Origin of the sequence: Bacteroides luhongzhouii, assembly GCF_009193295.2 — a bacterium.
Lineage (GTDB): Bacteria > Bacteroidota > Bacteroidia > Bacteroidales > Bacteroidaceae > Bacteroides > Bacteroides luhongzhouii.
Window position 1 is genome coordinate 173,015 of the sequence record NZ_CP059973.1, and the last position, 57,671, is coordinate 230,685.

The 57,671-nt window shown below is 38.7% G+C and carries 41 protein-coding genes, 1 tRNA gene and 2 pseudogenes (2 of these 44 running past the window's edge); 22 read left to right on the plus strand and 22 right to left on the minus strand.

From position 1 onward, the window contains the following. On the minus strand, positions 1 to 1,290 hold the 5' portion of the coding sequence (locus GD631_RS00630) for a SusC/RagA family TonB-linked outer membrane protein (RefSeq protein WP_143257664.1). The gene continues 1,770 nt to the left of window position 1, outside the view; 1,290 of the gene's 3,060 nt are visible here — the first part of the coding sequence; its start codon is at positions 1,288 to 1,290; its stop codon lies off the left edge, out of view. A gap of 131 nt (positions 1,291 to 1,421) precedes the next feature. Further along, positions 1,422 to 5,456 carry a hybrid sensor histidine kinase/response regulator transcription factor gene (locus GD631_RS00635; protein WP_143257663.1) on the minus strand — a complete coding sequence of 1,345 codons (4,035 nt, stop codon included), beginning with the start codon at positions 5,454 to 5,456 and terminating at the stop codon, positions 1,422 to 1,424. Between the two features lie 401 nt (positions 5,457 to 5,857). On the opposite strand from GD631_RS00635, the gene GD631_RS00640 reads away from it, so the two are divergent. The 7 genes from GD631_RS00640 to pelA all read left to right on the plus strand — a co-directional run bounded on the left by GD631_RS00640 (position 5,858) and on the right by pelA (position 15,128). Continuing rightward, positions 5,858 to 6,769, plus strand: a complete 912-nt coding sequence (locus GD631_RS00640; RefSeq protein ID WP_143257662.1) for an EamA family transporter — start codon at positions 5,858 to 5,860, stop codon at positions 6,767 to 6,769. 51 nt (positions 6,770 to 6,820) lie between these two features. Then, complete coding sequence (gene frr / locus GD631_RS00645) at positions 6,821 to 7,381, plus strand: ribosome recycling factor (protein WP_143257661.1); 561 nt, start codon at positions 6,821 to 6,823, stop codon at positions 7,379 to 7,381. A gap of 104 nt (positions 7,382 to 7,485) precedes the next feature. Further along, positions 7,486 to 8,418 (plus strand): ribosome small subunit-dependent GTPase A, encoded by a 933-nt coding sequence (rsgA, locus tag GD631_RS00650; RefSeq protein ID WP_143257660.1) that lies wholly within the window; start codon positions 7,486 to 7,488, stop codon positions 8,416 to 8,418. Between the two features lie 99 nt (positions 8,419 to 8,517). Continuing rightward, complete coding sequence (locus GD631_RS00655) at positions 8,518 to 9,603, plus strand: efflux RND transporter periplasmic adaptor subunit (protein ID WP_143257659.1); 1,086 nt, start codon at positions 8,518 to 8,520, stop codon at positions 9,601 to 9,603. 15 nt (positions 9,604 to 9,618) lie between these two features. Then, positions 9,619 to 12,651: an efflux RND transporter permease subunit gene (locus tag GD631_RS00660; protein ID WP_143257658.1), complete on the plus strand. Its 3,033-nt coding sequence runs from the start codon at positions 9,619 to 9,621 to the stop codon at positions 12,649 to 12,651. Continuing rightward, complete coding sequence (locus GD631_RS00665; protein ID WP_081352715.1) at positions 12,648 to 13,988, plus strand: TolC family protein; 1,341 nt, start codon at positions 12,648 to 12,650, stop codon at positions 13,986 to 13,988. Before GD631_RS00660 ends, GD631_RS00665 begins: the two co-directional genes overlap by 4 nt. Before the next feature lie 45 nt (positions 13,989 to 14,033). Then, the gene (gene pelA, locus GD631_RS00670; protein WP_143257657.1) at positions 14,034 to 15,128 is read left to right on the plus strand and encodes a pectate lyase; all 1,095 of its coding nucleotides are present in this window, start codon (positions 14,034 to 14,036) and stop codon (positions 15,126 to 15,128) included. 174 nt (positions 15,129 to 15,302) lie between these two features. On the opposite strand, the gene GD631_RS00675 is transcribed toward pelA, so the two are convergent. From GD631_RS00675 to GD631_RS00700, 6 genes are all read right to left on the minus strand, one after another. After that, positions 15,303 to 16,940 (minus strand): fumarate hydratase, encoded by a 1,638-nt coding sequence (locus GD631_RS00675; RefSeq protein WP_143257656.1) that lies wholly within the window; start codon positions 16,938 to 16,940, stop codon positions 15,303 to 15,305. Positions 16,941 to 17,165: 225 nt separating this feature from the next. Next, positions 17,166 to 19,157 (minus strand): DUF4954 family protein, encoded by a 1,992-nt coding sequence (locus GD631_RS00680; RefSeq protein WP_143257655.1) that lies wholly within the window; start codon positions 19,155 to 19,157, stop codon positions 17,166 to 17,168. 92 nt (positions 19,158 to 19,249) lie between these two features. Continuing rightward, positions 19,250 to 20,509, minus strand: coding sequence for a GTPase HflX (hflX, locus tag GD631_RS00685; RefSeq protein ID WP_143257654.1), 1,260 nt, complete (start codon positions 20,507 to 20,509; stop codon positions 19,250 to 19,252). Positions 20,510 to 20,612: 103 nt separating this feature from the next. Beyond that, a complete protein-coding gene (locus tag GD631_RS00690; protein WP_143257653.1) occupies positions 20,613 to 22,085 on the minus strand; it encodes a SusD/RagB family nutrient-binding outer membrane lipoprotein in 1,473 nt (490 codons plus the stop codon). Positions 22,086 to 22,106: 21 nt separating this feature from the next. After that, positions 22,107 to 25,058, minus strand: coding sequence for a SusC/RagA family TonB-linked outer membrane protein (locus GD631_RS00695; protein WP_009041213.1), 2,952 nt, complete (start codon positions 25,056 to 25,058; stop codon positions 22,107 to 22,109). An 812-nt stretch (positions 25,059 to 25,870) separates the two neighbouring features. Then, a complete protein-coding gene (locus tag GD631_RS00700) occupies positions 25,871 to 27,061 on the minus strand; it encodes a site-specific integrase (protein WP_143257651.1) in 1,191 nt (396 codons plus the stop codon). A 450-nt stretch (positions 27,062 to 27,511) separates the two neighbouring features. Here GD631_RS00700 and GD631_RS00705 point away from each other — a divergent pair, with 450 nt between their 5' ends. From GD631_RS00705 to GD631_RS00715, 3 genes are all read left to right on the plus strand, one after another. Next, entirely contained in the window at positions 27,512 to 30,649 is a 3,138-nt protein-coding gene (locus tag GD631_RS00705) for a SusC/RagA family TonB-linked outer membrane protein (protein WP_143257650.1), read from the plus strand. A gap of 23 nt (positions 30,650 to 30,672) precedes the next feature. Further along, positions 30,673 to 32,196: a RagB/SusD family nutrient uptake outer membrane protein gene (locus GD631_RS00710; protein ID WP_143257649.1), complete on the plus strand. Its 1,524-nt coding sequence runs from the start codon at positions 30,673 to 30,675 to the stop codon at positions 32,194 to 32,196. A gap of 181 nt (positions 32,197 to 32,377) precedes the next feature. Next, positions 32,378 to 32,908, plus strand: a complete 531-nt coding sequence (locus tag GD631_RS00715; protein ID WP_223225937.1) for a sulfatase-like hydrolase/transferase — start codon at positions 32,378 to 32,380, stop codon at positions 32,906 to 32,908. 113 nt (positions 32,909 to 33,021) lie between these two features. Here the strand turns inward: GD631_RS00715 and GD631_RS00720 are convergent, their stop codons facing one another. From GD631_RS00720 to GD631_RS00740, 5 genes are all read right to left on the minus strand, one after another. Beyond that, the gene (locus GD631_RS00720) at positions 33,022 to 33,672 is read right to left on the minus strand and encodes a MarC family protein (protein WP_143257648.1); all 651 of its coding nucleotides are present in this window, start codon (positions 33,670 to 33,672) and stop codon (positions 33,022 to 33,024) included. 61 nt (positions 33,673 to 33,733) lie between these two features. Further along, positions 33,734 to 34,426: a YjjG family noncanonical pyrimidine nucleotidase gene (locus GD631_RS00725; RefSeq protein WP_143257647.1), complete on the minus strand. Its 693-nt coding sequence runs from the start codon at positions 34,424 to 34,426 to the stop codon at positions 33,734 to 33,736. 95 nt (positions 34,427 to 34,521) lie between these two features. Next, positions 34,522 to 35,379: a Cbp1 family collagen-binding glycoprotein adhesin gene (locus GD631_RS00730; RefSeq protein WP_143257646.1), complete on the minus strand. Its 858-nt coding sequence runs from the start codon at positions 35,377 to 35,379 to the stop codon at positions 34,522 to 34,524. Positions 35,380 to 35,412: 33 nt separating this feature from the next. Further along, entirely contained in the window at positions 35,413 to 36,087 is a 675-nt protein-coding gene (gene rsmI, locus GD631_RS00735; RefSeq protein ID WP_143257645.1) for a 16S rRNA (cytidine(1402)-2'-O)-methyltransferase, read from the minus strand. A gap of 5 nt (positions 36,088 to 36,092) precedes the next feature. Further along, positions 36,093 to 36,713, minus strand: a complete 621-nt coding sequence (locus GD631_RS00740) for a DUF8457 domain-containing protein (RefSeq protein ID WP_143257644.1) — start codon at positions 36,711 to 36,713, stop codon at positions 36,093 to 36,095. Positions 36,714 to 36,853: 140 nt separating this feature from the next. On the opposite strand from GD631_RS00740, the gene GD631_RS00745 reads away from it, so the two are divergent. The 3 genes from GD631_RS00745 (at position 36,854) to GD631_RS00755 (ending at position 38,775) form a co-directional block, all read left to right on the plus strand. Next, a complete protein-coding gene (locus GD631_RS00745) occupies positions 36,854 to 37,453 on the plus strand; it encodes a thymidine kinase (protein ID WP_143257643.1) in 600 nt (199 codons plus the stop codon). Between the two features lie 21 nt (positions 37,454 to 37,474). Continuing rightward, positions 37,475 to 38,608 carry an AI-2E family transporter gene (locus tag GD631_RS00750; RefSeq protein ID WP_143257642.1) on the plus strand — a complete coding sequence of 378 codons (1,134 nt, stop codon included), beginning with the start codon at positions 37,475 to 37,477 and terminating at the stop codon, positions 38,606 to 38,608. Positions 38,609 to 38,702: 94 nt separating this feature from the next. Then, positions 38,703 to 38,775: transfer RNA gene (locus tag GD631_RS00755), tRNA-Lys, on the plus strand. Positions 38,776 to 38,976: 201 nt separating this feature from the next. On the opposite strand, the gene GD631_RS00760 is transcribed toward GD631_RS00755, so the two are convergent. Together GD631_RS00760 and GD631_RS00765 are read right to left on the minus strand one after the other, a co-directional pair. Beyond that, positions 38,977 to 39,960, minus strand: a complete 984-nt coding sequence (locus GD631_RS00760; RefSeq protein ID WP_425321961.1) for an ISAon1 family transposase — start codon at positions 39,958 to 39,960, stop codon at positions 38,977 to 38,979. Then, the gene (locus GD631_RS00765) at positions 39,956 to 40,303 is read right to left on the minus strand and encodes an ISAon1 family transposase N-terminal region protein (RefSeq protein WP_143260734.1); all 348 of its coding nucleotides are present in this window, start codon (positions 40,301 to 40,303) and stop codon (positions 39,956 to 39,958) included. The genes GD631_RS00760 and GD631_RS00765 overlap by 5 nt, the downstream gene beginning before the upstream one ends. A 162-nt stretch (positions 40,304 to 40,465) precedes the next feature. Here GD631_RS00765 and GD631_RS00770 point away from each other — a divergent pair. Beyond that, positions 40,466 to 41,685: pseudogene (locus GD631_RS00770) on the plus strand (site-specific integrase). A 283-nt stretch (positions 41,686 to 41,968) separates the two neighbouring features. Here the strand turns inward: GD631_RS00770 and GD631_RS00775 are convergent. The 4 genes and pseudogenes from GD631_RS00775 to GD631_RS00790 all read right to left on the minus strand — a co-directional run bounded on the left by GD631_RS00775 (position 41,969) and on the right by GD631_RS00790 (position 44,012). Beyond that, complete coding sequence (locus GD631_RS00775) at positions 41,969 to 42,262, minus strand: helix-turn-helix domain-containing protein (RefSeq protein WP_004293696.1); 294 nt, start codon at positions 42,260 to 42,262, stop codon at positions 41,969 to 41,971. Positions 42,263 to 42,315: 53 nt separating this feature from the next. Further along, positions 42,316 to 42,609 (minus strand): DUF3876 domain-containing protein, encoded by a 294-nt coding sequence (locus GD631_RS00780; RefSeq protein ID WP_004293695.1) that lies wholly within the window; start codon positions 42,607 to 42,609, stop codon positions 42,316 to 42,318. After that, on the minus strand, positions 42,596 to 42,910 hold the full coding sequence (locus tag GD631_RS00785; protein WP_143259934.1) for a helix-turn-helix domain-containing protein: 315 nt from the start codon (positions 42,908 to 42,910) through the stop codon (positions 42,596 to 42,598). The genes GD631_RS00780 and GD631_RS00785 overlap by 14 nt, the downstream gene beginning before the upstream one ends. Positions 42,911 to 43,227: 317 nt before the next feature. Further along, positions 43,228 to 44,012 (minus strand): annotated as a pseudogene (locus GD631_RS00790) (LuxR C-terminal-related transcriptional regulator). Between the two features lie 167 nt (positions 44,013 to 44,179). On the opposite strand from GD631_RS00790, the gene GD631_RS00795 reads away from it, so the two are divergent. From GD631_RS00795 to GD631_RS00830, 8 genes are all read left to right on the plus strand, one after another. Continuing rightward, positions 44,180 to 44,671, plus strand: coding sequence for a hypothetical protein (locus tag GD631_RS00795; protein ID WP_143259935.1), 492 nt, complete (start codon positions 44,180 to 44,182; stop codon positions 44,669 to 44,671). 30 nt (positions 44,672 to 44,701) lie between these two features. After that, on the plus strand, positions 44,702 to 45,343 hold the full coding sequence (locus GD631_RS00800) for an RteC domain-containing protein (RefSeq protein ID WP_004293691.1): 642 nt from the start codon (positions 44,702 to 44,704) through the stop codon (positions 45,341 to 45,343). A gap of 153 nt (positions 45,344 to 45,496) precedes the next feature. After that, positions 45,497 to 45,829, plus strand: a complete 333-nt coding sequence (locus tag GD631_RS00805; protein WP_143259936.1) for a helix-turn-helix domain-containing protein — start codon at positions 45,497 to 45,499, stop codon at positions 45,827 to 45,829. Positions 45,830 to 46,113: 284 nt separating this feature from the next. After that, a complete protein-coding gene (locus GD631_RS00810; protein WP_143259937.1) occupies positions 46,114 to 46,698 on the plus strand; it encodes a BfmA/BtgA family mobilization protein in 585 nt (194 codons plus the stop codon). 4 nt (positions 46,699 to 46,702) lie between these two features. Then, positions 46,703 to 47,674: a DUF5712 family protein gene (locus GD631_RS00815; RefSeq protein ID WP_143259938.1), complete on the plus strand. Its 972-nt coding sequence runs from the start codon at positions 46,703 to 46,705 to the stop codon at positions 47,672 to 47,674. Between the two features lie 272 nt (positions 47,675 to 47,946). Continuing rightward, the gene (locus GD631_RS00820) at positions 47,947 to 48,993 is read left to right on the plus strand and encodes a nucleoid-associated protein (RefSeq protein WP_143259939.1); all 1,047 of its coding nucleotides are present in this window, start codon (positions 47,947 to 47,949) and stop codon (positions 48,991 to 48,993) included. Beyond that, positions 48,990 to 50,195: a hypothetical protein gene (locus GD631_RS00825; RefSeq protein ID WP_143259940.1), complete on the plus strand. Its 1,206-nt coding sequence runs from the start codon at positions 48,990 to 48,992 to the stop codon at positions 50,193 to 50,195. The genes GD631_RS00820 and GD631_RS00825 overlap by 4 nt, the downstream gene beginning before the upstream one ends. Continuing rightward, positions 50,168 to 51,205, plus strand: coding sequence for a nucleoid-associated protein (locus GD631_RS00830; protein ID WP_143259941.1), 1,038 nt, complete (start codon positions 50,168 to 50,170; stop codon positions 51,203 to 51,205). The genes GD631_RS00825 and GD631_RS00830 overlap by 28 nt, the downstream gene beginning before the upstream one ends. Positions 51,206 to 51,591: 386 nt before the next feature. Here GD631_RS00830 and GD631_RS00835 read toward each other — a convergent pair whose 3' ends face one another. The 3 genes in view from GD631_RS00835 to GD631_RS00845 are tightly spaced (at most 11 nt apart) and all read right to left on the minus strand, a layout consistent with a single transcriptional unit that may run on beyond the window. Beyond that, the gene (locus GD631_RS00835; protein WP_143259942.1) at positions 51,592 to 52,668 is read right to left on the minus strand and encodes a hypothetical protein; all 1,077 of its coding nucleotides are present in this window, start codon (positions 52,666 to 52,668) and stop codon (positions 51,592 to 51,594) included. A gap of 11 nt (positions 52,669 to 52,679) precedes the next feature. After that, the gene (locus GD631_RS00840; protein ID WP_223225917.1) at positions 52,680 to 55,871 is read right to left on the minus strand and encodes a type III restriction-modification system endonuclease; all 3,192 of its coding nucleotides are present in this window, start codon (positions 55,869 to 55,871) and stop codon (positions 52,680 to 52,682) included. A 3-nt stretch (positions 55,872 to 55,874) separates the two neighbouring features. Beyond that, positions 55,875 to 57,671: the 3' portion of a site-specific DNA-methyltransferase gene (locus GD631_RS00845; RefSeq protein WP_185911548.1), read on the minus strand. It continues 156 nt past the right edge of the window; the window shows 1,797 of its 1,953 coding nt (coding positions 157-1,953); its start codon lies off the right edge, out of view; it ends in the stop codon at positions 55,875 to 55,877.

The following is a 57,671-nucleotide window of genomic DNA, read 5'->3' on the forward strand; positions in this document are numbered from 1 at the left end:
ACGAGTTACTTCACGTCCATAATGTTCGGCACGGTACAAAGGATTATAATTTCCTTCCGAGTTGATATATTTTGTATACTTGCCATCAGCATCATATATCTCTGCCAATGGAGAACTAGTAATAAAATCATTAAAGTTACCATCCTCACGATCTTGTTTTGTCATCGCATAAGAAGAATTGATACCGAAACTAATCCATTTAGCTATTTCAAAGTCCAGATTCAGTCTTAAAGAAAACTTCTGATACCCCGACCCGGTAACCACCATTCCTTGTTGGTCAAAGTAGTTGGCACCTGCCGATACTTTGATTTTCTCTGTTCCTCCACGTACACTGACATCGTGATTATGGTAGATTGCATTTCTAAACATTTTTTTTTCCCAGTCGATAAACTTTCCGCCGGCCCATACCCGTTGCATCACCTCGTCTTCCAACGCTTCGGCTATAGAAATCTCACGCGCATCAATTATTCCTTTATCATGCGCCTTTGCTTCACGACGAAGCTGCATATATTCTTCAGGAGAGTAGAAATCGAAATTTCTCCAAAGAGATTGAATACCCAGATAGCCATTATAATTGACTTCCACTTTTCCGGCTTTACCACGTTTGGTAGTCACCAGTACCACACCATCACTGGCACGTGCCCCATAAATAGCCTGCGATGCAGCATCCTTCAGTATTTCAACCGATTCAATATCATCCGCACTCAACGTACTGAACTCTGTTGCACTGGAAGGAGAACCATCTATAATATATAAAGGTGCATTGTCCGCACTGATAGAACGGGAACCACGAATGGTAATCGAAGGAGTTGATCCCGGTCGTCCGGAACTACTCGTTACATTCACACCTGCGGCACGTCCACGTAACATATCAGCCACATTACCGGCGGGAAATGTTTTCATTTCATCCGCTTTGACCGAAGCTACCGAAGTAGCCACATCACTTTTACGCTGAACTCCATAACCAACAACAACCAATTCATCGAGCATTTTCGACTCTTCCACCAGATTCACATTCAGCACTGTTTTCGTACCGACACGTATCTTCTGTTCCTTATATCCTATACAAGAAAAAACAAGGGTCGATTTAGCCGATACACTGATTGAATATTTTCCATTTACATCCGTCACTGTACCGTTAGTAGTCCCCTCCTCCATAATATTAGCTCCGGGAATCGGTCCAAATGCGTCTGTCACCACTCCAGAAACTCTGACGTTTTGAGCACTAACCTCTAAAGAGATAAGAAAGGCTGTCAGGAACACAGCCCATTTAATTACGATGTTTTTCATACTATGTAATAATTTGAATGATTACAGCGCAAAAGTCCCAATTATTAATGATTTCGAATAATAGAATCGTCCGTATAAAAGTTCAAATAGTACAATTCTCGTCAGGAAGCAGATATATAAAATTCTGTAAATTAAGAATTTGCATATTTCCGTCTATAAGCAGCCGGAGTAATATCATAAGCATTTTTAAAACACCGGATAAAATAACTTGGATTAGAAAAGCCGTAATCAAATGCTATATCAGCAATCAGGGCATTGGGATCATTCCGCAATTTTTCTGTTGCCTTTTTCAATCTCAAAGATAAAATAAAGTCATTCGGAGTCTGTCCGGTCAATGCTTTCAATTTGGTAAAAAGCAACGTTCTGCTCATACACATCTCACGTGCAAAAGTAGCCACGTCAAAGTCTGCGTTATCAATATAAGATTCCACAATCGCCGTAGCATCCATCAACATCTTTTTATCGATCGGATTGAACGGAAGGTCTTCCACTTTAGGTTCGTCGTTGCGAACAAACCGTTGTTGAAGTAGTTTACGAGTCTGAATGATATTGTTGCACCGGGCTACCAATATCTTGATATTAAAAGGTTTGGAAATATAATCATCCGCACCTGTCTGCAAGCCTTCCAAGGTATGTTCTTCCCGGTTGCGGGCTGTCAGCAAGACAACAGGTATATGGCTGGTCTGCAAATTACTTTTCAACTTCTCGCACATTTCCAGTCCGGACATGACAGGCATCATGATGTCACTTACAATCATCTGCGGTTGCAGCGAAGAAGCCCGTTCCAATCCTTCCTGCCCGTCGGCAGCCGTATATACCTCATATATCTGTTCAAAAATCTGCGTCAATACCTTACGCATTTCCGGGTTATCTTCTACAATCAGCATTTTCACCGTTTTATCCGGCTTCACCATTTCCGAAATTTCTTGAGGCTCTATTATATAATGTTCAGCAACGTGCTCATCTGCGGAGGAAGAGACTTCCATATTCATATTCGCATCCCGGTGAAGAGTAACGGTAAAAGAGGTAACTCCATTCGGTTCGCTTTCCACTCCGATGGTTCCCTGATGCAACTCTACAATTCCTTTCGCCATCGCCAATCCAATGCCCGATCCTTTGACAGTTCGTGTGGTTGTTGCCGAATCATCCTGCCAAAACCGTTCAAATACATGTTTGATCTTGGATTTATCAATGCCTACCCCCAGGTTGTTGACTGAAATCACAATGTCATTATCTCCTTCCGCTGACAGCTCAACAGAAATCCAGTCACCAGGCTTCGTATACTTAAAAGCGTTGGACAATAAATTATAGAATACTTTCTCTATCTGCGTCTTGTCAATATACAAATCTGCTTCTTTCAGAGTGGAAGAAAAGCGGAGATCTATCTTATTCAGTTGGGCATAACTATAGAAAGAACCACAAATTTCCTCTATCACCGCCACAATATTCTCTTTAGAAATCTTTAGTTTCAAGTATCCCTGATCCTGCTTGCGGATATCAATGACTTCATCCACGAGGTTATTCATCCTGCGGGAATTTTTATAAATATCCAGAATCTTATTATATACTTCAGGAATAATGTCCTTATGCATCAGGAGCATTTCGAGCTGGCTGGATATAAGTGTTAACGGAGTACGGAATTCATGCGATACATTGGTAAAGAAACGCAGTTTGGACTGGTTCACACTTTCGATATACTCTTTTTCCCGTTTCTCGGCCAATAAAGAGTGCCGCAAGGTTTTTCGTATCCAGAACATACGGATAATATAGCCGGCAATGAGGATAGCTGCCAGCACCATCAACAAAATAAACCATGCCCGCTGATAAACGGGAGCCTCCACTATCAGCTCAAAACTAACGGAAGGTGCTTCCTGACCGTGAACGCCCACCTGGTCGCCACGGACATGGAAAGTATAATGCCCCGGATGAAGATTGGTATAGGTAATCATCGTATTATCGCCCGCCTTCATATATTCGTTATCAAAGCCTTCAAGTTTATATTCCAGACCGATATTAGAAATATTATTCAGGGTGTTACTTGCTATCTCAAAAGTGACGGAAGAATATCTGGGCGGCAATACTAACCGATGTTCATACAATACGGTTTCTTTGATAAGCCCCAACGAATCAAGCGGTTGTATTTCCGTATTATCCACAAGCACCCGTTTTACAAACACATCATAGTCAACAGACTGTTTGTTCAGCTTTTCCTGGGCGATAGAGACAATACCCGCCAGACCACACACGTAAATATCGTGGTCGGACGCAATATACAGCCCTCCATCATTTACATTATTCAAGGGAAAATCACTCTGTCTGTTATAGTTCTCGAATGTAATTGTTGCCAGGTTGAATTTAGAGAAGCCACCATTGGTTGCCACATAGATAGAACCATCCAAAGGACTCTCCACCAATCCGGTTATAAATCCATTTTCCAATCCCTGTTTCGCTCCGTATCCCACAAAAGAATCTGTCTTCTTATCAAATAGATAAATTCCCGAGCCTGTCGATCCCAGCCATATACGTCCTTTCTTATCACATAAAATGTGGTTGATGTGATGCTGCGCTGTGCTCTGCGCTATTTGGGAGAAAGGATAACTATGAGCAGTACCCGCTTTGAGGTTGACTCGTATCAGATCAAAAGAGGTAGTCAGCCATAAATCCCCGTCTTTGTCAAACGTCATATCCCAAACCTGCGACAGATGTTTGGCAGCCAACGAAGGGTGTTCGAAATGATGAAGTCGAAGGTGTTTTTTATCCAATACAAGCAATCCTCCCTTGGCAGCTATCAATAAAGAATCGTGGCCGGCAAACTCTATCATTTTCACCAGATTATAGGCTCTGTCAACAACTGTTTTTCCTTCCGGAGTATAGATGTTTTCCGAGATAGATTCTATATGCCCGGTCGACAGATTAATCCGGTTGATTCCCTGATAAAGAGAAGCTACCCAAAGATAATCCGGCTCTTTCTCATAATAAAGAGACTTCACTATCTTAAAAGAAAGCTCCTGAGAATAGACCTTTTTTAAAGGGAAAAAGCGTTTGGTATGTTTATCATAATAGTTCAACCCGCTTCCTTCACTTGCAAACCAGATCCGTCCGGAACGGTCTTCGGCAATGGAACTGATAATATAAGAATTCAAATGACCGCCAACAGCCGTAGACGAGCGGTAAAAATGGAAAGCATCATTCGCTACATTATAATATTGGATTCCCTGATAGAAAGTCCCCAACCATAAAGTCCCCGAAGTGTCGTAATGCATCGAAATAATGGAACGTATATCGGCCGCCTCCACATTCAAGTCATATTCATAATCTGTAAACTCTCCGGTAAACAGGTTTAAAGTCTGCAAACCGGCATAAGTTCCGATATACAGGAGACTATCATTAGCTTGTGTCACATGACGCACATTATTATGGTTAATCGTATTTTCAGCTATCTTATGATGCCTGAAATGAGTAAATTTTCCATCTTCATCCAACCGTATGAGTCCTCTGTTTCTGGTAGCTATCCAGATACTTCCGTTTCTGTCTTCTGTTATTGAATTGACAGCTCCCACATCCATACGTCGGGTGATATGTGCAGACTGGTCAATGCAATATATCCCTTTGGAGGAAGTACCCACCACCACTGTCTGATTCTGACGAACCATGAGACTGTTCATCAATACATCCTCATCATCCGAAGGAAATGAAAAGAATAATTCGGGCGTCTGGTCGAGGTTGCGGTAACGGTAGATTTCCTTTCCGGTAGCTATCCATAATGCATCGTGCGCATAACAGATTCCCGCAACTTCTCCTTCACGCAACACCCTGAAACGATTCAAACGCATATCATAAAGAGTCACGCTCTGCAAACTGCGGATAAAGAGCAATCCGGCTTTATTTCCGCAAACCTGCCTGATATTATTGATATTGATGGAATAAGGATTAGCGTTATCCGGTTTGAATACTTCAAACTTACGTCCGTCAAATCGATTCAGCCCGTCTTGAGTGCCAATCCATAAAAAACCGAATTCATCCTGATAGAAACAATTGACCGTTTGATGAGAAAGCCCTTGCCTTACGTCCTTAAAGCGCATATTGATATCCTTCGTCACATTTGCCATGCAACAAAGTCCCGATATGAACAGGCAATAAACAACAAGAAATTTAGCTTTGGCCATCTGTGTTTTTCGATAATTCAGATGCAATATTCGGGAAAATCCAAGATATATGCAAGCGTTTATTCAAAAACCTGATTGCCTATTGCCTGCAGACTATTACTCGGGAGGCGTATAACTAATCTCCCTATCGAATAAAATTAATCATCTGACAGTTAATTCTTTTTCGTCTGACTATAGTCAGACGAAAGTTCAACTATAGTCAGACGTAAGTTTAACAGTAGTCAGACGCAAGTTCGACTATAGTCAGACGATTAATTTTATGCATAAACAAGATTAGTTATCTCTTTACCAAGAAATAGTTTTTAGCATACGAAAGATTAAATTATACTATCAACCGCCTAAACACTTGTTTATCATTGGTGAACTGCGTACTTTTGCACGCCATTTAAAAAAGCAAAACAATGACCAACAAAACCAAAGGTTTTATCTATGGAGCGATTGCCGCTGCGAGCTACGGTATGAATCCTCTTTTTGCACTTCCGCTCTATGCAGCCGGAATGAGTGTCGATACCGTTTTATTCTACCGATACTTCTTTGCGGCAATCGTGCTGGGTATTCTGATGAAAATGCAGCACCAGTCTTTTGCGCTTCGTAAGGCAGACGTCTTACCCTTAGTCATTATGGGGTTGTTATTCTCTTTTTCATCACTGCTTTTGTTTATGAGTTATAATTATATGGATGCCGGAATTGCTTCAACGATTCTGTTTGTTTATCCGGTGATGGTAGCTGTCATTATGGGAATATTTTTCAAGGAAAAGATTTCCGTAATTACCGTTTTCTCCATCCTGCTGGCACTTTCAGGCATTGCCTTGCTTTATCAGGGAGATGGAAATAAACCACTATCGACTTTGGGAATTATCTTTGTTCTGTTGTCTTCCCTCTCTTATGCTATATATATAGTAGGTGTAAACCGTTCGACATTGAAAAACCTGCCGACCACGAAACTCACATTCTATGCCATTTTGTTCGGACTATCGGTTTATATCGTCCGTTTAAATTTCTGTATGGAACTGCAAGTAATACCATCTGTCTGGCTCTGGGCTGATGTATTATCACTCGCCATTCTGCCAACTGCCGTATCACTGGTCTGTACCGCACTGGCCATTCATTATATAGGCTCTACCCCAACGGCAATATTGGGTGCTCTGGAACCGGTGACAGCTTTATTTTTCGGTGTTCTCCTGTTTCATGAAAAACTGACTCCTCGGTTAATGATGGGTATTTTGATGATTATCACCGCCGTTACCCTGATTATCATTGGCAAGTCACTCATAAAAAAGATGGGGATGCTGTTGCAGATGAACAAAAAATAATATACTTTTGCTACTTAATCAATCAAAATGCAATTTTAAATCTCAAAAAATATGGTAGACGTAAAGACTTGCCTTGACAATGCACAAGAAAAGATGGATATGGCCATCATGTATCTGGAAGAAGCACTGGCACATATCCGTGCCGGAAAAGCGAGTACCCGCTTATTAGACGGTATCCGCGTAGATTCTTACGGAAGTATGGTGCCTATCAGCAATGTAGCTGCAATTACTACTCCGGACGCCCGCAGTATCGTGATTAAGCCTTGGGATAAAAGCATGTTCCGTGTCATCGAAAAAGCAATCATCGACTCTGACCTCGGCATCATGCCCGAAAACAATGGAGAAATGATCCGTATCGGCATCCCTCCCCTGACGGAAGAGCGTCGTAAACAACTGGCAAAACAGTGTAAAGGAGAAGGCGAAACAGCTAAAGTAAGCGTACGCAACGCGCGTCGTGACGGTATCGACGCACTGAAAAAGGCCGTAAAAGATGGATTGGCAGAAGACGAGCAGAAGAATGCGGAAGCCAAACTGCAAAAAATCCATGATAAGTATATCAAACAAATCGATGATATGCTGGCTGAAAAGGATAAAGAAATTATGACTGTTTAAATCAATCAAAGATTAAGAATGAAGAATGAGGAATCACAATGCTGTATTATTCAGTTGAAACACAGCCTGAATTCTTCATTCTTCATTTTTAATCTGTAATCAATATGAAGGGATTAGTAATCAAAAACACGGGTAGTTGGTATCAGGTGAAAACCGATGACGGACAATCTATCGAATGTAAAATCAAAGGTAATTTCCGGTTGAAAGGGATTCGTAGTACCAATCCTGTAGCAGTAGGCGATCGTGTTCAGATTATACTTAATCAGGAAGGCACTGCCTTTATCAGTGAAATAGAAGATAGAAAGAACTACATCGTCCGCCGTTCTTCCAATCTTTCCAAACAATCTCACATCCTTGCTGCCAATCTCGACCAGTGTATGCTGGTGGTAACCATCAACTATCCCGAAACTTCCACTATTTTTATTGATCGCTTTCTTGCATCCGCAGAGGCCTATCGCGTCCCTGTCAAACTGGTATTCAATAAGGTAGATGCTTACGACGAAGATGAGCTCCGCTATCTGGACGCACTTATCAACTTATACACACAAATCGGCTACCCTTGCTTCAAAGTTTCCGCAAAGAACGGCAATGGAGTGGACAAAATCAAAAAAGCGCTGGAAGGCAATATTACTTTATTTTCCGGTCATTCGGGAGTCGGCAAATCGACTCTTATCAATTCCATACTGCCGGGTATAGAAACCAAAACCGGCGAAATCTCTTCTTACCACAACAAAGGAATGCATACTACTACTTTCTCCGAAATGTTCCCTGTAGAAGGAGATGGCTATATCATCGACACTCCGGGTATCAAGGGCTTCGGCACATTCGATATGGAGGAAGAAGAGATCGGACATTATTTTCCTGAAATATTCAAAACCTCCGCCGACTGCAAATATGGCAACTGTACACATCGTCATGAACCGGGATGTGCCGTACGCAAAGCAGTGGAAGACCACCTCATCAGCGAATCCCGTTATACCTCTTATCTGAATATGTTGGAAGATAAAGAGGAAGGAAAATATCGGGCTGCCTACTGATTAACTCTTTTTTAATCTTCCTTTCTTTAAACCTTTCCCATCGGAGAGAGTCTAATTATTCTAAAGAGATAATATAATTGCGATATACAATACTAAACCATGAATAAAAAGACTAAATGGGGCATCATTTTTCTTGTTGGTGCCGGGATTATCGGTGGAGGAATCTACTCACAATTACCGAAAAAAAACGACGAACTAACAGCCGCCGACAAAGTGATGAGTGGCAATCAGAAAAGAGGGAAACAAGTTCTAAATGTGAACGCCAAGGTCATAAAACCGCAATCCCTGACAGATGAGTTTACCACTACCGGTGTTCTTCTACCCGATGAAGAAGTGGATTTATCTTTCGAAACGTCGGGAAAGATTGTAGAAATCAACTTTGAAGAAGGAACAGCCGTAAAGAAAGGCCAATTACTAGCCAAAGTGAATGACAGACAGTTGCAAGCACAACTGCAAAGATTGATTTCGCAATTGAAACTGGCAGAAGACCGTGTATTCCGTCAGGACGCTTTATTGAAACGGGATGCTGTCAGTAAAGAAGCCTACGAACAGGTGAAGACGGATTTAGCAACCCTGAATGCCGATATAGAAATTATAAAAACTAATATTGAACTGACTGAACTTCGTGCTCCGTTTGACGGGATTATCGGACTTCGACAGGTCAGTGTCGGTACGTATGCCTCCCCGACTACAGTTGTAGCCAAACTGACAAAAATCGCTCCACTGAAAGTTGAGTTCTCCGTACCGGAACGCTATGCCAAGCAAATCAAAAAGGGAACCAATCTCAATTTCAGCGTTGAAGGAACATTGGATGCTTTCGGCGCACAAGTATACGCTGTAGAATCTGCCATCGATCCGAATCTGCATCAATTTACCGCCCGTGCATTATACCCGAATGTCAATCACACCCTGCTTCCCGGCCGTTACGCCAGTGTACTGTTGAAAAAGGATGAGATTCCTAATGCGATAGCCATCCCTACGGAAGCAATTGTGCCGGAAATGGGTAAAGATAAAGTCTACCTGTACAAATCAGGAAAAGCCGAACCGGTGGATATCATTACCGGCATTCGCACCGCATCTGAAGTACAGGCAATAAGAGGGCTACACATAGGAGATACAATCATTACTTCAGGAACACTGCAACTCCGTACCGGACTCGCCGTTACACTTGACAACATTGATTAATAATACCAGCGCCCTATGAATATATCCGAATTAAGTATACGTCGCCCGGTATTAGCCACAGTATTAACGATTATTATCCTCCTTTTCGGATTCATCGGATACAACTATTTGGGTGTCCGCGAATATCCGTCGGTAGATAATCCGATCATTTCTGTCAGCTGCTCTTATCCGGGAGCTAATGCCGATGTTATCGAGAACCAGATAACCGAACCGTTGGAACAGAATATCAACGGTATTCCCGGTATACGTTCTTTGTCCAGTGTGAGCCAACAGGGACAAAGCCGTATCACAGTAGAATTTGAGTTGTCCGTCGATCTGGAAACAGCGGCCAACGACGTACGTGACAAGGTTTCACGTGCCCAACGTTATCTGCCCCGCGACTGTGACCCACCGACAGTTTCAAAAGCCGATGCCGATGCCATGCCTATCCTGATGGTTGCCCTTCAAAGTGACAAACGTTCTCTGTTGGAATTAAGCGAAATAGCGGACCTCACTGTAAAAGAACAACTACAGACTATTTCCGATGTAAGTAGCGTATCTATCTGGGGAGAGAAACGTTACTCCATGCGCCTTTGGCTCGACCCGGTAAAGATGGCCGGTTACGGTATCACTCCCGTCGACGTTAAAAACGCTGTAGATAACGAAAATGTGGAACTTCCTTCAGGTAGTATCGAAGGAAATACCACCGAGTTGACGATCCGTACGCTAGGATTGATGCATACCGCAGATGAATTCAATGACTTGATTGTCAAAGAAGAGAATAACCGTATTGTACGTTTCAGTGATATCGGACGTGCAGAACTGGGTCCTGCTGATATTAAGAGTTATATGAAGATGAACGGCGTTCCTATGGTGGGTGTCGTAGTCATTCCACAACCAGGAGCCAACCATATTGAGATCGCGGATGCTGTATACCAACGTATGGAGCAGATGAAAAAAGACTTGCCGGAAGATGTACACTATAATTATGGTTTTGATAACACCAAGTTTATCCGTGCGTCTATCAATGAGGTTAAGTCCACTGTATATGAGGCTTTTGTACTTGTAATCATCATTATCTTCCTCTTCCTGCGTGACTGGCGCGTCACGTTGGTGCCTTGTATCGTAATCCCTGTCTCGCTTATCGGTGCATTTTTCGTTATGTATCTGGCAGGATTCTCCATCAATGTGCTTTCCATGCTCGCCATCGTACTATCGGTGGGACTGGTGGTAGATGACGCCATCGTTATGACGGAAAATATCTACATCCGTATAGAGAAAGGAATGGCCCCGAAAGAAGCGGGAATAGAAGGAGCCAAAGAAATTTTCTTTGCTGTTATCTCTACCACTATTACGCTGGTGGCGGTATTCTTCCCTATCGTCTTTATGGATGGAATGACGGGACGATTATTCCGTGAGTTCAGTATCGTTATTTCAGGTTCGGTTATTATTTCTTCATTTGCCGCATTGACTTTCACTCCGATGCTGGCAACAAAGTTACTTATTAAACGGGAAAAACAGAGTTGGTTCTATGCCAAGACAGAACCGTTCTTTGAAGGAATGAACCGTCTATACAGCCGGTCACTTGCCGCTTTCCTTAGCAAACGCTGGATCGCTCTCCCATTTACTTTCATTACCATCTGCCTGATTGGTGTTCTGTGGAATGCAATTCCCGCGGAAATGGCTCCACTTGAAGACCGTTCGCAAATCAGTATCAATACACGAGGAGCAGAAGGCATCACTTATGAATATATCCGAGATTATACGGAAGACATTAATCAGCTGGTAGACTCTATTCTTACTGATGCGGAATCTGTAACTGCCCGTGTATCCAGCGGTAGCGGAAACGTGCGCATCACGCTGAAGGATATGAATGAACGTAATTACACCCAGATGGATGTTGCAGAGAAAATATCAAAAGCGGTACAGAAGAAAACAATGGCGCGTTCATTCGTACAGCAGCAGTCTTCTTTCGGCGGACGTCGTGGAAGTATGCCTGTTCAATATGTACTTCAGGCTACCAATTTGGAAAAACTGGAAGAAGTGTTGCCCAAGTTTATGGCTAAAGTATATGAAAATCCAGTCTTCCAGATGGCGGACGTTGATTTGAAGTTCAGTAAACCGGAAGCTCGTATTCAGATCAACCGCGACAAGTCCAGTATTATGGGGGTAAGTACCAAAAACATTGCTCAAACGCTGCAATATGGATTAAGTGGCCAGCGTATGGGATATTTCTATATGAACGGTAAACAATACGAAATTCTTGGTGAAATCAACCGCCAGCAACGAAATAAACCGGCCGACCTGAAAGCGATCTACGTCCGTAGCAATAGTGGAGATATGATTCAGCTGGATAACTTGATTGAATTGGAAAGCGGTATTGCACCTCCAAAGTTATATCGCTATAACCGTTTTGTGTCAGCTACGATCTCTGCGGGATTGGCAGATGGCAAAACAATCGGACAAGGCCTGGATGAAATGGATAAGATTGCCAAAGAAACATTAGACGACACTTTCCGCACTGCTCTGTCAGGAGATTCGAAGGAATATCGTGAAAGTTCATCCAGTCTGATGTTCGCCTTTATCCTGGCTATCCTTTTGATTTACCTGATTCTGGCAGCCCAGTTTGAAAGTTTCAAAGATCCGTTGATTATCATGTTGACAGTGCCACTGGCTATTGCCGGAGCTTTGGTCTTCATGTATTTCGGAGATATTACGATGAATATTTTCAGTCAGATCGGTATTATCATGCTGATCGGCCTGGTGGCGAAGAATGGTATCCTGATTGTAGAATTTGCCAATCAGAAACAGGAAGCCGGAGAGGATAAAATGAGTGCCATCAAAGATGCTGCCCTGCAACGCCTCCGTCCGATTCTGATGACAAGTGCCTCTACGGTTTTGGGACTTATTCCGCTGGCATTTGCCACCGGAGAAGGTTGTAACCAGCGTATTGCCATGGGTACGGCGGTCGTGGGTGGTATGGTCGTATCTACTCTGCTTACGATGTACATTGTACCGGCTATTTACAGTTACATTTCGACTAACCGAATCAAAAAACTACAAGAATGAAACAGAAAGGAATTTGCATGAAACGCATCATTTATATAACCATTGCATGTGCCTTCTTATCAGTCTCTTTTGCAAAGGCACAAGTCCTCACTCTAAAGGAGTGTCTGGAAGAAGGATTGCAAAACAATTACTCTTTACGTATCATCCATAATGAAGAGCAGATCAGCAAAAACAACGCAACATTAGGAAATGCGGGTTACCTGCCTACACTGGACTTCTCTGCCGGATACACCGGAAACCTGGACAATATTGAAACCAAGGCGCGTGCTACCGGGGAAATAACAAAGAACAACGGAGTCTACGATCAGACGGTTAATGTCGGTCTTAACCTCAACTGGACTATTTTCGACGGATTCAATATCAGTACCACCTACAAACAGTTGAAAGAGCTGGAACGTCAGGGGGAAACCAACACCCGTATTGCTATTGAAGATTTTATTGCTGCCCTGACTTCCGAATACTATAATTTTATCCAGCAGAAGATCCGTCTGAAAAACTTTCATTATGCAATGTCCCTTTCCAAAGAGCGCTTGCGCATAGCCGAGGCTAGTCACCTGGTCGGTAAGTTTTCAGGACTGGATTATCAGCAGGCAAAAGTGGATTTCAATGCAGACAGTGCCCAATACATCAAACAACAGGAATTGCTACATTCTTCACGCATCCAGTTGAATGAACTAATGGCCAACAACAACGTCAATCAAAACATTATTATCAAAGACTCCACCATCGACGTACACAGCGACTTGCAATTTGATGATTTGTGGAATTCTACGTTAGCAACCAATGCTTCTTTGCTTAAGGCCGATCAAAACACGGTACTTGCCCAATTGGACTACAAGAAAATAAACTCACGCAACTATCCATATCTCAAATTAAATACCGGATATGGATATACGTTCAACAAGTATGACATCAACGCAAACAGTAGAAGAGGTGAACTGGGTTTTAATGCCGGAATAACTGTCGGTTTTAATATATTCGACGGTAATCGTCGCCGCGAAAAGAGAAATGCAAGTCTGGCTTTCAAAAATCGTCGCCTGGAACGACAGGACATGGAGTTAGCACTCCGCTCTGATCTTAGTAACCTATGGCAAGCCTATCGCAACAATCTCCAATTGTTGAATCTGGAACGTCAAAACCTGATAACCGCCAAGGACAACCACGATATTGCCATGGACCGTTATATACAGGGAGACCTCTCCGGCTTTGAAGTGCGCGAAGCACAAAAAAGTTTGTTAGATGCAGAGGAACGCATCCTCTCCGCCGAATACAATACGAAACTTTGCGAAATATCACTGTTGCAAATCAGTGGAAAGATTACGAAGTATCTGGAATAAGGAGCATACATTTGCATACCATAAAAACATTAAATAATAAAAGCCATGAGAAAACTAAGCCTTTTCTTACTGCTACTTTTTATCCTGACAAATGTTTCAGCCCAAAAAGCAACAGATTACAGAAAACAGCAAAACTACAAAGAATGGGTACACATCGCTCCCAAATTTGACGATGATTTCTTCAAGACGGAAGAAGCCCAACGCATCGGTGACAACGTGTTACTATATCAACAAACGACCGGAGGCTGGCCTAAGAATATTTATATGCCGGCGGAACTGACGGAACAAGAATATAATGCGGCACTAAAAGCTAAAGAAGATACCAACCAAAGTACCATTGATAACAATGCCACTACGACAGAAATAGAATATTTGTCACGGCTTTATCTGGCTACGCAAGAGGAGAAATATAAAGAAGGAGTGCTGAATGGTATTCAATATTTGCTCAAATCACAGTATGAAAACGGTGGATGGCCTCAATTTTATCCGCGTCCCAAAGGTTATTATGTACAAATCACCTACAATGACAATGCAATGGTAAGAGTCATGAATCAACTTCGGGCCATATACGAAAAGAAAGCTCCGTACACTTTCCTTCCTGACAATATCTGCGAACAAGCACATAATGCATTTAATAAAGGGATAGAGTGTATACTCAAAACGCAGGTGCGCCAAAATGGAGAGTTAACAGTATGGTGCGCCCAACACGACCGTGTCACTTTGGAACCCTGCAAAGCACGTGCCTATGAACTCCCGTCACTAAGCGGACAAGAGTCTGACAATATTGTATTGCTGCTGATGTCACTTCCCAATCCATCTGCAGACGTTGTAAAATCCATAGAAGGAGCTATCAAATGGTTCCAAAAGTCTGAAATAAAAGGAATACAGAAGGAATATTTCACTAACAGTGAAGGCAAAAAAGATTATCGCATGATTCCTTGTGAAGACTGCCCTACTCTTTGGGCACGTTTTTATGAACTGGAGACAAACCGGCCTTTTTTCTGCGACCGTGACGGCATTAAAAAATATGATATATCAGAAATCGGGCACGAGCGCCGGAATGGCTATAGCTGGTATAACAAAGATGGAAGTAAGGTGTTGAAGAGATATGAAAAATGGAAAAAAGAACAGCATAAGTAATCACAAATGATGAAAAGTTGATATTTACACTGCAAAAGTAAATATTCGGAAAATCTTTAAGTCCTTAAAATAAGAAGAGGGGCTGTCTAACAACAAAAAAGTTAGACAGCCCCTTATAAATTCACGGTATTTACAACCTCTTCTTACAGTTTTATCCCAATAGGTATAAACCGGTTATTTTTTGCAATTCCACGGTTTCAACTGTTTAAAGAAGTCATTACCCTTATCATCTACCAAGATAAATGCAGGGAAGTTTTCTACTTCAATCTTCCAGATAGCTTCCATACCCAATTCCGGATATTCCACACATTCGATGCTCTTGATGTTATTCTGTGCAAGGATAGCTGCCGGGCCTCCGATAGAGCCAAGATAGAAACCACCATATTTCTTACAAGCATCTGTCACCTGCTGGCTACGGTTACCTTTTGCCAACATCACCATGCTACCGCCATGACTTTGGAACAGTTCTACATAAGAGTCCATACGTCCTGCCGTAGTAGGACCCATAGAGCCACACGCCATGCCTTCCGGAGTTTTTGCCGGACCTGCATAATAAATAGGATGATCCTTAATATATTGTGGCAAGTCTTCACCGCGATCCAAACGTTCTTTCAGTTTAGCATGAGCAATGTCACGGCCTACGATAATCGTTCCGTTCAATGACAGACGGGTAGCAACCGGATATTTAGTCAGCTCTTTCAGAATTTCAGGCATCGGACGATTGAGGTCGATCTTTACAACATCACCTTCACCAGCCTGACGCAATTCTGCCGGAATAAGTTCACCCGGATTTGAATCCAGTTTCTCAATCCAGATACCTTCTTTATTGATTTTACATTTGATGTTACGGTCGGCAGAGCAAGATACGCCCAACCCTACCGGACAAGAAGCACCATGACGAGGCAGACGGATGATGCGTACATCGTGAGCAAGATATTTACCTCCGAATTGTGCACCCAACCCAATCTTGTGAGCTTCTGCCAATACTTCTTTTTCCAGTTCGACATCGCGGAATGCACGGCCATATTCGTTTCCGGTAGTCGGCAGGTTATCATAGAAATGAGTAGAAGCTAATTTCACTGTCAACAGGTTCTTTTCAGCAGAAGTACCACCAATTACGAAAGCGATATGATAAGGAGGACAAGCTGCTGTTCCCAATGTTTTCATCTTTTCAACCAAGAACGGAACCAGTGTACCGGGATTCAGGATCGCTTTTGTTTCCTGATACAAATATGTCTTGTTGGCAGAGCCACCACCTTTTGTTACACAAAGGAATTCATATTCCATACCTTCGGTAGCTTCGATGTCAATCTGTGCAGGGAGGTTACATTTGGTATTTACCTCATCATACATATTCAGAGGCGCATTCTGTGAATAACGCAGGTTTTCTTCAGTGTATGTTTTATATACGCCCAGTGAAAGCGCTTCTTCGTCAGAATATCCAGTCCACACCTGCTGTCCTTTTTCACCGTGAATAATAGCAGTACCAGTGTCCTGACAGAATGGAAGTATGCCCTTTGAAGCAACTTCTGCGTTACGCAGGAAAGTCAGCGCCACATACTTATCGTTTTCACTTGCTTCCGGATCACTCAGAATCTTAGCAACTTGTTCGTTGTGTGAACGACGAAGCATGAATGATACATCACGAAAAGCCGCATTAGCCATCGCAGTCAAACCTTCTTTTTCAATTTTCAGGATGGGATTTCCTTCAAACTCGCTTACTGATACATAGTCTTTTGTAAGCAGATAATACTCAGTTGTATCTTTTCCCTTTTCAAACATGGGCTGATACTTAAACGGAGGTGTTGCCATAAGTTTCTTATTTTATTACGTAATGTTAGTTAGTGTGGCAAAGGTAGTAATTAAGAATGAAGAATGATGAATGATGAATGAAGAATTAAGAATGAATAACGGAGAAAAGAAGGAACAGCAAGAGACAACCCTAAACTATAAAACAAGAAGCGGCGAACAAGCAATGCTATCCTTCGGCATCTGCTGTTCACCGCCCACTGTTTTGTTTACAGTTTGCTGTTTCGATTATTCTACGATAGCTTCAATTCGCTTGATAAGCTCATCTCCAAGAGCTGTTTTATCTTCAATATGTTTCAACACAGCAGTCACAAATGTATTGCTTTCGAAATCACCGCGTACTTGCTCAAAGTCCAGCTTCATTTCGTCGTGAGAGCCATCAGCACCGAATCCGGTCATGGAAGACAACGAGAATTCTTTCTTAGCATCCTCATATACCATCTTATCCAATCCGACAACAGCTTGCTGCCAGGCTTTCACGATACCGATGATATCTTGTGCTGTTATCGTTTCCGGATCTAAGCCATAAAATTCCTGAATCTTATGATAAGCCCATGTCCATTCATAAGTATAATAATTCTCATGCATTTCCGCGAAGCTTGCATTGATGGACTTCAAACGATTGACAGCTCCTCTCTCAATGCCATCCAGCAATCGGTCGATCTCACTCTTGGGGGCAATCAGTCCGGAAACATCCACCCATTCGCCAATACCAATTTCCGTATCGGGTTTCAGGCGTTGGCGGATTTCTTCATTGCTCTGAAAGTTAATGCCTTCCAGCCGTTTTATAATGGAGTTTCCTAAGAACTTGTGGATAGCAATTTCATAAAAACGGATTCCGTTGTTCAAAGAAGAGTTCTTGATTTTAGCACTCTGGTAAGAGTAGATTTCTGAAGTTTCACCGGACACACGTTTCAATTCTTTCAAAATGGAACGACCTTTGAACATCTTCTGAATGGTATAAGGACTCAACAGGTTATAATTGATATAATCCAGCCTGTTCGGGTCTTTGCGGCTATCACGTTTCGGCCATTTTTGTGCATCACGGATAGTACCTACACTTCTCAAGTTGACTCCCGGAACCAGATAAGTTGTATTCCGCTGCTCTATCAGGTAAGAGAAAGGAAGATTAGATGTATCGGCATGATTGACATGACGTCCCATTACCAATGAGAACGCTCCGACACGTGCCGGCCACAAGATATATGAATCAGAAGTAGTCTTCGCTCCTCTTTCCATCGTTCCTTGATGAATAGGTCCCAACTTATACATGTGGTTGCTCTGATTGGATCCCGAGCCTGCATTCATAAACGAAAACATTCCGGCAATCAGCAAAGTAGACTTATGATGTGTCACAGTGAAAGGACCTGCAAAAATAGCACACGCCTCACCGTTCTCTCCCTGACAATTACTAAAAAATAAAGAATCGGAAGCGGAATAATTGTGTCCCAATTTACAGGACTGTCCGACGAAACAACGGGTCAGCATTGTGCCGTCATCCACTTTTGAACCGGAAGAGATAATGAAGTCGTCACAAATTACCCCGTGACCGATATGTACAGGCGCTGTCACATTACTATTGACGCTTCCATTGGACAAACGACAAGTTCCACAAATGTGACAGTAATCACCAATCCGGACATTCTTGATTGAACCTGTATTGAGAATCATGACATGATTGCCAATACTACCGACAGCAGAAGCGTGTTTGTTGGAATAATAATCCGCAATTGCTTTCATGCGGTTAATCAGTTCGGGACGATGACGATACAGCGCAAGTATATATGCCTGATGCGCAGATAGTTTGTCGTTCATCAACACTTCGCGCCCCCCTGTTTCATTCAAAACGGCCACTTCTACCCCATTACCGAAAGTGCTTAATCCATCCACTAAGATTATATCTACATTCTCAATGAAGGTATCACTACCAATCTCATAATTAGCAATGTAATTCTGGATATTTTCAATACAACAGTTATCACCCACCGATACATTGTGTAACGTCACATGACGTAATCCCGAATGTTTCTTAATTCCCCCCGGCAATGTAAATTCAGATTCGAATACCCCCAGTTTTACTTCACCCGAGAAACGGGTATGATGGACGTACTCACAATTAAAGCCCTCTGCCACTGATACATTTCCCCAATCATCGGCCAGACACGACTGGCTCTTCAACTGAAGTACCTCATCTTCAGTCAATCTACGATAGTCTTTCATTTTAATAATGTGTTAATGTGTCAATATGCTAATATGTCAATTGACTACGCATGTTGCATAGAAATCGGCACATCTGCACTTTGACATATTGATTATTCTTCCTCTTCTTCGTAGGTCTGATAAAGAAAATCGTTATAGGGATATTTCTGAACGTGTAATTCTTTCACTCGCTGATAAACTACATTTTTCAGTTCGTCTATATTGATTCGTTCGCGGGCGGAAATAAAGAGGCAGTTATCCTCCATCTTTGCCATCCACGTCTTCACCAGTTCTTCGAGTGTTAAGTTTTCCTTTGTTCGGGGGGTAAGGTCGTCCGGCGCTTTCTCCACGTAGGTGTAAGCGTCTATTTTATTAAATACAAGTATCATAGGTTTGCCACTGCCGCCAATCTCTGCCAGTGTCTTGTTCACCACCTCAATCTGTTCCTCAAATCCGGGGTGGGAAATATCGACTACGTGCACAAGCAAATCTGCTTCACGCACCTCATCCAAGGTAGATTTAAAAGATTCGACCAGGTCGGTAGGCAACTTGCGAATAAATCCTACCGTATCTGACAACAGGAACGGCAGATTATCAATAATCACTTTGCGTACAGTGGTGTCTAAAGTCGCGAACAGTTTGTTTTCTGCAAACACTTCGCTCTTGGAGAGAAGATTCATCATGGTTGATTTTCCCACGTTGGTATAACCAACCAGTGCAACACGTATCATACGTCCGCGATTCTTTCGTTGGGTAGCCTTCTGCTTATCAATCTCCGCCAGGCGTTCTTTCAGTAATGACATACGGTTCAGGATGATACGGCGGTCCATCTCGAGCTGTGTTTCACCCGGACCACGAAGTCCCACGGAACCTTTACCACCACCGGCACCAGAACCACCTCCCTGGCGTTCCAAGTGAGTCCAGAGTCGCTGCAAACGCGGCAACATATATTTATATTGCGCAAGCTCCACCTGTGTCTTCGCATTGGCTGTCTGCGCACGCATGGCAAATATATCAAGAATCAATGAAGTACGATCCAGTATCTTCACTTTCAGTTCAGCTTCAATATTACGAATCTGCTTCGCAGAAAGCTCATCATCAAAGATGACCATTCCTACTTCACGTTCTTCTTCCTCTTCGTTACGAATATATTGTCTGATTTCTTCCAACTTTCCTTTTCCGACATAGGTCACAGAATGAGCTGTGGGCAACTTCTGCGTAAATCGTTTCACTACTTCCGCCCCAGCCGTCTCGGCAAGGAAAGCCAGTTCATCCAGATACTCATTCGTTTTACGCTCATCCTGCGTTTGTGTGATGAGTCCGACAAGCACTGCTGTCTCTACTTTGGCTTCGGATATTACAAATTCTTTCATTCTTTACTTCTATTATATATAATAATGTGAGCGCAAATATAACAAAAAAAAAGAGGACAATGTTTTATTGCCCTCTTTTTCGCATCATTTATCACCTTAGAATCTATAAATCAAACCACATCTTTTCCCAAATTTTAGGAGATTCTTTGGGTGCATTAGGATTAGCTGTCATTTCCTCAGGACTATATTCCCATCTACGAATAAGTTCCCGAGAAGTAGCTTCTGTCGGCACAGTAAGTACAGGTACCTCATTACCATTGGATCCTGATCTTCTCCACTGTACAAATTCTTCCAACGGTCTGTCCATCAAATCAATCCATTGCTGAATATGAATCTCATATAAAGCTCTATCAGGTTCCAATGTGTTTAAATCATCCAAAGCGTCAATAAATTCAGTTGTCTTTACCGGATCTGCTTCATAATAATCACAAGCTGTTTGAATAGCTTTTTTATATAATTCATTAGCTTTCACCAAATTAGAAGTTACTCCCAACCCACGTACATACGCTTCCGCTTCAAAAAACAACTGTTCCTGATAAGAATAAATTAATTCAGGTGCCTCTTTTCTAAAAAGATACTTACTTATAACGGAAGATAATAAATCCGCATTTTCATCATCAGTTTCTTCTGCTGCCTGCCGAGTATCCAAGCCTCGATACAGCCCGTCAGCTCCCGGTTCAAAATATCTGGAAATACGAGAATCATTACGTTCCTGCATAGGCTTCAATACATTATTATTTGCAAAAAACATAATATTGATGCCATTTGTATACTTCTCCAATATTTTATATTTAGGATTTTCATTACCGGCAGTCTGTAAATATGGGAACTGCAGATTATCATCAGCCGAACTAATCATACCACCATCACTTATCAACTTTCCAATCTGTTCTGCTTTCGTCGGATCTTTATCCACCATTGTCATTAAAGTTCTGAATTTTAAAGATTTGGCCAACCGAATCCACTTTTGCATATCACCTTTATAAAAAATATCGTAATCAGTAATGGCCAAAGGATCATCCAAGTTGATCTCATTCAACGCTTCATCCAACAAGCTTACTACACCATTCAAAACTACTTCCTGAGAATCAAATTTTGGATACTTAACTCCTTCTATCCAAGCCTCTGTAAATGGAATATCTCCCCATATCATTGTTGCCTCATAAATATGTTGAGCTAGAATAATTTTACATTGAGCAATTCCATTATGATTGACAGGAGTAGCTTCTTGAGCATTTTTGATAGCTAACTGCAAATTATTACCTCCAACAGAATAGTAATGCTTCCATGTATTACCAAGGCTATATGGATCTATGACATAATAACCTTCCGCCCAGCCCCCATAATCATCGCCGCCGTCTGCCTGACACTGGATACTTTGAGAAAGAGGAATGTAAGCATCTCCTCCGGTACGACTACCAGCCCAATTCACTACTGCATAATTGAATAAATATCCGGGATCCACCTTTTCCGCAGAATTTGGATTATGATTAACATCCAACCAATCACTACATGAGCTCAAAATAGCACATGTAAATATGATTGCTATAGTATATATTGATCTTTTATTTTTCATATTATTTCTCTTTGATAATTATTATAATGTCAATCTAATATTAAATCCGAAACTTCTTGTTGTTGGAATACTATTGAACTCAACTCCCCCACCGATCTGTGCAGGTCCAAAAAAGTTAGCTTCCGGATCAATGTGAGGCACATGATCTTTTATAATCCAAAGATTACGAGCCTCAAAGCCTAAATCAAGAGATTTGACAAAGAAACTTCTGAACCATTTTCTAGGAAAACTATAAGAAAAGTTCAACTCACGTAATTTAACATATGAAGCATCGAAAATATTACCCTCATTATTACTTGATTTTGCCACATGCCCCCAATAATCTTGCATACTTTTAACCGGCACATCATTAGCTCTGTAAGTTCCATCAGATTGTAAGATGACTCCCGGTTCAATAAACGACGCATCTTCCCGATGGGCAGCAGTTTCAGCAGCAAGTCCGGTAGTGCGTAAAGTACCCACTGTTTCAGAGTAAAGAGAACCACCTTGACGAATATCTATCAGAAAACTCAATGTGAAACCTTTGTAAGAGAACGTATTATTAATACCCATTGTAAAGTCCGGGTAAACATCTCCCAAACGCACATTGTTTACAATTTCACGGAGTCCTGTCTTTTCGTTAATAACATAATTGCCCGAATCATCACGTTTCCACCCTGTACCATACAGACCAAACGAACCACCAACTTCCGCTTTTATCTGCAATCCACTCAATCCACTAGTCAACGAGTACTCATCCAACCCTTCTGCCAGCTCATCAACTTTCTGGGTGTTTTTTGCAAAAGTAGCCTCCAAGTCCCATTTAAAATCCTTAGTCTGTACAGGGGTAACTCCTAATGCTACTTCAATCCCTTTATTAGATACTTTTCCCGCATTAATATTATTGGCAAAATACCCCGTGGACAAAGGAACATCAATGCTTACGATTTGATTTTTAGTTACACTTTTATAATAAGTCAAGTCTAAACGAATACGATTTTGAAAAAAGCGTAAATCAGTACCTACCTCAAACGATGCCTGATTTTGTGGTTTAAGATTCTCATTCGGCAATACACGAGGACCTGTAAATCCGACTAATCCATTATGGGGGAAAACATTCGTTAAATTATACTGCAAAAAATAAGAATTAACCGGAGTATATTGAAACGCCAACTGATATGGTTGTTCATCACTACCGACATTAGCATAACTCATACGCAATTTTCCATAACTCAAAACATCCTTATTCTTCATCAATTCTGTAAAAATAAAACTACCACTAATTGACGGATAAAAATAAGAACGATTATTTACAGGTAATGTAGATGACCAGTCATTTCTTCCTGTCACATCCAAGAATACCATGTTCTTATAACTGAAGCTTATATCTCCATAAAGACCAACCAGCCGTTTCTTAGAGGTATAATTTACCGGACTCGTTGTCTTAGCATTAGTATATGCATACAATTCATCTACAACCAGATTTTGCGCCAACACATTATTATTTCTCCAGTCTTCCTGATATATATTGTGTCCCAACATTACTTTTACTCCATAATCTTCCGCAAATGTTTTCTCATACGATATCATCAAATCATTATTCAAAATACGCTTATAGAGATCCCATGTCTGGAACTGTCCTTCAAGATTACCAATTGTCCCTTTCGAATATACTTTACGTCTGGTTTCTGTATAAAAGTCAGTTCCTGCATTATTCGAGATTGTCAGTCCTTCTATCGGTTTATAAGTCAAAACAATATTGCCGATAAGACGATCCAACTGATTAGTAAATTTATTCTTGTTGATTATCCAATACGGATTGTTACTCTTTCCTTCCGGATCCAGTGATATTTGCTTACCGTATTCGTCAATCCAATTGTTTTTCACATCGTTGATATTTACCGTACGCGGCATTCCGTTTATCAAAGGAATGAGCAAGTTATTATCATTAGATCCCTGAGCAGGCCGTCCTTCCGAATCAGAGCGGATGTACTGTGCTGAAACTCGCCCTGTGAAGTTCTTGGTGAAATTCATACCACCATTAACGGCAAAAGCATATTTATTATAATCGGATCCGGGCACCACCCCTGTCTGATTAGTAGTAGAGACACTGATTCTAAAATCAGAACGCTCTGTACCACCAGCAATTGCGACATTATTTATATAACTCATACCTGTCTCATAGAAATCTTTTACATTGTCAGGATATGCTTGCAAAGTAACCTGTTCTCCTTTAAAATCTGCAAATGTCTGATCTTGCACAGAAGATATCTTAGGCCCCCAACCATTCAACATTTTTACATTATATTTGCCATAACTTCCTTGTGCGTAATCATTTTGAAAATCTGGCAGTTTCAAAACATTCTCAAAACGTGTGGAAGAATTAACTGTAACAGATACCTGCGAATTGCGACTACCTTTTTTGGTGGTTATTACGATAGCACCATCTTTCGCACGCGCACCATACAATGCAGTTGCCGCAGCCCCTTTTAAAACATTAATAGACTCGATATCATCCGAGCTAATATCTCCTGCACGGTTTCCAACATCAACAATGCCATTAGTTCTGTCCGGATTGAACGCCCCATTGTCAATAGGCAAACCATCAACAATAAAAAGTGGAGACGACACGCTACCAATAGAAGAAGCACCACGAATCTGAATACTAGAACTTCCCCCTGCAGTACCTGACGACTGTCCAATCTGTACACCTGCGATCTTACCTGACAAGGAGTTTAAAACATTACTTTCACGTGCCTTGGTTATTTCATCACCTTTAACACTTGTCACTGAATATCCCAAAGACTTTTCAGAACGTTTAATCCCCATCGCAGTCACCACAACCTCATCAAGTTTCTGAGAATCAGATTTTAACACAACTTTCAGATTCGGTTTTATAACCACTTCTTGAGTTTGCATTCCAATGTATGAAATTTGCAAAGTCTTTGCAGAACTAAATACAACTATAATATCTTGATTACTAATAATATACACGATGTTTGCTTTCCTTCGGCAATAAATCTTTCGTTGTCGTTATTATGCAGATTATCAATATGTTAAACACCTACCAAACGTATTAATTTGCAGATTTATGATACCAGATTTCTATCAAAAATAGGACATAACCATCTATTAATTAATTATTTAAATTCTTATCTTATGTGATATAAGCTAAAACTTATTTCCATCTTAACTGTTGAAGATGGGTTTCTTGTTCTAAATTATATCCAATAATTATTGACTATAATAATATATTCATTAGCAAATGATAATCTAAGAAAAAGAAAAACTCCAGATGAAAAAATGCATATTTTATTACTGTATATTTTAAAATATGCAGGGGTGGATTCAAATATTCTCCAAAATCGCAGAGGATATGATTGATGAATATTCATATTGGATGGTTATATGCTCTTTTTGTATCAAAGAGATTGTGTAATTACATCTAATTATGTAAAAAGAAGTATTTATCATTTATTTGACGCTAAAATGAAAGAACCCAAAATGCCGGATTCTAATAGCTATTAGAGGCTATCAGGGTTATAAATTAGCTTTTAATCCTTTCCTTTTAAAGAAAGCAGGGGCTTCTCTACGACCAATGACCCGTTCCTTTTAAAGGAACACTTTATTCCTTTAAATGGGACGAGTGATAATATTCGTAATAACGATGTGTATTTAGGTCATGTATATGCGTTTTTGAAACTGATATTGCATATTCTTTCATTTAATTATACACTTTTCTTTCTATTAGAGAAAATTAGACCCTCCATTTCTAAAACTAAATCTTAAAAACAGAACACTTTCATCTAGCTTTTGTACCTATTATTATTTTTTGATGAGGCCGTTTTCTCAAGATCACGTACCACTGTTATATCCATTATATTTGCATATACCTGTGTAGTCTTCACACTTTTGTGTCCTAATAGCTTTTGTACCGTAGTAATATTGGCACCACTATATAATAATAAGGTGGCATTTGTATGGCGGGCGGTGTGGAATGACACACGTTTATCAATTTTCGCCAAGCCTGCTAATAAATTCAATTCTTTGTTGATATTCGAATTGTCTTTCAATTTAAAGAAGCTGTCAAGATCATCTTTATAGCGTTGCAATATCTCGATTCCTTTGCCTTCAAATAATAAATATAAAGGAAGACGTACCTCAATACCAGTTTTAACAGACTTGTATATAATCCAGGTTTCCTGATGGAATTCAACAATATTTGCGGAGGTCAGACTGGTGAAATCAGAATATCGTAACCCTGCGTAGCAACAAAATAAAAAAGCATCTTTTGTTTTTTGTAGCCTCGTATATCTTCCTTTTAGCTGTAAATTTTCAAAGCGATATAATTCTTCCGGAGCTAGGTGCGTATGACTTCCCTCTATACTTTTAATTTTATACTTTCTAAAAGCATACTTTTGTATATCCATATATTCCTTATTTATAGCAACGTTAATATATCGTTTTAGATGCTTCATGTGCTTGGCAATAGTATTAAGGTGATAGCCTTTAGACTGCAGGTGATTATCAAATTCGGACACAAATTCAAATGTCAAATCGGTGAATAATATCTCTTTCTTAAATCCCTGAAGTAATTCAAGGGTGGAAAGATGATTTTGTCTGGTACTCTCTTTCAAAAGAGAATTAGCTACTTCTTCTTTGAAGAAAGTTAAGAATGACTTCCCGTTACTCAGAGGTTTATCAATCGAATTCTTTAATAAATCTAGCGATATAGGCTTTCCTTGTTGCCATAATCCAAGTTCTGTATGCTCAATAGCAGCTATATTTTCATACAACATACGATTCAAAACATTGGCGTTAGGATGATTCTTCACCATCTTTCGTTTGGTATCCCACTGATCGGGTTTGAGATATATTTTGGTGGAGAAATACATTTTTTTCCTGTTCAAGTAGGCCTCTACTTGTACTAACGCCATTCCTTTTTTATTCAATCTCTTTTTTCTGTTAAACACAAGGTTGTAACTGATCTTTTCCATACTTTCATTTTTTAATTAATAATAGAACAAATTAGATGTAATTCTGTGCTATATTAGAGGCGAATAAGCATTAATATCTCTAAAAAAATAAATCTTCAAATAACATAGTATTCACAAAACTTTAAATTAAATGCCACTTTTTTATTCGTTCTTCTACGAAAAAAGCAAAAAGAATAGCTTTTAAAAGTGTTTTATGACTAAAAACGAGCAAAAGAAATATTAAAGGATACATTTTGCTCATACAAAGTGTTACTATTCATTTTATCGATCAACGCTTTTAATAAGAAAAAATATGCTTATCGGCACAAATACAGTATATAAAATAACAAAATGTTATATTTGCAACCTTTTTTTATTAATATAATTGTTAGTTTCAGATTTATTAATATATTTGCAAATTGTTAGAGTAAAGATACAAATAATGTAAAGTTAAACTTTAAGAGAGAATTTATGAAAAGAAAATTGATGCTGTTATTGGCATGCCTTTTTGTGGGCATAGGTCTGGTAACTGCCCAAACTCAAAAAATCACAGGCGTTGTGATTTCTGAGGAAGACGGGCAGCCGGTTGTTGGCGCTTCTGTGTTGGTAAAAGGTACCACTCAAGGTACAATCACAGATGTAGATGGTAATTTTAATTTGTCGAATGTACCAAGTTCTGCAAAGACTTTGCAAATTTCATATATTGGAATGCAAACTCAAGAAGTAGCTATCAAACCCAAATTGAAAGTAATACTAAAAGCCGATGCACAACAGCTTGAAGAAGTTATGGTAGTAGCTTATGGTACAGCTAAAAAGCAATCCTTTACCGGTTCTGCCGACATGGTAAAATCTGATCAAATAGAAAAACGTACTGTGGCCAACTTAAGCAAAGCACTAGAAGGTACAGCTCCCGGTATCCAAATGACTTCCGGAGGCGGACAGCCCGGTGAGGCGTCAAAAGTTGTCATCCGCGGATTCGGTTCGATAAATGCAAGTAATAACCCGTTGTACGTTCTTGATGGTATTCCTTTTGATGGTGATTTAAGTTCCATCAACCCTGCAGACATAGAATCGATGTCTGTACTAAAAGATGCCTCATCCGCTGCTCTCTATGGTGCACGTGGCGCAAATGGAGTTATCATGATTACTACCAAAAAAGGAAAAGAAGGCAAGCCGTCTGTAAATCTAAAAGCATCATGGGGAGTTACTTCCAGAGCATTCCCGCGTTACAACACAGTCAACGCTAAAGAATTTATGGAAGCTACTTTCGAAGGATATAAGAACTACCTTTTAGATGACGGAGAAACCGATAGTGATGCTAGAGAAATAGCAGCAGGAGACTTGATTCCTACATTAGGAGGATATAATCCATTTAATGTATCAAATGACCAGCTGATCGACCCGGCAACAGGAAGGCTTAATTCAAATGCTCAATTGCTTTATCAAGACGATTGGATGGATGAAGCAACCAAAGACAGCCCTTTGAGACAAGAGTATCAATTTTCAGTATCAGGAGGTAATAGCAATACAAATTATAACTTCTCTTTGGGCTATTTGAATGAAGACGGATTAGCTGTAAATACAGGATTCGAACGTTTCTCCGGTAGAATGAATATTGATTCACAAATAAAGAAATGGTTGAAATCCGGGCTCTCCGCTTCTTTCTCAACCACAACACAAGATTACACTTATGAAGATGGCGGATCTGCTTTTTATAATATCTGGTATTCTTCAGAAATGATTGCTCCCATTTATCCTGTATATAAGAAAAATGCGGATGGCAGCAATCTGCTTGTTGATGGAGAAAAAGAATATGATTATGGTGTAAATCGTCCTTCATTCAGTAACATGAACTGGATTGCCGCCCTTTATCAAGACAAACGCGAGCGTAAATCTGATAACTTAAGCTCAAGAGCTTATGTTACATTGTCAGGCAAGGATTACGATGAACTGGGTTTCTTTAAAGATTTCACCTTAACTAGTAATATAGGTATTGATTACCGTAACCGAAATACATTAAATTATTATAATCCGGATGAGGGAGATGCTGCCGGTGTGGGTGGTGACTCCTACAGATCCGCGACGAGAATGCTTAGTTATACGTTTAATCAACTATTAAATTATAACAAAACATTCGACAAGCACTCGCTTGACGTTTTGGTAGGACATGAATTTTATTCCTATGAAAACCTATTATTGAGTGCTGAACGACAAGGTTTTCCATTCAATGGCTTACAGGAACTGGCCAACGGTGCTCAAATCATAGGTGGTACCTCATATAAAGATATATATAAAATAGAGTCAGTATTCGGACGTATAAATTACTCATTCTCCGACCGTTACTATTTATCAGGAAGCTACCGTACAGATGGTTCTTCACGTTTTCATAAAGATAACAGATGGGGATCATTCTGGTCATTAGGCGGTGCTTGGCGCATTTCAGAAGAAGCATTTATGTCCGGGGCTAAATCATGGTTAAATAGTTTAACGTTAAAAGCAAGCTATGGTGTACAAGGAAATGACGCAATTATAGACAAAGACGGATATGAAACTTATTATGGCTGGCAAAGCTTGTATGATATGGACTATGCAAATGCCAGCATGTCCGGTGCGTTGCTCTATTCTCTTGAAAATAAATCATTGAAATGGGAAAAAAATAAAAACTTGAATATTGGCATAGAAGGTACATTATTAGACTCACGTTTACGCGTTTCTTTGGAATATTATATAAAAAAGACATCAGATTTGCTTTTAATGAAACCGAAGGCCACGTCTACAGGAGTAAACGGTTATTATGACAATGTAGGAGCGATGGAAAACAAAGGTATTGACCTTAGTATCTCCGGAGATATATTTAATAAAAGAGACTTTTCATGGACAATGGGTATTATGCTCAGTTCATTTAAGAATAAAATAACCGAATTAACATCAGGTACAGAACAAATTGTGTTAGGCGCAACTATTCTGAAAGTAGGTGAACCAATCCGTTCTTTCTATATGGCCAAATCAGCCGGAGTTGATCCCGAAACCGGCAGTATGCTATATTGGATAAAAGATGATCAGGGAAATTGGGTAAAAGACAGTAATTATAATAAAGCGAATTCAACAGATCGTCAATTATGCGGAAGCCGTATTCCTGATTTTTATGGCAGTTGGAACAATAATTTCACTTACAAGAATTTCGATCTTTCATTCTTGTTTACGTTCTCCGTTGGTGGAAAAGTCTACGATAGCAAATATGCTAATCTAATGAGTACTCGTAATGTCGGACAAAATTTCCATAAAGATATGCTCAATGCCTGGAAAGCACCAGGGGATATCACCGACGTACCTCGAATGGTATTACTTGCTAATGATCAGATAAGCGATCGTTTCCTTATAGATGCATCTTATTTATCACTCAAAAACATAACATTAGGCTATAACTTACCGAAGAAATGGTTGCAAAAAGCAGGTATAAGCAATATCCGTATTTTCGCAACAGGAGACAATTTATTCTTGGTATCCGCATTGAAGGGAATGGATCCGCAGTATAACTTCACCGGTTCACAAGACTATACTTACACTCCAGTACGTAACATTACTTTTGGATTCGATTTGAAATTTTAATCACGAATAAAAATTAGCTGAAAATGAAAAAACATATATATAAATTTTTGTGCGCAGGAATATTAGCAATGGGATTTACCTCATGCAACCTCGACACAGAACCCACAGATAAACTCCCCCAAGAACAACTACTAAGTGATATTGGAGGTGTGGAAGCTATTTTAAATGGTGTATACCGTAGTTTCTACAAAACAGACTGGTCGGAAGGATATCCAACCGAAAATTTCGGACCTTCTTCTGTTGCTCTCGCAGGAGAGCTAATGGTAGGTGATGATATGCAACTCCGTGAATTCGGTAATTATTGGTTTGCTTACGATTTCTTAAGATGGACACGCACGGAAATCAACAACAAATCAGACCGTCCTTATGTATGGTGGAACATGTTCTATCAGTTTGTAAATAATGCAAATGTGATGATAGCCAGTCTTGACCAGATAGAAACCTCAGAAGTTAAAAAACAGAAGAATTTAAAAGCACAGGCATTATCCTTACGAGCTTATGCATATTTTAATTTAGTTTCTTTATACCAATTAACTTATAAAGGGCATGAATCATCACCAGGAGTCCCTATCTATACAGAGCCAACAAGTATTGAGACTAAAGGCAATGGTCGTGGCACTGTAGAGCAAGTGTATAAAAGAATAAACGACGATTTGAAAGACGCAATTCAGTTGTTTGAAGAAGCCGGATTAACTCAAAGTCACAAATCACATATTGATAAATATGTAGCTTACGGAATAAAAGCTCGTGTAGCTCTTATTCAAGAAGATTGGGCTGCCGCTTCATCAGCTGCACAAGAAGCAATGAAGAAGGACGGACTAGGACTTATGGGAAATGATGATTTATTAAATGGCTTTAACAGCATTACCAATAAAGAATGGATGTGGGGGTCAGAAATTTTTGAATCTCAAGCTACCGGTTGGTATTCATTCTTCAATCACATGGATGCAGCCGCAGGAGGTCACGCAGCGACATGCCGCAAAATAACCTCATCAGTGTTGTATGATGCTATAGATGACAACGACACCCGTAAAAAGTGGTTTACTGCACCTACTGGAATGACACCTGACGAAGAAGACGAGAATACAAGTCTGACTCCAGAAGAAGTTAGCTATAACCAACTAAAATTCAGAGTAAAATCTATAGGGACATGGAATAGCGATTATATTTACATGAGAATGGCAGAAATGTATTTGATTGCAGCCGAAGCTGAATGCAGACAGGGAACCGGGCATTTTTCTAAAGCTAAATCTCTGCTTAAAGAAGTAATTAGCTATAAATATGAAGATCCTTCCGAATATGAAAACAAAGTAGATGGCCTGCAAGAAAGCAATGACATCACATTGACAGAAGAAAATATAACATCAACAACTTTACTTGATGAAATTTTACTTCAACGTCGTATCGAATTATGGGGAGAAGGAGCACGTCTATTGGACTACAGGCGTTATATTGATCCGGAAGACTGGGAAATGACAATGATGATTCCAATGACAGAGTTCGACGGTAATGAAAGCTTAAATATTGCCACTGACCAGAATCCATAAATAATTTACTTTTTAATAAAACAAAAAGAGTAGATGCGATACATCCTAATTCTAGGATATAATACAGATTTATAAAGGTAAAAAAGAGACTAAATTCTTTAAGGGCAAGCCTTGAAAATTTAGTCTCTTTTTTCTATCAAAACAGCCCCAAGAACCTTTTATTCATTCTACCAACCAATGAATGTCAGTATATGCAGCTCAAGTTCATTGCATGGATTATAATGTAGGACGCTTAATCAGTTATCTGGAAGAAAAAGGAGAGTTAAACAACACTTTACTTATTTTCTTGTCGGATAACGGTGCATGTGCCGAACCTCATCGTGAGAAAGGTTTCGGAACTATCGATATGATTAATAACCCGAAAGAATGGGTGAATCCGTCCTACGGTCTGCCATGGGCACAGGTTAGTAATACACCGTACCGTAAGTATAAAGTAAGAGCATACGAAGGTGGAACTTCTACTCCGTTGATTATTTCCTGGCCTGACAAGTATGCGAAATACAATGGTGAGATAAGGTACAACAGAGCTTTCCTGCCTGACATCATGGCAACTTTCATCGATGCAGCGAAAACCAGCTACCCGAAGACTTATCATGGAGGAAATGAAATCATTCCTTTGGAAGGTGCAAGTATGCTACCGATATTGACCGATACGGATACAGAATTGCATGAATACATTTTCGGTGAACACTTTGACAACTGTGTAGTATGACAGAACTGCCCTCTAAAAGTTTTTGCATCTAACTTTTGGAGGGCAGTTCATTTTTTACAGCAGGGATAAATTTAAATTTAGGACTCTTTAGCCCTTCCTTCTATCCTTTATCATCAAGGAAGCATTCCCTCTCTCACAATTTCCACCAAAATCGGTTTCAATCCGCTGACGAAACACTCCACTGCAATCACCATCAGAATCAATCCCATCAGACGCATCATCACATTATTCCCCGTCTCTCCCAATACATTTACTAATTTCGTGGAAGCACGAAGAATAAAAAAAGTCAGCAGATAAATCAAAGCAATAGTACCGATTAATATTCCTTTCATTTCATAAGAATGAGCATCCTGCATCAAGACAATTGCATTGGCAATCGCTCCGGGACCGCACAACATAGGAATGCCGAGAGGAGTGATAGAGATATCATCCGCATATGTTTTGATTTCTTCATCTTTCAGTTTCATCGGTGTATAACGGGCTTGAAGCATATCAAAGCCTATCTTGAAAATAATCACCCCGCCGGCAATACGGAAACCATTGGTAGAGATACCGAAGAACTTGAAAAGGAACTGGCCGGCAAAGACAAATACCATTAATGTAATAAACGACACAATGGTGGCGCGACGTACGATAGACTGACGCTCCTTATCCGTCATACCATGGGTCATGGTAAGGAAGACAGGCATCGTTCCCAATGGGTTGGTCAACGTAAAGAATGAAGTGAAACAAAGTAAGGCAAAAGGCAGAAGCGTACTATCCATGATTATATCGTATTTTATACAAAACTAAAACGCAACAAAAATACGACTTAATCCAGAAAACCTATAATAAATTCATTAATTCTTTCAAGGAATGAATGTGATAAGTAGGGAGGAAAGGGAAAGTAGTCCGTTCCGTCACATTGTAGAAAGCCTGATGCATTCCTACTCCATGTGCCCCGGTTATATCTGCCTCCCAACTGTCACCAATCATCAAGGATTCGCTCAATTCAGATTGAGTAGCCGACAAGGCAAAATAGAATATCTCCGGCCAAGGTTTCAACACTCCGAGATCTTCCGAGAGAATCACCTTTCTGAAATATCCGTCCACTCCTGCCGAACGCATCTTGCGTGATTGCAATTCACGAAACCCATTAGAAAGGATATAGAGATTATATTTAGGAGCAAGAAATTCCAACACCTCCTTCGCATGAGGCATCAAAGTACTTTTGGTAGGAATAATCGCGAAAAAATCTTTCGAGAAGCGTTCGGCGAGCGATTCATCTTTTACTCCCACAGCCTGTAAAGGATAAAAGAAACGCTGGCGATTCAATTCATCCTTTGTTATCTTTCCTTCACCGTACTCAATCCAAAGTTCGGTATTTCTTTGTTGATAAAGGGTGTAATAATGATCGAACGAATCAAAATAGCGGTCGAACGAATATTTCTGATATACTTCTTCAAAAGTATCACGGGCATTTTGAGAGAAAGCCCAAATGGTGTCATCAAGATCAAAAAAGAGATTTTTATATTTCATCAGTAGTTATGCGTAATAAGAAATAAAAAAGCCAATGTGCTAATTTCTTGAATCCAGGAATCAGCACATTGGCAATTCAAAAAGGGATATCTACCTTATTTTACCTGGATAACCAAGTATCTGGATACACTCCAGAATTCAGTAGGATTAGTAATCTTCAGTGTCAACTGGCCTTTGTCATCTTTTACCAATTCATAAGAACCGGACGGATGAGTAGTCAGTAACTCAGCACGCTTAGAGTACAACTTGATTTCTTTTGTTGTACGGATATCGATTTGAGTGAAATAATCCTTATTGAAATCAGCGCTCTTCAATACATCTCCGCTCTGAAGAATTTTTTGAGCTTTCAATTCAGATTTAGTACCGAATACAAACCAAGCCGCATTCAGGCTCTTTTCCTGTTCAGCAACAGTTTTAGCTTTTGCTTCGTTTTCTGCAGCCAACGTTTCTTTAGCGGCAGACAAGTCGCTGACAGCAGCATCCAGTTCCTGGATACGGATATTCTTGGAAGCCAGTTCTGTTTGAAGTTCTTCGATACGCTGTTGTTTAGCATTCAATTCAGCAGTCAAAGCGGCAACAGCTTTTTTCATCTGTGCAGAATTGTAATTGCTATTCTTCAACTGTGCCTGTAATTTTGCAATCTGCGCTTTGTTTTCTTCCATTTGCTTGGAGATAAATTCGATATCAGAAGCAATCTGTTGCTTGGCACTGGCAGAGTTTTCAGTGATGGTCCCACGCTGCAAGTCAACACGGCTTTCGGCAGCATTGATCTTACGAAAACCTTCCTGAACTTCATTGAAAGTACCCATCATATCATCCAGTTCAGCATTGCGCTGATTCAGTTCCATCAAAAGAGAATCATTTTCAGCTTTCAGGTCTTTATTTCCACCTTTAAAGCCATCACACGAAGCCAACATGGCTACGCATACAAATAAAACAGCTAACTTTTTCATACGTTTACGTTTTACGTTTTTTAATGAAATTATTTAATCATCTATTCCTGCTAATACTATCACAATCTCGCCCCGGGGTTCGGTAACGGTAAAGTGTTCTATCAATTCAGCCAAACTGCCTCGAACAGTTTCTTCGTGGAGTTTGGATATTTCACGCGACACGGTTGCCTGACGTTCAACACCGAAATATTCGGCAAACTGCGTTAACGTCTTCAACAGACGGTGGGGTGATTCATAAAACACCATCGTGCGGTGTTCTTCCGCCAATGTCTTCAGTCGTGTCTGCCGTCCTTTCTTCTGGGGAAGAAATCCCTCGAAGCAGAACTTCTCATTCGGCAATCCCGATGCAACGAGTGCCGGAACAAAAGCTGTTGCTCCCGGCAAGCACTGCACTTCGATACCGTTGCGCACACATTCACGAACAACCAGAAATCCGGGATCGGAAATTCCAGGCGTTCCGGCATCCGAAATAAGTGCTACCGTTTCACCAGCCTTTATTCTATTAACAACACTTTCCACCGTTTTATGTTCATTAAATTTGTGGTGGGATTGCATTGCATTCTTTATTTCAAAGTGTTTCAGCAAAATACCGGAAGTACGTGTATCCTCCGCCAAAATCAGATCAACCTCTTTCAGAACTTTGATAGCACGAAAAGTCATGTCCTCCAGATTCCCTACCGGCGTAGGCACTACATATAGCTTTCCCATTTGTTTTATGCTGATTGATTAAAATATTTCTTTAGCAGTTCCAAAAAATCATTCACCGCCTCTTTTTCTTCATTTATTTCGACTTTCGAGGACAAAAATGCGACCGCAGTCTTGTAGGAACTCATTACTGATATCTGTTCGATAACACGATTCATCAAATCAGTGTCCCCTCCGAACAGCTCACGAGAAAAACGGAAAGAATCATTCAGGCTGATAGCATGTCGCAAGCCGGCAGATAATTTGAGACTTTCTCCCAACACTGCCGATTTAAGTTCTTCCTCTTTCACAACAGTTTCAACTACAGGCTCCTCAACAATTGCCGGTTCCTCTTTTTCCCCTTCTTCTTTCACAACAACAGATTCAAGAGATTGTATAATAACAGGGGAATCTACTTCAGATTCGGCAACTTCGTTAGTATCTTCCACTGTTTCTTCTACAGCTGACGTAGAAGTCAACTGAACAGCATCCACTTCCTGCTGTAGTTCATCCAAACGTCCCTGCATCCGTGTAATGCTCCGCTTCAACAGTTCAGACAAAGTCAGAGTCGGCTCCTTGGTAAACGAATCCATGAGGTAGTTCAACTCATGAACATCCAACTCAATATCTGTTAATAGCTTCTGTTTCATGTCAGTCCATTGTTTATACGGTGCGAATGTAGGAATAATTTATGCAATAACTTAAAATAATGGATAATTTAACAGTTCTTGCACATTGAATTGCTTACCTTTGTCCACATATTTATTTAATCAAGAAAACACAAAATCTCATGGTATTATTTTCAGAAGACCACATACAGGAGACCAGGAGAAGAGGCCGGATCGAAGTTATCTGCGGTTCCATGTTCTCCGGAAAAACAGAGGAATTAATTCGCAGAATGAAGAGAGCAAAATTCGCAAAACAACGTGTAGAAATATTCAAACCGGCTATTGATACCCGTTATTCAGAAGAAGACGTAGTCTCTCATGACAGCCATTCTATCGCTTCTACCCCCATCGATTCGTCAGCCAGTATTCTACTGTTTACTTCAGAGATAGACGTAGTAGGTATTGATGAAGCACAGTTTTTCGATAATGGTTTGATTGACGTATGCAACCAGCTCGCCAACAATGGTATCCGTGTCATTATCGCAGGCTTGGATATGGACTTTAAAGGAAATCCGTTCGGGCCTATGCCACAATTGTGCGCCATTGCCGATGAAGTCTCCAAAGTTCATGCAATCTGTGTAAAATGTGGCCAGCTGGCTTCTTTCTCACATCGTACAGTCAAGAATGAGAAACAGGTTCTTTTAGGTGAAACAGCCGAATACGAGCCTTTGTGTAGAGAATGTTATCTCCGTGCACGAGGGGAAGATGAGCAGAAAATATAAACTCTATAAAAAAAGCAGATTATGGAAAGGAAAAAGATAACATTCGACAGTTTTATACGCGGTTCCATCGGATGTGTGTTAGTCGTGGGAATATTAATGCTTGTGGAACGCCTTAGCGGAGTGTTATTACCTTTCTTTATTGCCTGGCTGATAGCTTATATGGTCTATCCGTTAGTCAAGTTCTTCCAGTATAAGCTACGATTGAAAAGCCGCATTATTTCCATCTTCTGTTCCTTATTCCTTATTACGGTTATCGGAATCACTTTATTCTATCTGTTAGTACCGCCGATGATTTCGGAAATAGGCAGAATGAACGACTTGCTGGTGACTTACCTCACCAATGGAGCCGGTAACAATGTACCTAAGAATCTTTCTGAATTTATCCACGAGAATATTGATCTTCAGGCACTGAACCGTATATTAAGTGAAGAGAATATCCTGGCGGCAATCAAAGACACTGTCCCCAGAGTGTGGACTTTGCTTGCAGAATCTCTCAACATTCTATTCAGCATCCTTGCCTCCTTTATTATATTATTATATGTAATCTTTATATTACTGGATTATGAAGCGATAGCTGAAGGATGGCTGCATCTACTACCCAATAAATACCGCACGTTTGCCTCCAACCTAGTTCACGACGTACAGGATGGTATGAACAGATATTTCCGTGGACAGGCTTTAGTTGCTTTCTGCGTAGGTATTCTCTTTAGCATTGGTTTCCTGATTATCGACTTCCCAATGGCTATTGCTCTGGGCCTTTTCATCGGAGCATTAAATATGGTTCCCTACTTGCAAATCATTGGTTTCCTTCCCACTATCTTATTGGCGATCCTCAAAGCCGCCGACACCGGACAGAACTTCTGGATTATCATTGCATGCGCATCAGCCGTCTTCGCAATCGTACAAATCATACAGGATACCTTTCTTGTCCCTAAAATCATGGGGAAGATTACCGGACTGAATCCTGCCATCATCCTTTTATCTCTTTCCATCTGGGGTTCATTAATGGGAATGCTCGGCATGATCATCGCCTTACCACTAACAACTTTAATGCTCTCCTACTACCAACGCTTTATTATCAACAAAGAAAAGATAAAATATGATGAAGTAGAAACCTCTGATAATCAAGAAACAAGCCATAACGAGAAAAAATAATTGAAACTTTTTTCTACGGAATGCTTGCAAATTAAATAAAAGTAACTACCTTTGCACCCGCAATCAGGAAATAACTGATCCGCAAATAAGGATTGATTCGCTAGCTCAGCAGGTAGAGCACAACACTTTTAATGTTGGGGTCCTGGGTTCGAGCCCCAGGCGGATCACTGAAAACAAAAGAAAAATCAAGCAAATCCCTGATAATCAGATATTATCAGGGATTTCTTTTTTCTGGCAGGTAGCAGAAAATAGCCGTTTCAAGCATATTATCGGTGGATAAATCGTGGGACTAAAATTTAGTTCTAAAAAGGGGTCAATGTAAAAAACAGGTTGAAGTGTTAAAAAACTACCCGAGTGTGAGATTCTTTTTAGGCGCATAGCTTGGAGAGTCTGAACAGAAAGAATGGGATATCAGTAACGCCTCGGAATTGACTTCTGAATGCCTTGACTTTTGCGTTGAAAGATTCAGCGCCGGCATTGGTGGAACGGTTGACAAAGTAATTCAGGATTGTGTCATAGTGGTTGCGGAATGTTTCTGTAACAGTGCGGAATTGGCCTCCGGCCATTTTCTCCACTTTGTCGTACCATCGGGCAAGATTCAGCCGGGCAGTGTCCTTATCAACTTTTTGGTTGAATATGCGGGTGAGGTCCATGGCAAGATCATACGCGTGTTTCAGCTCGGGATAAAATTCAAAAATGATGTCGGCTCTCCATTGCTGGGACTTCGTCCATTTGGAGGCATGTTTTGTCAGAATGTATTTGGCACGTGCAAGGAGCTGTTTCCGGGTGTCGCCGTTGGCATAACGGTAAGGAACATACGGAATGCCCTCCCTGCGACAGCGTGCAATCTCTTCGTTTTCAATATCCCTTGCCATCCACCGCAGAGATATCCGCAGCTCGTCTATGGCATCGTAGTAGAGTTTATGGACATGAAAACGGTCGTTGGTCACGATGGCTTTGGGGAATGACCGACGGGCTATGAGCATCATGGATGACGAAAGGTCGAGCGTTATCTCTCTTACCGTCTTTCGTCTGGCAGAAGATATCTTCTCAAGAACTGCAATGACCGTTTCAGCCCTGGTACCACGTATCGCCGCAACAAGCGCGCCCTTCCCGCCGTGAGCGTCACGGTTGGTGACAAAGGTATAGAGCTCGCCGCAGCTGAGCGAAGACTCGTCGATGGCCAGGTTCGGACCGATGTTCTGCGGATATAGCACGTACCCATCGGCGTGACACAGCTGCTTCCACTGCCTGTAGCCACTGAAAATCTCCTTATACTGCCGCGATAGGTTGGAGCCATTTACACCGTAATGAGCACCGATTGAGCGTATGCTCTCAGGGGTGGATTCAATCCTCCTCTTTTAAAAAAGCAACGAACTCAGGGGTCAGGCGGCTGCCTTCTTCCGTCAGATCGTAGTCATAGGTAAAGATACTCCCGTCTTCCATGTCGCGCCACTTACGCCGTCGCACATGCAAGTATACCGCCTTCCCGCGAATCGGAAAATCCTGTATCACACGTTCTTCGGTAAAGCCATATTCGCGGACAGTACCCTTCTTGTAATCTTCGCGAGACATATAACCACGCTCGTCAAGCCAGTAATCCAGCCGTTCGTACGTTTCCTCGTAGTTGACAAACTCAAAGTTGGCCGTGATAATCTCCGGAAAGATTGTTTTTAATATCTGCCATTGTTTCATACCGCAAAGTTAGCAAGACTATCACATTTTAACAACCTGTTTTTTACATTGACCCCTAAAAAGTCCCACGAATTTACATCTTTCTCACTGATTCATAGCATTTTGCATAGACTTACTTTGGAAGAGAATACATCGTTTTGTAACTTAAAAAACGATGTAAAAATGGCTCGAAAATCATTTTCTGTTTTGTTCTTTATCAAAAAAGCCAAGTTATTAAAGAACGGAGAAGCACCTGTATGCATGAGAATCACTGTAAACGGCTGTATGGTAGATATTTCTATCAAAAGAAGTTGTCCCGTAAACCTATGGAATCAGGCAAAAGAGAATTCAAAAGGAAAAGACCGTATGTCGGTGGAACTGAACCACTACTTAGAAATCACACGCTCACGCATACACCAAATTTATAGGGAACTGGAAACTTCCGACAAGGTTATCACCGTTGATCTTGTGAGAAAACTGTATTATGGTGTGGATGAAGAAAGCAAAACCCTTTTGCAAGTATTCAGAGAACACAACGAACAAAGTCGTAAGCTGATCGGAAAAGACTTTGTTAGTAAAACCGTTCAACGGTATGAAACCACTACCCGATATTTGGAGGAATTCATTAAGAAAGAATATCAGTTATCTGATATTGCCCTGAATAACTTGGAAGCCAACTTCATTTCTAAGTTCGAGCTTTCTTGAAGATTGAAAAAGGTTGTGCGCAGAACTCCGCTATCACCCGACTAAAGAATTTGAAGAAGATTATCCGCATTGCTCTGGAAAACGACTGGATAAAGAAAGATCCGTTTGCTTACTATCGTTTCAAACTGGAAGAAACTGATCCCGAATTTCTGACGATGGACGAGATTAAAATCATTCTCGCTAAAGAGTTCACAATTAAACGAGTAGAACAGGTACGTGACGTTTTTGTCTTTTGCATTTTTACTGGCTTGGCGTTCAGCGATGTGAAAGATTTATCACCCGAACACTTGGTAAAAGACAATAAAGGAGAACTTTGGATAAGGAAGAACCGCCAAAAGACAAAAATCATGTGTAACATTCCTGTGTTACCAGTAGCAGCTTCCATACTTGATAAATATAAGGATGTGGCAGAGTGTACCGGAAAACTTTTACCTGTATTGTGTAATCAACGCATGAACAGTTATTTGAAGGAAATTGCCGATGTGTGCGGAATTCATAAAAATCTTAGCACACATACCGCCCGTCATAGCTACGCCACAAGCATTTGCCTTGCAAATGGCGTGAGTATGGAGAATGTTGCTAAGATGTTAGGTCATGCAGATACAAGCGTAACAAAACACTATGCAAGGGTATTGGATCAGAATATTTTCAAGGATATGCAAAAAGTAAATAGCTGCCTGTCGGAATTGGCTATATAATAAAGATAGTAGCTAATATTGAAAAAGGATTGGGAAGAATGAATTTCATTTTCTCAATCCTTTTCTTTTATAGTAAGTTTTCCAGAACTCAATATGAAGCATTGACAAAGATAAGTTCCATATTTAGCCTGTTCAAGTCCGAGCCTTCGGTTTAGATGAAAATCTTCCTCTCACTATGTTCGAGCGTATTTTCATCTAAAGACTTGCACAGACTAAATACTTCACTGGAAAAGTCAATGATTCAAATTAAATTCCGAAAAACAATGTTTTCGGGGCTGGTGGGCTATTCTTTCCAGCTTTCAAAGTAGTGCTTTTGGAGTAGCTTATCAATATCACTTTGACGGTAGATGATTTTACCTTTTATCTGAATAAAGGGGATTAGTCCCGTATCTCGCCACTCTTGCAGGGTTCGCAAACTGACATTCAGTTTCTTGGAAACTTCATTGTTGGAAAGAAAGCGTTCCCCGTTTAGGTGGGGCTTGTAGTGCTTGACAATAGATTCAATGCCGTTCAGCATTGAATCAAGCGAAGAAATAAATTCTTTGACTTGTGGGGTATCTTTATTTATTAGTTCCATGATTGAAAGATTGTTTTATTGAAATATTGATTTCAAGATGGCTAGATAGCAGACTAGTTGCGCAGATAGTCACCAAGCGATGAAATACTAAGTACATCTTTTACCGAATCATAATCTACATAGAGTCGTTTGGATGCAATGGAAATAAAGTACTGGCTATCATCTTGCTGTATCTCATAAGTAGCGGGTGAAGCCTGTTTGGTAGTTTCCGATACATATATAATAGAAAGAAGGTACTCTTTATCATTCCGATAGATGATAACCGTAGGATTCAGATTAACGCTTTCCCATGTGCCGACAATGGAAAATAGGTTGAAGGACGGATAATCTTTTTTAGTTCTTTTCATAAGACGTGGTTTGTTTGAGTGATTGATTCTGTGTTTCACTGTCTGCAATAATTCTTTCAATATCGGATGACTTATAATAAATCTTGCTCCCGATTTGAGAATAAGCCAACCGCCCACTACTTCGGTAATATTGCAGCGTGCGTTTACTAAAGCCTAACAATAGGCATACTTCCTGACTATCCAGCCAGTTTTCGTCTTTCTGAGTATGAGTGCTGCATAAACATTCTATTCGTTTGGCAAACTTGGTGAACCGTTCGCAGACATGCGAAAAGGTTCTCTTTTCAATGGTTACTACTTCCATGCTTCTAATTTAAAATGGTTTATAAAACGTGTTGATTCTATTTTCATCGGCAAATGAAAGAAGAATTAAGAGCCGTTTTCAAAACTGTCTGGAAGTGGTAGAATATGACTATATCTGGCTTCTTCCAAAAATTCAAAAGCCAGATATATAATTGAAATATGCTTTGTTATTAGAAAATACTATATTAATATCAAAAGTAGAATTTTAAGTCTCCACACCTGCGCTATGCTTCGGGTTATATTCTAGTTTAAAACTTGCACAAACTGGATAATACACTGATAGAGTTAATGTTATTAATCCGTCTCAGAAAAAATGTTTTATTGAATCGAGCTGTTTAATAAGCCCAACCTTTGAGCAATATTAACAGCTTCAATAGAATTGTTTGCCTTTAATTTTAATAGTATGTTTTGCCTATGAGTATTTATTGTATTGATACTGACATTTAAAGAGTTTGCAATTTCTTTGCTTAATAAGCCTTGTTTCATTAATTGTAAAACGCACAACTCCCTATTAGTCAATGGTTCTTCTAAGGTATCTGACAAATCAATAAATATCTGTTCTCCTGTTTCAAAATTATATAGGTGGCTTTTGGTTATTTCTGATTCATGACTTGCATCAACATCAATAACCGAAAGCATAAGCCAAATATTACCAGATTTATCCAATTCTATTGCTTGCTCCTGTTCAATAATACGGATATATTCACCACGTACATTTTTTACTCGCATCTCATGTACCATCTTGTGCTTCATTTTTTCTTCTGCGGAAAGACTACTTAATAAAGAGTAGATTTTCTTTCTAACAAGCAAGCCGTAATGTATATCACCCGGATGAATAATTTCTAAGACAGGTTCATGTCCGTTGATAAATAACCTTTCAGGGTCAATTCCGTATGACTGAGGAATATTGTCTGATACAAAAACGAATTTTTTAGTACAGCAATCAAAGACCAGCACAATACTATGCGCTAGTTCCGACAATCTGAGCCAATCTGTTTTTTTTGTTCTATAACAGAGTAATCCAACTCGTTGATAAAAGCGCTTGATGTTGGCAGAATATTTTCGACTACTTTTTCTATTTTATCTATTGATTCATTTTTCATATCTCACATTTTCAGTCCATTAAGGCTTGCCTCATTATAAATGACTATTGTAACAGTTAAGGCTTGCCTGTAACTTTGCACAAAGTTAATAAATTAATAATGAATAACATGTGTAAGGTTACATATAGTTATCCATGCCAATAATAAACAATTAAAAACTATCAATTATGATTCAGAAAGTTAAGTTAATAACACGTGAAGGTAAAAAAGTTATGGGCTACCGAGTTACTGTTACTTCGGATTTTCATTCTAATATAGAGAATATATGGGATAAAATTCAAGATATTGATACTTTGAGAGAGATTTGTAAACCTAAAGCTAGTTTTATTGCTTGTGATGATTCTCCTATACAGTGGAAAGAAGGCAAAACTTTTGTTTTCAAAATGTACTTGCATGGCTTTTTACCAGTAGGTAGTCATACAATTAATGTTGTCAAGATGGATAAAGCGTCACGAGAAATAAATACAAAAGAATATGATAATACTGTAGTCATTTGGAATCACTATATTAAGATGGAAGAAATAAGCCAACAGGTAACCCGATATACTGACACTGTGGATTTATATGCAGGCTGTTTAACGTCTATTGCCGCATGGTGGACTTTGAAATTTTATAAGCACAGACAACGCAAATGGCAAAAGATAGCTAAGAGTTTATAAATTCATATAGAGCGATAAAAACAGAAAGCCATGTCAGATTGGGATTTAACTGAAAAACGTATATATAAATTGCTAAGACATCCATACCAATTAGATAAGTCTGTTGTTGAAGATATGGCTTCTGCTTATTTGGAATTTGTGGAGGAACTCTTCGATTACCTGAATAGAATAGGCGACAATAAAATACGAATTAGACAGCTTAATATGAGTTATATTGACTTTGGAACACTTAAAGCGTTGGAAGAATCATGTCCCACAGAAAACAGTAAGTTGAAATTGGTTTTTCTAGATAAGTTGTTATCGTTGATAAATATGGAACAGGAATTAATTTATCGACAGATGGAGTATCCTAAATTTTTTATCAATATTGAATCTGAATGGAAATCACCATTTTATCTAAATAATGAAGTAATAAAACTCGTAGATATGATGGAGCTAGTTTGTGGTATTTTCTATATATCAGATGGTGTTATTCGCATAGATCATAAGGAAATCTTTCTTAGCGATGTAGCTCGTATCTTTGAAAAGATGTTTAATATAAATTTTGGTGATATTTATAAGAAAGAAAGTGCAGTAATCAAACGAAAGCCAATGAAAATAACTGAATTTCTCGATAGGTTGAAAGCTGCTATTATCCAGAAGAGTAAAGAAGAAGGTTACTATCATTCATAAAGTATAAAGTAATTTGATCTGAAAATCAATCATATACATGCAATTTATGGGGGAGTACCACTGGTATTCCCCTAACTTATTTGCACTCATTTGCCGAACTTTGCTTCATCAATCGATTGAAAACAAGAATGTTGAACTTAAAAATTAAGCAAAATGTATATAGATAACGAAAACTTCGAGAGGTGGATGGAAAAACTATCCAAGAAACTCACTGAAATCGGACAAGACTTGAAATCACTCATCAATACTGATGCGGTACTAGATGATAATGAGAAGATTCTCGATAATCAAGATTTAGCTTTTCTCCTGAAAGTATCTTTCCGAACTCTTCAACGCTACAGAGTAAATAAACAACTTCCCTATTTCACTATCGGAAGGAAAACCTATTATCGGGCTGTAGATATTCGAGCTTTTGTTCGTGAACGTGCCGATTCTCAAACCTACAAGCAGTTTGAAAAAGCCAATCAGTTGGATAATCAACCTTGATAGCAAAAAGTAGCAGAGGAAAGAAGCCTGTGTTCAGGATATTCCTTTGTGCTGCCACCCCGATTTAGCAGAAACTGCTTCACCTATCGGTTCAGCCCATTTCGCTAAATCGAGCAAGAGGGAACTGGACAAGTCCTGTTCTTCCCTCTTGCCCTGCGGGGCAAAGCCTTCGGCTTTAGCGTGTTACAGGAACACGCTGTAATAACACCTGTAATAAGTATTTTCTTTGTAATGCTTATTATCAGGTATTTATCTATTCATATTTCTATAAAAAAGTAATTACCATGCCAAACAGCAGTCGAAAAACGATATTCACTACCATTTCCATAGACAAGGAAGCGGCAGCTTTGGTAGAGAAGATATGCAAACGCTATTCACTGAAAAAGAGTGAAGTTGTAAAGTTGGCGTTTGGGTATATAGATAAAGCACATATCAATCCATCCGAAGCACCTGAATCTGTAAAATCAGAACTGGCGAAAATAAATAAGAGACAGGATGATATTATACGTTTCATTCGTCATTATGAGGAAGAACAACTAAACCCCACGATACGGGCAACAAATTCTATCGCTTTACGCTTCAATGCTATCGGCAAAACATTGGAAACTCTTATTCTCTCTCAACTAGAAGCCAGTCAGGAGAGACAAACAGCCGTACTTAAAAAGCTAAGTGAACAGTTTGGCAATCATGCCGGTGTGATAAACAACCAGTCCAAACAGATTAATGCACTCTACCATATACACCAACAGGATTATAAAAAGTTGCTTCAACTGATACAACTCTATTCAGAACTTTCTGCTTGCGGCGTGATGGATAGCAGAAAGAAAGAGAACCTGAAAAACGAAATCGGTAATCTAATAAATACATAGAGCCATGCACATAGATTTTGCTCCACCATCTAAAGGTACATATAATAATGCTGGCAGTAGCCGACAGCTAGCAAATTACCTTGAACATGAGGACTTAGAAAGAATGGAAAAGGGTATCTATACCGAAGGCTTTTTCAATCTTGCAGAGGATAATATCTATAAATCAAAGGTTATAAAAGATATAGATACCAATATCGGGCAACTATTGAAAACAGATGCTAAGTTTTTTGCTATTCATATCAGCCCATCGGAAAAGGAACTCAGAGTAATGGGTAATACAGAACAGGAACAAGCTGAAGCGATGAAACACTATATCCGTGAAGTGTTTATTCCTGAATACGCAAAGAACTTCAAAAAAGAACTATCCGCTTCGGATATAAAATTTTACGGTAAGATTCATTTTAACCGTAGTTGTTCAAGGAATGAACTGAACATGCACTGCCATTTGATAGTCAGCCGTAAAGACCAATCCAACAAAAAGAAACTATCACCACTTACGAATCATAAGAACACCAAGAATGGAATAGTCAAAGGTGGTTTTGACCGTGTGAATCTCTTTCAGCAGGCAGAACAGGGATTTGATAAGCTATTCGGATATGATCGCCAACAAACAGAATCATTTGATTACCAAAATGTGATGAAAAACGGTTCTATATCGGAACAGTTTGAACTACAGGAGCAAGAAACTCAATCCAGTGAAAGAAAAACAGAAATCAACCAGGATAGCAACCAAGAGAACTTATTTTCTATCAATCTTGAAAACAAGGAAGCAAGTAACCAAGCTTTCAATACAAATACCCATATTTTCACTCCACAAGAAAATAATACCTCTATCAATCCATCTTTCTATAATGAAAACAACCAAACATCAAATTCATTCATTTCTTTTATTTCTTCACAAAAAGCAGACTTCCAATTCAACTCCGAAGAACAAATACCTAAGCTCAAGAAAAGAAGGAAGCAAAAAAGGCTTTAAGTTATTTTAGTTCAAGAAAACAACCAAGTTTTGGCACTCTCGAATAAAAGCGACTCATTATGTACATAAAAATATAAAAGTTTAATATATTTGTATTTGAGTTGACAACTGTATCAAGATACAGTCCCCTCAATCGGCTGAAAATGTAGTTCAGAGTGATTACAACTAAAATCACAGTCAAAAAAATCATCTCTGTATTATATTTCTAAGTGCTTTAATTGGCTATTTGAAAACGATAATGTATCAAAAAAGTAAACTTTTAAATATATACCATGAAAAAACTAAAGAAAATAGGACATGATATTGCATTGAATAATTTTGTAGTTCATCAAGTTACTAAAATGGCAGGAGATAGAAAGACAGGATTAAAGTTAGCAAAATCGACTCTTAAAACGACAACAAAGGAATCTGCCTTTATTGCTAAAATTACAGATGCCTATTCTAAAAAATCACATCCGACATATGGCATCTTTAATACAGAAAATAAGTCTAATGAGTTTCAAACTTCATTAAGAGAATTTTGTGCAGGAAAAACTGATTTCATTTCCTTCTCTCAAAGATCGATGAATTACTATAAGACTGTTATAGAAAAAAATGCACCTGCAAGTGGAGGGTTTGTTGTATTTGCTTTTTATAATAATACAACAAACAAGACACAACATCTTCTGGTTTTAACTCTCAATAACAAAGATGGCTATTATATTGATGAAAAAAATCTTACTATTGAAGATATAAAGAATTTAGACTTGAGCAAAATAGATGTGGCATGTCTTATTAATATAACAAAATGGCTAAAAATTGAAAGGGGCGAGAATTTGGAGAGTAAAACCTATCTATCCTTCGTAAAAGGGAATAAAGATATTAGTCTTTACTTTATGGATTTTATTGGATGTCAAAATAAGACAACTAGTACAGATTCTTCTAAAAAATTAGCAAATGCATTAGTGAGATTTTGTACAAATAAGAAATATGATGATGCAAAAACAAGAGATATTAAAAATGCCGTTTATTATTACTGTATTGAATGTATTAATGCAAAAAAAGAAATTTCATTATCTGCTATATCTGCGCTCATAAATCCAGAAAATCCTGATGAATTTCAAGAATTTGCATCTTCGGAGGAAAACGAAGTAGATGAAATTATTAGTGGAGATAAAACGATCTTGAAGACATTGAATTATGTCAAATATAGAACACCTGATTTAACTGTAGAATTCAATAATAAGTTAATAGGAGTTCAAATATTCTACAGCGACAAAAAAAACGAACTAACAATTAAAAATGTACCGGATGAATTGAGAAAGCAAATAACCCAATGAGACATATGATGCTTACACAAATAGTAGACATATTAACAAAAAGCAATATAACTATTTCTGATGATTCTCTTTCAGTTGACAATTACAAGATATTAGACGAAAGCAGCATTATTAGTTTGGAGAATTGCATTGAACAAATATATGATAATAAAGGGAATATTATTGGATTATCAGATATTCAAAAGAAGCAAAATGTTCGTATTGTATTCTCTCTGTATAGATTAAACCAAACAGGTTATTATGAGACATCCGATGTCTTTGTTCGAAAAAACAAAATTATATCTCCTGCGTCCTATTATATTCAAAATATAGGATTCCAAAATAGTGAGCATACTTTTATAAAGAAATATCATGCCTTAATTAACTTTATTCAATCAATTGGTGATCTGGCTAAATACAAAGAAGAATCTCCTGATATAACAACATGTGTCATCATCTGCGAACAGAAAGCCCTTATTCTGCCTATCATTTACAGTGGTGAGGATGTTGTCAATATAGATTTCCCAATAGAAGAAATGAATTATGCAACAGAATTATTCAAAAAAAATAATAGCGAAGAAAAACTTCTTTTCATTAATGAATTAATGGAATTTTTATCAAATGTAACAGAAGAAAATCGCTTTGTCTATTTATTGCAAAACTTCAATGAGTATTATTCCAAGTCTATTGATAGCTTTCAATATTATATCAGAAACTTCTCATATAATAAACTGAAATCAGAATTAGATAATGCGATATTAGATTATTCTAAAAAAATACAATCAGTAATTAATGATGCACAGTCTAAACTCATTGCTATTCCTGCTGCTTTTGTTTTAGCAGCAGCCAACATTGAATTTGATAATATATTATCAATAAAAAATATAGCTATTTTAATTAGCTTGTATATATTTGCTCTGTTAATAGGTATATTCCTAAATAACCAAAGCAGCGTCTTAAATATGATTGATATTAATATTCAATCATATAAAGGAACTTTTGGGGGTAATAGTAACGTTGTAAAAGATGCATTTATATTAGTCGATAAGGAGCTAATGAAACAAAAAAACAGACTGTTTATTACTCAATTTATCAATTGGGGAATACCTGCTTTATTAACACTCTTGTATATAGTTGTTTTCATAGCAAACATATCAATAATCACATCTGACATAATAATAAAAATATTAAAATCATGTATCACTCAGAATCTTCATATATAGAAAATACTTCCTTGCATCTTGTTGGCAATAAATCAAACGAAGAAAATATTCGTTTCTCCAGCAACTTGCTAAATATAAGTACCGACTTAAATAGAATTTTATTACACTATTTCTTGTCTTCTTTCAAAAGCAATGAATTCTATAATTTCTACCATGATATTAATATAGAAATGAATGAAGTGTATGTTTGTGTAGAAAATATATTTAAAAACAATGAAACATTACATGCACAGTCTATAAATCTGGCAAAACACTTGTATAAAAAAAGTACACATCCTCAAATCAAGGGTGGCGAATTTTATACCGTTTACTTTAAAGATTGCATTTTAGAAGGAGAGATAGTAGATGCTATTGGTTTATTTAAATCAGAGAATAAAGACACTTTTTTAAAAGTATCAACGCTGAAAAATGATTTTAAAATCGAAACTGTTGAAGGCGTTAATATCAATAAATTAGATAAAGGTTGTTTGATATTCAATAAAGAACGCGAGAGTGGATATATAGTTGTTGTAGTAGATAATACAAACAAAGGGATTGAAGCACAATATTGGTTGGATGATTTTTTAAGTATTAGACAACGCAATGATGAATATCATGACACCCAAAACATACTCTCACTTTGCAAAAGCTTTATAAAAAAAGAGTTGCCAAAACATTTTGAAATTTCAAAAGCAGATCAAGCTGAATTACTGAATAAATCAGTGAGCTATTTTAAAAATAATGAGAATTTCAATATGAAAGAATTTGCTAGTGAGGTAATTTGCCAACCAGAAATCATTAATACTTTTAATCAGTACAAGTCTTCATTCCAAGAAGACTATGATATAAGAATTGCAGATAATTTCACTATTTCAGAAAGTGCTGTAAAAAAACAAGTACGTTCAATAAAAAGTGTGATCAAACTAGATAAAAATTTCGACATCTATATTCATGGAAATTCAGAGCTTATAGAGCAAGGGGAGGATAGTAAAGGGAAATTTTATAAAATGTATTACACCGAAGAATCGTAGAGCATTGACTTACCGTATAAGGTTAGAGTAATAAAAATGCAGTCAATAATTTGTTAGAAAAGGAAATGATACTATCTTTGCCCTCAGTATTCTCCATGAGCAAACTACCGCAAAAGCACGTAGCAAATTAGTGGGATAAATCATGGGATATGCTTGAAGCTAAAAATATAAAGTTTTAAATATCAGCATGGTAATTCCTATTGGAGAATCCCAGGCGGATCACTCAAGAAATCCCCGATAATCATAGATTATCGGGGATTTCTCTTTTTGGGCAGCTAACAGAAATAGAGGATCATGATAAGCGTAAGCCAGTCTGACTGATACCGATACCAAGCTATACGCCGTCAGTCTTCTCGATTGCAACAAGAATCAGCAGTTTCTCTTTCTCATCTTCCTATCAATTCCAAAAATAAATTCGGAAGAGTGTCAGTTGAATCTTGAACAAAATTCTTATACTTATAATAGATATAAGGAAATGATTTATCTTTTGTACTTAATGGCGCTTCTTTATACACTTGATTCATTATAGGAGCAACATAGCTTAATTTGTAAGAACTAAACTGACTTGCAATTAGACGAGCTTTGCTCAACTTGTTCATCTCTTGCGCATTAACAAATTCATGCATTAAACGCTGATATTCTGCATGTCTCGTCCAATCTTTGCCAAATGGAAGATCCGGAAAAGAGATGACATCAACTTCTTTGAGTATAAAATCTGTAGAGTTCTGTGACCAAGTTATAATAAACAAACGTAATCCAGATTGAACTCTTAATATTTCTTGCGACTGCCAACGTCTTACATCATTATCATATTGAATATAACCATACTGGTTAGTTCTTGCATATTTTCCCAAGAAAAATTCATTGTTGCAATGCTTAGCGACTTCAGTATTATTTGCATTCTGAAATTCTAGTATTGCAATTGGCTGAGAATCTTGATTTGAAACAAAACAATCTATATTTGTAGGCCAAGCACATCCAGCACTTCTAAGAGCTCTGTCAAAATAAGGCAAGTCTTTACGCTCACGATATGGTTTTGTCGACTTCCAATCCTTAATTGTAGAGATCCAGTTAGAAAAGCCATGATATGTATCATATGAGACAGAGAATTTGCATGTAGCAAGATTCAAAATAGTATACACCCATACGGACTCCTCTTCATCACAATACAATACATATGTCAATGGACAATTGAAAGCATTTGCAAAATTTATTTTTCGTTGTAGAACTTCAGGTGTCTCTAATGATATTATTGCAGAAAGAACATCTCTTTCAGAAGATATACCTGGAACAAAATCCACTCTCGCACGTTCAAATAAATGTGTAACAATATTGTTATTGTTTTCATTACATCCTTCAATGGCATCAAAGAAGAGCCCTGTCTTTTCAACTAGTATTTTCTTTGCCCAATTAATAGCATCACTTCGCTCAGAAGTTTCCTTACGATAATTTATAAATGCCATAATAAATTTGATTAATTAATTGTTTGCATCACATCTAATAGATGCTCATAACTATCTACATCATGATACTTAACATTTTCGGTAGACATTTCATTGAAAAGCTTCTTTGCACAACTAATCTTTGCTTTCTCAATTGCACGAAGTTCCATTGAATCCATTGTTCCTTTAGTTTCTGCGATGAAGAAAATATGCTTCACTGTACCTTTTTTGAAAGCTATTGCCCAATCTGGAGAATAGTTGCCTACTGGTGTAGGAATATGAAAACTCTTTGGTAGTTTTGCGTATACCTCAACTTCCTCTGCGCTTTCAAGGCTTTGGCAAAAAGTCTTTTCTATACTATTTTCTGCTGTTCCATCAGTGAAAACATAATCTGTGATATGACGTTTTGCACGAATAGCTTTATCATAGCCTGTACTATGTTTTTCTGCTGTAAAAATAGAATTATCATACTTACCCTCAATGCGATTATACGAGATATGCTCAATAACCATAGTCGCTTTTTGAGCTTTAATCAGGTTAATAACCTTCGTTATAAACTCCTCTGGATTAACCGCAAACATCATTTTTTTCTCTGGAGTTAATTTCTCCAAAATACGACTAACAGTTATTCGTGTTAGGGTAGCTCCTTTGGCAATATCACCAATCAAATCATAGGGTGTTGTACATGCATATGTATTTCGCAAGTTTTGTGAGCGCGAAGAAACTCCACCAAATGTCGTTCCACTCTTAATTTGCAATTGAGATATTTTTTCATTTTGTTGTCCAGTTGTTATGCTATATCTTACTTGTGCAACATGCAATTCTTTATTAATCACCTCAGAAGCATTCTTAATCAATTCTTCACTGTCAAGACTTACAGTATATGCATACTTATGATTAATTTTTTTCCATAAATCCTGGAATTCTTTCTTATAAAAGTTCTCGTTAAGCGGGTTATCTTCAATTGTAGTATCGTGACCATTTTCAAACATACCATCCAAAGCATGCTCATCAAAAATAGATTGAATGAGTTTATGAACTGGTTCTTCCATGCCACGGAGTTTTTTGGGTAGCTGTTCCAATGTTCCACTTATAACCGCTTTGTGATATTCTTTCGTAATACCACCTTTAGAATCGATATAGTCGTTGTCCACGAGGTAAGAAACAATACTTGCCGCCTGTTGATCATCAATTGTGATAATGTTTTCGCCAACCTTTAGTATCTTACCCTTAAAATATTCTGTAGTCGCTTTAGTCGGACGATCATAAAGAACATCTCTTGTCTCTTTCTGTAAATCGGTCACAAAAGTAGCATAGCTTTCGCTTGCAATTACAGTGAGTTTATTAATCTCGTGAACCAGGTCTTCACCTATAGTCTGTGCATCCATGCGGGTTCCCAAGCTGTTCACTGCAAGGCGTAACCCTCGTCCAACCTCTTGACGCTTAACTGTTGCACTTTCGGAATGTTTAAGAGTACAAATCTGGAAAACATTTGGATTATCCCACCCCTCACGTAGTGCTGAATGAGAGAATATAAAACGTGTTGGCTCATCAAAACTTAACAAACGCTCCTTATTTTTTAAGATCAGATCATACGCAGAAATGTCATCTGAAATATCTGATCCTTTTTTCAATTCGCTGTTAACACTATGCCCTTTTTTATCAATACTAAAGTATCCACGATGAATATCATGAGTATCAAAGCGACGAAGATATACCTGATAATCATCCTTTTCAGCTTCATCACCACTTAAACCAAATAATCTCAGTTTATCATTAAGTATATTGTTATATTCCTCCTCAAAAATTTTCCCATATTCTCCAAGAAGTTCTTCTCCATCTTCACCATATTGACGATACATTGAAACATGATCTATAAAAAAAAGCGAAAGTGTCTTTATACCCCTACGGAATAACGCCTCTTCCTTTTCAAAATGAGATTGAATTGTCTCACGAATTTGAATACGACGCATATCCTTTTCAGAGATGTCACCAACGACATTTCCTGTTTTCATTATTTCTCCATTGACAAATTCAATCGTACTATTATCTGGATCGATATTATTTATTGTATATCCACTTTTATACTGTTGTAATTCATTGGATGCTAAATATAAGTTATCTCCTACACCCAAAACTTTAGTTTTTCGAACAACACCATTTGCTTGGCGCACTTCGATTTCTAATCTTGCCATCGGAGGCTTATTACTTGAAACAACGATCTTTTCGAAGAAAATATATCGGTCAGTACCTCGAAGATTGTGTATTTCAAAACCTTTTACTTGGATTTTCTTTACAAGTTTTTTATTGTATGCATCAAGAGCGTCAAGAACATACACCTCATTGTGATGATTCTTATGAGTAGCCGAGTAGTTGATCAAAAAAAGAGGATTAAAGTTCTTGATTCCTGTTTGAGTAGCAGCACCTTCCATTTTTTGTGGTTCATCCAGGATGACAATTGGACGATTTGCTTTAATAATATCTATAGGACGACGACTGTTAAACTCATCACGTTTTGAGTATATAATACGACTTTCTTTATTCTTTGCCCCCTCTCTCATTGACGTTGCAAATGCTTGAGTATTTATAATCATCACATTTATTCCAGCATCACTTGAGAATTTATCTAATGCATTTAAATTACCACTGTTGTAAATGAAAAATCTTGCTTTTTTGCCATAATGTCTCATGAAATGCTCAACTGTCATTTCCATAGACTTTTTTACGCCTTCACGTATGGCAATACTAGGTACGACTACGATAAATTTACTCCATCCGTACTGCTTATTCAGCTCAAACATGGTCTTCACATACACATAAGTCTTACCTGTACCGGTTTCCATTTCGACATCCAAAGATACACGCCCTATGGCTGAAAATAGTTTTGATGACTTATGTATATTCTGCTGCGCTTGAATTGCATTAATGTTTTCAAGTAGTTGCTGATCCGACAAAACAATATCTGCATTACGATATCCAGCTGCATCCAGCTGTTCCTCAGCATCTGAGACATCAATACCATCTCCCAAATCATTAAAATGCAACCGGAGAGCTTGAACTTCTTCTTTAGAAGCTGCCTTTGCTTTTTTTCCAGAATCTCTTGCATAGATAGTGTTATCACTAGTCTCATCAAACTTTGGTTGGCCTGCAAAAACACTAACGATGCTTTCAACAGCATCTGTTTGATATGGTTGTATTTTGAAATCAAATTTCATTTCTTTCATTGTTTAATATACCTTAAGATGGGTATCCGGGCTATATGACTTAAACAACTGTTCAAAGTTAACAGCAACACTATCGTTTGCCATAGAACTATCTCGCATTACAAAATAATATGGTTTGCTCTGAGCTATTTCTGAAATAACTTTATCAGTAACTCCTGGTTCAAAACAAGCCATCATATAACCATCTGCAACAGAATATACAGTTTTACCATGTATAATGGTTGTCTCTATTTTACTTGAGAGAAGGCAATCTAATTCCAACATGGCCTGAAACAACAAATCATCAGCTGTTCTGTCTAACTTTATATTATCAACAGTAGATGCAAACAAATCCTTTGTAACATAATCGTTAGGAGTATACCATACCTGTTGCATATTACTTGAATCCAGTTTTAACACACGAAAACCTGTGTCAAACGAAGCATCAGGATACGTTTCTTTTAGCATCTTAGATGCCTGCCGTATACGTTCTTTTCCTATTTCACAAATGTTTTTAAAACCTGCCTTATTCGCTTCACTTTTAGGTTCAGTAGGTTCCTGCAACTGTACCATGATAAACTTTTTACGAGTACCCTCTTTGGCGTTCATCTCCATAACAGCATGCGCAGTTGTTGCAGAGCCAGAGAAGAAGTCTAAAATAATACAATCATCATCTGGAGCCGCAAAACCAATAATACGACTTAATAAGGAAACTGATTTAGGATTATCAAATATTTTTTTACCGCCAAGTAATTGTTCCAGTTGCTTTGTTGAAGCTCTGCCATCTTCATAATATATACTTTTAAACTGTTCTTTGACAGTCTCTATACGTTTTTTAACGTGAGGTTGTGTCGTTTCATCTTTTCCCCACTCAATATCTCCAACCTTATCATAATCCCAAAAAGTTGTTTCAGTCCAACGCCAACCGAATTCAGGCTTTACACACGGTTTACCAGTAACAGGATGAATGATATCAAATGTATAGCCACCAGGTTTTGTATTAGATGAATTTGTGGAGTTACTGTACACACCACGTTCATCCACATTATTATAATGAGATACTCCCTTTAAATCTGTCTCATTTGCTTTTATCCATTGGCGCAATAGTTTCTGCTGTTCAGCAATGTCTGTAGTTTTATGCTTTATCAATTTATATTGTGCATTGATCTTTTGAGCTTTATCAGACTCAACAAACCATGGAGTAAGGAAATTCACATCCTTTGCAAAACAAAGAATGTACTCATGCTCTGTTGATATTTGACGAGGATTGTTATCTGTAGCTGATTGCCAAATAATTTCACCAACAAAATTTATTGAGCCAAATAGTTCACAACAAATCTTTTTCAAATTCTCAACTTCATTCTGGTCAATACTAATAAATATCACACCGTCTTTTGCAAGCAAATTTCTAGCAATCTTTAAACGAGGATACATCATGTTAAGCCAGTCAGTATGAAAGCGGCCATTAGACTCCATATTAGCGGATAGCCGATTTCCATCTTCATTATATTGGCCTGAGCGCAACATATATTCTGATGTCGTCTGAGAAAATTTGTCTGGATATACAAATTCCTTACCTGTATTATAAGGTGGGTCTATATAAATCAGTTTAACTGTATCCAAGTAATTTTCTTGCAAGAGCTTTAGAACTTCAAGATTATCACCTTCTATATAAAGATTTTCGGTTGTATTGAAGTCTCCATAACTTTCTCCTATACAAGGGCGAAGTGTGTTCATACTTGGAGCATTTGCTGCAAGAATAGCTTTTCTCTTGTCGGGCCAGGTGAACTGGTAACGTTCATCTTTGCCTTCTACAACATA

Coding starts and splice junctions, on each gene's coding strand:
- GD631_RS00675 (WP_143257656.1), bottom strand. CDS start 16,940: ATGGCAACACCTCCGTTTAAGTATCAGCCCATGTTTGAAAAGGGAAAA.
- GD631_RS00830 (WP_143259941.1), top strand. CDS start 50,168: ATGTATCACTCAGAATCTTCATATATAGAAAATACTTCCTTGCATCTT.
- GD631_RS00690 (WP_143257653.1), bottom strand. CDS start 22,085: ATGAAAAATAAAAGATCAATATATACTATAGCAATCATATTTACATGT.
- GD631_RS00745 (WP_143257643.1), top strand. CDS start 36,854: ATGGTATTATTTTCAGAAGACCACATACAGGAGACCAGGAGAAGAGGC.
- GD631_RS00710 (WP_143257649.1), top strand. CDS start 30,673: ATGAAAAAACATATATATAAATTTTTGTGCGCAGGAATATTAGCAATG.
- GD631_RS00730 (WP_143257646.1), bottom strand. CDS start 35,379: ATGAAAAAGTTAGCTGTTTTATTTGTATGCGTAGCCATGTTGGCTTCG.
- GD631_RS00840 (WP_223225917.1), bottom strand. CDS start 55,871: ATGAAAGAAATGAAATTTGATTTCAAAATACAACCATATCAAACAGAT.
- GD631_RS00775 (WP_004293696.1), bottom strand. CDS start 42,262: ATGGAACTAATAAATAAAGATACCCCACAAGTCAAAGAATTTATTTCT.
- GD631_RS00725 (WP_143257647.1), bottom strand. CDS start 34,426: ATGAAATATAAAAATCTCTTTTTTGATCTTGATGACACCATTTGGGCT.
- GD631_RS00720 (WP_143257648.1), bottom strand. CDS start 33,672: ATGGATAGTACGCTTCTGCCTTTTGCCTTACTTTGTTTCACTTCATTC.
- GD631_RS00805 (WP_143259936.1), top strand. CDS start 45,497: ATGTATATAGATAACGAAAACTTCGAGAGGTGGATGGAAAAACTATCC.
- GD631_RS00820 (WP_143259939.1), top strand. CDS start 47,947: ATGAAAAAACTAAAGAAAATAGGACATGATATTGCATTGAATAATTTT.
- frr (WP_143257661.1), top strand. CDS start 6,821: ATGGTAGACGTAAAGACTTGCCTTGACAATGCACAAGAAAAGATGGAT.
- rsmI (WP_143257645.1), bottom strand. CDS start 36,087: ATGGGAAAGCTATATGTAGTGCCTACGCCGGTAGGGAATCTGGAGGAC.
- GD631_RS00780 (WP_004293695.1), bottom strand. CDS start 42,609: ATGAAAAGAACTAAAAAAGATTATCCGTCCTTCAACCTATTTTCCATT.
- GD631_RS00825 (WP_143259940.1), top strand. CDS start 48,990: ATGAGACATATGATGCTTACACAAATAGTAGACATATTAACAAAAAGC.
- GD631_RS00740 (WP_143257644.1), bottom strand. CDS start 36,713: ATGAAACAGAAGCTATTAACAGATATTGAGTTGGATGTTCATGAGTTG.
- pelA (WP_143257657.1), top strand. CDS start 14,034: ATGAGAAAACTAAGCCTTTTCTTACTGCTACTTTTTATCCTGACAAAT.
- GD631_RS00750 (WP_143257642.1), top strand. CDS start 37,475: ATGGAAAGGAAAAAGATAACATTCGACAGTTTTATACGCGGTTCCATC.
- GD631_RS00635 (WP_143257663.1), bottom strand. CDS start 5,456: ATGGCCAAAGCTAAATTTCTTGTTGTTTATTGCCTGTTCATATCGGGA.
- GD631_RS00700 (WP_143257651.1), bottom strand. CDS start 27,061: ATGGAAAAGATCAGTTACAACCTTGTGTTTAACAGAAAAAAGAGATTG.
- GD631_RS00835 (WP_143259942.1), bottom strand. CDS start 52,668: ATGGCATTTATAAATTATCGTAAGGAAACTTCTGAGCGAAGTGATGCT.
- GD631_RS00665 (WP_081352715.1), top strand. CDS start 12,648: ATGAAACAGAAAGGAATTTGCATGAAACGCATCATTTATATAACCATT.
- GD631_RS00800 (WP_004293691.1), top strand. CDS start 44,702: ATGTCAGATTGGGATTTAACTGAAAAACGTATATATAAATTGCTAAGA.
- GD631_RS00765 (WP_143260734.1), bottom strand. CDS start 40,303: ATGAAACAATGGCAGATATTAAAAACAATCTTTCCGGAGATTATCACG.
- GD631_RS00655 (WP_143257659.1), top strand. CDS start 8,518: ATGAATAAAAAGACTAAATGGGGCATCATTTTTCTTGTTGGTGCCGGG.
- hflX (WP_143257654.1), bottom strand. CDS start 20,509: ATGAAAGAATTTGTAATATCCGAAGCCAAAGTAGAGACAGCAGTGCTT.
- GD631_RS00640 (WP_143257662.1), top strand. CDS start 5,858: ATGACCAACAAAACCAAAGGTTTTATCTATGGAGCGATTGCCGCTGCG.
- rsgA (WP_143257660.1), top strand. CDS start 7,486: ATGAAGGGATTAGTAATCAAAAACACGGGTAGTTGGTATCAGGTGAAA.
- GD631_RS00785 (WP_143259934.1), bottom strand. CDS start 42,910: ATGGAAGTAGTAACCATTGAAAAGAGAACCTTTTCGCATGTCTGCGAA.
- GD631_RS00680 (WP_143257655.1), bottom strand. CDS start 19,157: ATGAAAGACTATCGTAGATTGACTGAAGATGAGGTACTTCAGTTGAAG.
- GD631_RS00705 (WP_143257650.1), top strand. CDS start 27,512: ATGAAAAGAAAATTGATGCTGTTATTGGCATGCCTTTTTGTGGGCATA.
- GD631_RS00810 (WP_143259937.1), top strand. CDS start 46,114: ATGCCAAACAGCAGTCGAAAAACGATATTCACTACCATTTCCATAGAC.
- GD631_RS00715 (WP_223225937.1), top strand. CDS start 32,378: ATGTCAGTATATGCAGCTCAAGTTCATTGCATGGATTATAATGTAGGA.
- GD631_RS00795 (WP_143259935.1), top strand. CDS start 44,180: ATGATTCAGAAAGTTAAGTTAATAACACGTGAAGGTAAAAAAGTTATG.
- GD631_RS00660 (WP_143257658.1), top strand. CDS start 9,619: ATGAATATATCCGAATTAAGTATACGTCGCCCGGTATTAGCCACAGTA.
- GD631_RS00815 (WP_143259938.1), top strand. CDS start 46,703: ATGCACATAGATTTTGCTCCACCATCTAAAGGTACATATAATAATGCT.